40 protein-coding genes (1 of these 40 only partly in view) are annotated in these 57,671 nt (G+C 59.5%); 24 read left to right on the top strand and 16 right to left on the bottom strand.

The window, feature by feature from the left end:
• On the bottom strand, positions 1-1,212 hold the 5' portion of the coding sequence (gene melA / locus CCGE525_RS29680) for an alpha-glucosidase/alpha-galactosidase (protein WP_120708699.1). 255 nt of this gene lie to the left of the window's left edge; 1,212 of the gene's 1,467 nt are visible here — the first part of the coding sequence; the start codon lies at positions 1,210-1,212; its stop codon lies off the left edge, out of view.
• Between the two features lie 247 nt (positions 1,213-1,459).
• On the opposite strand from melA, the gene CCGE525_RS29675 reads away from it, so the two are divergent.
• Entirely contained in the window at positions 1,460-2,329 is an 870-nt protein-coding gene (locus CCGE525_RS29675) for an AraC family transcriptional regulator (protein WP_342637459.1), read from the top strand.
• 5 nt (positions 2,330-2,334) lie between these two features.
• On the opposite strand, the gene CCGE525_RS29670 is transcribed toward CCGE525_RS29675, so the two are convergent.
• Together CCGE525_RS29670 and CCGE525_RS29665 are read right to left on the bottom strand one after the other, a co-directional pair.
• Positions 2,335-2,757, bottom strand: a complete 423-nt coding sequence (locus tag CCGE525_RS29670) for a DUF983 domain-containing protein (protein WP_120707798.1) — start codon at positions 2,755-2,757, stop codon at positions 2,335-2,337.
• A gap of 223 nt (positions 2,758-2,980) precedes the next feature.
• The gene (locus tag CCGE525_RS29665) at positions 2,981-4,384 is read right to left on the bottom strand and encodes an aminotransferase-like domain-containing protein (protein ID WP_120707797.1); all 1,404 of its coding nucleotides are present in this window, start codon (positions 4,382-4,384) and stop codon (positions 2,981-2,983) included.
• Positions 4,385-4,609: 225 nt separating this feature from the next.
• On the opposite strand from CCGE525_RS29665, the gene CCGE525_RS29660 reads away from it, so the two are divergent.
• The gene (locus CCGE525_RS29660; protein ID WP_120707796.1) at positions 4,610-6,853 is read left to right on the top strand and encodes a glycoside hydrolase family 2 protein; all 2,244 of its coding nucleotides are present in this window, start codon (positions 4,610-4,612) and stop codon (positions 6,851-6,853) included.
• A gap of 18 nt (positions 6,854-6,871) precedes the next feature.
• On the opposite strand, the gene CCGE525_RS29655 is transcribed toward CCGE525_RS29660, so the two are convergent.
• The 3 genes from CCGE525_RS29655 to CCGE525_RS29645 form a co-directional block, all read right to left on the bottom strand.
• Positions 6,872-7,681: a phosphate/phosphite/phosphonate ABC transporter substrate-binding protein gene (locus CCGE525_RS29655; RefSeq protein ID WP_120707795.1), complete on the bottom strand. Its 810-nt coding sequence runs from the start codon at positions 7,679-7,681 to the stop codon at positions 6,872-6,874.
• Positions 7,682-7,801: 120 nt separating this feature from the next.
• Positions 7,802-8,083, bottom strand: coding sequence for a type II toxin-antitoxin system RelB/DinJ family antitoxin (locus CCGE525_RS29650; RefSeq protein ID WP_120708698.1), 282 nt, complete (start codon positions 8,081-8,083; stop codon positions 7,802-7,804).
• Positions 8,084-8,152: 69 nt separating this feature from the next.
• Complete coding sequence (locus CCGE525_RS29645; RefSeq protein ID WP_120707794.1) at positions 8,153-9,385, bottom strand: glycosyltransferase; 1,233 nt, start codon at positions 9,383-9,385, stop codon at positions 8,153-8,155.
• A 315-nt stretch (positions 9,386-9,700) separates the two neighbouring features.
• Between CCGE525_RS29645 and CCGE525_RS29640 the strand changes: the two genes are divergently transcribed.
• The 9 genes from CCGE525_RS29640 to CCGE525_RS29605 all read left to right on the top strand — a co-directional run bounded on the left by CCGE525_RS29640 (position 9,701) and on the right by CCGE525_RS29605 (position 21,601).
• Positions 9,701-11,038: a polysaccharide biosynthesis/export family protein gene (locus CCGE525_RS29640; RefSeq protein WP_120707793.1), complete on the top strand. Its 1,338-nt coding sequence runs from the start codon at positions 9,701-9,703 to the stop codon at positions 11,036-11,038.
• A 40-nt stretch (positions 11,039-11,078) separates the two neighbouring features.
• The gene (locus CCGE525_RS29635; protein WP_245472207.1) at positions 11,079-14,345 is read left to right on the top strand and encodes a nucleotide-binding protein; all 3,267 of its coding nucleotides are present in this window, start codon (positions 11,079-11,081) and stop codon (positions 14,343-14,345) included.
• A 4-nt stretch (positions 14,346-14,349) separates the two neighbouring features.
• Positions 14,350-15,645 (top strand): glycosyltransferase family 4 protein, encoded by a 1,296-nt coding sequence (locus CCGE525_RS29630; protein WP_245472206.1) that lies wholly within the window; start codon positions 14,350-14,352, stop codon positions 15,643-15,645.
• A 148-nt stretch (positions 15,646-15,793) separates the two neighbouring features.
• Positions 15,794-16,486 (top strand): sugar transferase, encoded by a 693-nt coding sequence (locus CCGE525_RS29625; RefSeq protein ID WP_120707791.1) that lies wholly within the window; start codon positions 15,794-15,796, stop codon positions 16,484-16,486.
• Positions 16,483-16,923, top strand: coding sequence for a hypothetical protein (locus tag CCGE525_RS38535; protein ID WP_162950345.1), 441 nt, complete (start codon positions 16,483-16,485; stop codon positions 16,921-16,923). Before CCGE525_RS29625 ends, CCGE525_RS38535 begins: the two co-directional genes overlap by 4 nt.
• Positions 16,923-18,443 (top strand): oligosaccharide flippase family protein, encoded by a 1,521-nt coding sequence (locus CCGE525_RS29620; protein ID WP_120707790.1) that lies wholly within the window; start codon positions 16,923-16,925, stop codon positions 18,441-18,443. Before CCGE525_RS38535 ends, CCGE525_RS29620 begins: the two co-directional genes overlap by 1 nt.
• A 54-nt stretch (positions 18,444-18,497) precedes the next feature.
• The gene (locus tag CCGE525_RS29615; protein WP_120707789.1) at positions 18,498-19,319 is read left to right on the top strand and encodes a methyltransferase, TIGR04325 family; all 822 of its coding nucleotides are present in this window, start codon (positions 18,498-18,500) and stop codon (positions 19,317-19,319) included.
• Between the two features lie 340 nt (positions 19,320-19,659).
• Complete coding sequence (locus CCGE525_RS29610; protein ID WP_120707788.1) at positions 19,660-20,844, top strand: DegT/DnrJ/EryC1/StrS family aminotransferase; 1,185 nt, start codon at positions 19,660-19,662, stop codon at positions 20,842-20,844.
• Positions 20,831-21,601 (top strand): 4'-phosphopantetheinyl transferase family protein, encoded by a 771-nt coding sequence (locus CCGE525_RS29605; RefSeq protein WP_120707787.1) that lies wholly within the window; start codon positions 20,831-20,833, stop codon positions 21,599-21,601. The genes CCGE525_RS29610 and CCGE525_RS29605 overlap by 14 nt, the downstream gene beginning before the upstream one ends.
• Before the next feature lie 60 nt (positions 21,602-21,661).
• Here the strand turns inward: CCGE525_RS29605 and CCGE525_RS29600 are convergent, their stop codons facing one another.
• The 5 genes from CCGE525_RS29600 to CCGE525_RS29580 form a co-directional block, all read right to left on the bottom strand.
• Positions 21,662-23,263 carry a glucosamine inositolphosphorylceramide transferase family protein gene (locus CCGE525_RS29600; protein WP_120707786.1) on the bottom strand — a complete coding sequence of 534 codons (1,602 nt, stop codon included), beginning with the start codon at positions 23,261-23,263 and terminating at the stop codon, positions 21,662-21,664.
• 47 nt (positions 23,264-23,310) lie between these two features.
• Entirely contained in the window at positions 23,311-25,788 is a 2,478-nt protein-coding gene (locus CCGE525_RS29595) for a condensation domain-containing protein (RefSeq protein WP_120707785.1), read from the bottom strand.
• Positions 25,785-33,911, bottom strand: coding sequence for a non-ribosomal peptide synthetase/type I polyketide synthase (locus CCGE525_RS29590; RefSeq protein ID WP_120707784.1), 8,127 nt, complete (start codon positions 33,909-33,911; stop codon positions 25,785-25,787). Before CCGE525_RS29590 ends, CCGE525_RS29595 begins: the two co-directional genes overlap by 4 nt.
• Entirely contained in the window at positions 33,908-35,827 is a 1,920-nt protein-coding gene (locus CCGE525_RS29585) for a non-ribosomal peptide synthetase (RefSeq protein ID WP_120707783.1), read from the bottom strand. The genes CCGE525_RS29590 and CCGE525_RS29585 overlap by 4 nt, the downstream gene beginning before the upstream one ends.
• 339 nt (positions 35,828-36,166) lie before the next feature.
• Positions 36,167-37,009 carry a glycoside hydrolase family 16 protein gene (locus tag CCGE525_RS29580; RefSeq protein WP_245472205.1) on the bottom strand — a complete coding sequence of 281 codons (843 nt, stop codon included), beginning with the start codon at positions 37,007-37,009 and terminating at the stop codon, positions 36,167-36,169.
• Between the two features lie 166 nt (positions 37,010-37,175).
• Between CCGE525_RS29580 and CCGE525_RS29575 the strand changes: the two genes are divergently transcribed.
• From CCGE525_RS29575 to CCGE525_RS29560, 4 genes are all read left to right on the top strand, one after another.
• The gene (locus CCGE525_RS29575; protein ID WP_205587489.1) at positions 37,176-38,603 is read left to right on the top strand and encodes an O-antigen ligase family protein; all 1,428 of its coding nucleotides are present in this window, start codon (positions 37,176-37,178) and stop codon (positions 38,601-38,603) included.
• Positions 38,600-39,862, top strand: a complete 1,263-nt coding sequence (locus tag CCGE525_RS29570) for a polysaccharide pyruvyl transferase family protein (RefSeq protein WP_162950344.1) — start codon at positions 38,600-38,602, stop codon at positions 39,860-39,862. Before CCGE525_RS29575 ends, CCGE525_RS29570 begins: the two co-directional genes overlap by 4 nt.
• Before the next feature lie 269 nt (positions 39,863-40,131).
• Positions 40,132-40,803 carry a Crp/Fnr family transcriptional regulator gene (locus CCGE525_RS29565; RefSeq protein ID WP_162950343.1) on the top strand — a complete coding sequence of 224 codons (672 nt, stop codon included), beginning with the start codon at positions 40,132-40,134 and terminating at the stop codon, positions 40,801-40,803.
• A 279-nt stretch (positions 40,804-41,082) separates the two neighbouring features.
• Positions 41,083-41,850: a response regulator transcription factor gene (locus CCGE525_RS29560; RefSeq protein WP_120707780.1), complete on the top strand. Its 768-nt coding sequence runs from the start codon at positions 41,083-41,085 to the stop codon at positions 41,848-41,850.
• 65 nt (positions 41,851-41,915) lie between these two features.
• Here CCGE525_RS29560 and CCGE525_RS29555 read toward each other — a convergent pair whose 3' ends face one another.
• Complete coding sequence (locus CCGE525_RS29555; protein ID WP_120707779.1) at positions 41,916-42,842, bottom strand: GntR family transcriptional regulator; 927 nt, start codon at positions 42,840-42,842, stop codon at positions 41,916-41,918.
• Between the two features lie 252 nt (positions 42,843-43,094).
• On the opposite strand from CCGE525_RS29555, the gene CCGE525_RS29550 reads away from it, so the two are divergent.
• The 9 genes from CCGE525_RS29550 (at position 43,095) to CCGE525_RS29505 (ending at position 53,316) form a co-directional block, all read left to right on the top strand.
• Positions 43,095-44,600 (top strand): UxaA family hydrolase, encoded by a 1,506-nt coding sequence (locus CCGE525_RS29550; protein WP_120707778.1) that lies wholly within the window; start codon positions 43,095-43,097, stop codon positions 44,598-44,600.
• Positions 44,601-44,690: 90 nt separating this feature from the next.
• Positions 44,691-45,710, top strand: coding sequence for an aldo/keto reductase (locus tag CCGE525_RS29545; protein ID WP_120707777.1), 1,020 nt, complete (start codon positions 44,691-44,693; stop codon positions 45,708-45,710).
• Positions 45,711-45,893: 183 nt separating this feature from the next.
• Positions 45,894-46,883, top strand: a complete 990-nt coding sequence (locus tag CCGE525_RS29540; RefSeq protein ID WP_120707776.1) for an ABC transporter substrate-binding protein — start codon at positions 45,894-45,896, stop codon at positions 46,881-46,883.
• A gap of 104 nt (positions 46,884-46,987) precedes the next feature.
• Complete coding sequence (locus CCGE525_RS29535; RefSeq protein ID WP_120707775.1) at positions 46,988-48,538, top strand: sugar ABC transporter ATP-binding protein; 1,551 nt, start codon at positions 46,988-46,990, stop codon at positions 48,536-48,538.
• Positions 48,539-48,583: 45 nt separating this feature from the next.
• Positions 48,584-49,555 carry an ABC transporter permease gene (locus tag CCGE525_RS29530; RefSeq protein WP_120707774.1) on the top strand — a complete coding sequence of 324 codons (972 nt, stop codon included), beginning with the start codon at positions 48,584-48,586 and terminating at the stop codon, positions 49,553-49,555.
• 395 nt (positions 49,556-49,950) lie between these two features.
• On the top strand, positions 49,951-50,445 hold the full coding sequence (locus tag CCGE525_RS29520) for a DUF305 domain-containing protein (protein ID WP_120708696.1): 495 nt from the start codon (positions 49,951-49,953) through the stop codon (positions 50,443-50,445).
• Between the two features lie 13 nt (positions 50,446-50,458).
• A complete protein-coding gene (locus CCGE525_RS29515; RefSeq protein ID WP_120707773.1) occupies positions 50,459-51,919 on the top strand; it encodes a YncE family protein in 1,461 nt (486 codons plus the stop codon).
• 93 nt (positions 51,920-52,012) lie between these two features.
• Positions 52,013-52,540, top strand: coding sequence for a sigma-70 family RNA polymerase sigma factor (locus tag CCGE525_RS29510; protein ID WP_120708695.1), 528 nt, complete (start codon positions 52,013-52,015; stop codon positions 52,538-52,540).
• On the top strand, positions 52,537-53,316 hold the full coding sequence (locus CCGE525_RS29505) for an anti-sigma factor family protein (RefSeq protein ID WP_120707772.1): 780 nt from the start codon (positions 52,537-52,539) through the stop codon (positions 53,314-53,316). The genes CCGE525_RS29510 and CCGE525_RS29505 overlap by 4 nt, the downstream gene beginning before the upstream one ends.
• A gap of 7 nt (positions 53,317-53,323) precedes the next feature.
• On the opposite strand, the gene CCGE525_RS29500 is transcribed toward CCGE525_RS29505, so the two are convergent.
• The 4 genes from CCGE525_RS29500 to CCGE525_RS29485 all read right to left on the bottom strand — a co-directional run bounded on the left by CCGE525_RS29500 (position 53,324) and on the right by CCGE525_RS29485 (position 57,661).
• Positions 53,324-54,325, bottom strand: a complete 1,002-nt coding sequence (locus tag CCGE525_RS29500; RefSeq protein ID WP_120707771.1) for an acyltransferase family protein — start codon at positions 54,323-54,325, stop codon at positions 53,324-53,326.
• The gene (locus CCGE525_RS29495) at positions 54,322-55,614 is read right to left on the bottom strand and encodes an O-antigen ligase family protein (RefSeq protein ID WP_120707770.1); all 1,293 of its coding nucleotides are present in this window, start codon (positions 55,612-55,614) and stop codon (positions 54,322-54,324) included. Before CCGE525_RS29495 ends, CCGE525_RS29500 begins: the two co-directional genes overlap by 4 nt.
• A 9-nt stretch (positions 55,615-55,623) precedes the next feature.
• The gene (locus CCGE525_RS29490) at positions 55,624-56,898 is read right to left on the bottom strand and encodes a polysaccharide biosynthesis/export family protein (protein ID WP_120707769.1); all 1,275 of its coding nucleotides are present in this window, start codon (positions 56,896-56,898) and stop codon (positions 55,624-55,626) included.
• Positions 56,899-56,980: 82 nt separating this feature from the next.
• A complete protein-coding gene (locus CCGE525_RS29485) occupies positions 56,981-57,661 on the bottom strand; it encodes a sugar transferase (protein WP_120707768.1) in 681 nt (226 codons plus the stop codon).
• Between the last annotated feature and the right edge of the window lie 10 nt (positions 57,662-57,671).

Below are 57,671 nucleotides of genomic sequence, written 5' to 3'. Positions count from 1 at the left end.
CAGGTCAAGATCGCCGCTGACGGCGGCGTGAACCGACATGCGCTGGACGTTGATCGAGGAGATACAGGTCGCAGCACAGGCTTCCGGCAGCGTGATTCCGGCCACCATGTTGATGCCGAAGCGATCGACGAAACCGGGCGATTCGATGATGGCGTCGGCAGGCAGATTGGTGATGACGCCGTTGTTCTTGACGTTGAAATGGCCGCGATAGACGCGATTGGTCTCCAGCGCCTCAAGGATATGGCTCGCATGCTCGTTCGAGCGCTTGGCCGGATCGATCGGCTTTGAGGCGCTGTCGAGGATCTGCGGGAATTCCGTCTCGAACCAGTTGCGCGTTTCGGTTGAATGGCGAAGATAGCCGCCCGTCTCGCCGTGGATCCAGTCGGACATGTCGATCCACTTGTTGATCTCGTCCGGCCGCTTCCGATACCAAGGCAGGTATTCGGAGAGATGACCGTTGCTCTCGGTCGAATAGACGCCAAAACGCTTCAGCACATCAATGCGCAGCTTTTCCTGTTGCGAATAGACCGGATGGGCCTCGAATGCGGCGACAAGCTCATCCTTGCCGATCTTGCGGCCATTGAGGCGCAGGTCAACGAACCAGGTCTGGTGGTTGATGCCCGAGCAGATGTAGTCGAGCTCCGACTTGTCCTTGGCGCCGAGAACTTCCGCGATCTGCTCGGCCCCGTGCTGGACGCCATGGCAGAGACCGATCGTATCGACCTTGCCATACTTGATCGCCGCCCAGGTGTTCATCGCCATGGGGTTGGCATAGTTGAGGAACTTCGCGCCTGTTTCGGCGACCTCACGGATATCTTTGCAGAAATCGAGAATGACGGGAATGTTGCGCTGGCCGTAGAGAATGCCGCCGGCGCAGATCGTATCGCCGACACATTGGTCGATGCCATACTTCAGGGGAATGCGGATATCTTCGGCATAGGCTTCCAGCCCGCCGACGCGCACGCAGCTAATGACGTAGCGCGCGCCAGCCAGCGCCTTGCGGCGCTCCGTCGTGGCGGTCACGCGCGTCGGCAGCTTGTTCGCCTCGACGATCCGGTCGAGGATCGCCTTGATCATTGTCAGATTGTGCTCGCTGACATCGGTGAGCGCGAATTCCACGTCGCGGAATTCCGGCACGCAGAGAATGTCGGTGAACAATTTTTTCGTGAAGCCGACGCTGCCTGCGCCGATAATGGCGATTTTGAAACTCATGATCCTCACCTTGAAGTCGATCAAACAATCAGCAGCGGAGAAGAAGATGGTGTTTTCATCCCATCATCGCGCCGACAGCGCAACAATGGCAAAATCAGCACTTTCTCCTCCTTCTGCCGGTCCTCATCGGCAGGTGCATGCTGTTTTCTGGGCGGAATTATGCCTATAATCATCGGGCCGACCAGAGAACTATTATGCTTTCAAGGGTAATTTTGTGCTGCAAGATTTGATCGCCAACGGCCAAACCATGCGGACTGTTTCGCTGCCGCGCGGACGCCACCGGCTGCATGCCATGCCGACCAGCGCCGGTTATGAAATAAGGGATAACGAGCTCTACGATTGGGACGGTCGCCGGCGCGGCCAAACGCCATTCACGGTGTTGCAGCATACGATCAGCGGCAGCGGCCGGCTGCGTTACGAGAACCGCAACTACCGTCTCGGCTCCGGCGATACGTTATTGGTGCTGGTGCCCCACAATCATCGCTATTGGTTGGAAAAGGGCGAGCGCTGGGAATATTTCTGGATATCGATGAACGGCGAGGAAGCGCTGCGTATCCATCGCCTGATCCTGGCCGCCGCAGGGCCGCTCTTGAAATTGCAGCAGTCGACGATCGATCATCTTGCGGATTGCAGCCTGCGGCTTGTAAGAGGCGCCACCACGCCGGCTTCGGCTTCAGCGGTGGCCTATGAAGCCGCAATGGCGCTTTACGACGATGTTTTCGGTTCGCATGCCGTCGCTGCCGACCGGTCCGCCATGCAGACAGTCATCGACTATATCGACGCCAATCTCGAGAAACCGCTGCCGGTCAGCGAACTTGCCAAGGTGAGCGGTCTCAGCCGCGCCCATTTCTCACGTGTCTTCGCCGATAGTGAAGGTCTGCCGCCGGCGGAATTCGTCCTGCAACAACGTATGCAACGAGCGGCCAAGCTCTTGACCAAAGCGGCGTTCATTCCGGTCAAGGAAGTGGCGATCATGTCCGGTTTCGACGACGCCAATTATTTCTCGAAGGCGTTCCGCCGCACCTACGGGATCAATCCTACAGAATTCCGCACCACCGGCATGTACGCGGCAGTGCGGAGCCCCGGGGAGGAAATCAGAAGCACAAGAGCCAGATAGGCCGATTATGCAGAATGCGGATGCAAGTCGCCGTCGTCACGCGGCGTTTCCAGGCGTGCGAGTTTGCCCTCTTCCGCCTTGTAGAAATATTGACTCGCCACCAGCCAGCCCTTCAGCGGGCGCAGCGGCGGAATACAAGTGAGCAGCATGAACGGCAGGGTCGTAAAGGCGTGCACCCAATAGGGAGCCTGGAAGGCGACTTCGAGCCAGACGGCAAGAGCGACGCTCGGGATACAGGCGAAGCAGATGACGAAGAAGGCCGGACCATCGGCCGGATCAGCAAAGGAATAGTCGAGGCCGCAAACTTCACAGGACGGGCGGAGCGTTAGGAAACCCTTGAACAGATGTCCCTGACCGCAGCGCGGGCAGCGGCTGCGCACACCGGTCTGGAGCGGGGGAAGCGGCGGCCATGAATCTTCGGATGACATTGTTTGTCCCTTCCAAAAATCGGGCATTCGCCTGGAGGCGTGATGCCCGAGAGCCTCGCAGGCGAAGCGCCCCATGCGGCTCGTCTCGAAGCTGGGCGGCCCTATCGGCGACCTTCAAGTCACCCGCCGTCCTGTTGAAAGTTGTATGACATGAAATGCATACATCGTCAATTATTGTATGCATATTGTTTCGAAATATATGCAGCCGCGGCAATTTGTCCAATCAGATGACGATTGCCGAAGCTGCCGGAGTCTCCGCCAGCAGGTCGGCGACAATGCCGAGGCTCTGGCGCAGATGTCCGCGATCTTCTGCGGCACCGAGCCCGAGGCGGACCGCTTCCGGCGCCGGACCAAGGGCAAAGGCATCGCTCGCGACTACGCCGATGCCGGCGGAACGCAGCCGCGCCGTGAACTCGCCACGCGGCCAGACAGAAGGCAGCCGCAGCCAGGCGTGGAAACCCTCGGGATCGACAAGCAGATTGGCGGCGGGTAGCAATTCCGCGGCAATAGCCTGGCGCAGTTTCGTTTCACGACGGATCGCAGCAAGCACAGCTTCCGCCGTACCGTCTTCGATCCAGCGGCTGGCGATCGCAGCCGAAAGCGGCGAGGCCATGGCCGAGGTGGCACGGATGACACCTGCGAGCCTCGTTGCCGCGCGTAGATCCGGCGCGGCTAGATAGGCGATGCGCAGCGCAGGCGACAGGCATTTGGCAAGGCCGGCAATATGATAGACCCGCTCTGGTGCAAGCGCCGCCAGCGGCGCGACCGGTTGCATCGGCAGTGCGCCGTAAGCATCGTCCTCAATGACCGCGACATCATAACGGGCGGCTATATCGAGAATGGCCTTGCGTCGCGACAGAGGCAGCGTGATCGTCGTCGGATTGCTGATGGTAGGATTGCAATAAAGCGCCTTGGGTCTCCTATTAAGGCAAACTTTCTCAAAAGCTTCTGGAATCAATCCTTTATCGTCGTTTTCTATAGCGGCGACGGTCAGCCGCAAGTGCGCCGCGACAGAGAGCAAGCCCGGATATGTCAGTGCCTCGGCGCAGACAGTGTCGCCTGGAGCCGTCAGCATGCCGGTGACAGCAAGCAGCGCACCCTGGGCGCCGGGACAGACGAGAATACGTCCCGGCCGGATACCGGGCAGCCGGTTGGCAAGCCATTCTGCTCCAGCCTCGCGATCGCGGGCAGCGCCGCCGGGCTGTTGGTAGCGCAGCAGCAGGTCCAACCCATCGCTGGTTTCCAACCCGTTGATCCCTTGCCACATCCGCGCCGTCAGGACCTGATCCTCGAAGCATGGCGGCAGGTTCATGCTCATGTCGACCAGCCCGCTCGGGAGGGATTTTTGTCGCAACGGAGCCGTCCGGCCCTGGCTGACATAGGTGCCCTGCCCGACCCGGCCTTCCACCAGACCTCGCCTGCGCGCTTCGGCATAGGCGCGGGTGACGGTGGTGAAGTCGATGCCGAGCGCTTCGGCCAGCGCCCGCTGCGGCGGCAGGCGCGTACCCGATACCAGACGGCCGGCGTGGATATCGGCCTGCAACGCATCGGCGATTGCCAGGTAGACCGGCCCCGCCGTCTTGCTGACGGAGGGAGTCCAGAAAGCCGCTGCCTGATCATCGCTCATCTCGGTATCTCCAAAAGGAATGTATGTATATTGTATGGTTTTTGGAACTCAGGCAAGAGGGTGGCGATCAGGAAATCCTGATCCGATATCCGATTTCGTTGCACCGTCGTGGCAGGCCTGTATAGATGTCGCCCGACCGCGACCGCAGTCCGTGTCGCGACCGCATTTTTTCTAAGCAACACGCCTTCGTCCGGGATGCGACGGGCTCTATCGATAGGATTGAATATGCGTTCTGTTGTCGCCTTCAATGAGTCCTGGACTTTTCACGAGGGGTTTTCGGCCGCTGATGCCGGCAATCGGCATGAAGGGCAGCCGGTCACCTTACCGCACACAGCGGTTGAGCTGCCGTTCAACTATTTCGATGAAAAATCCTATCAGCGCGCTTTCACCTATCAGAAGGTCCTGCCCTGGAGTCCGGATTTTGCCGGACGTGAAGTGTCACTTGTGTTCGATGCCGCCATGGCCGATGCGGTCGTCTACCTCAATGGCGAGGAGATCATCGCGCACAAGGACGGCTATACGCCCTTCGAAGCGCGGCTGACCGGCCGCCTGAAAGAGGGCGACAACCTGATCACAGTCAAAATCGACGGCAGCGAAAATCCGGAGCTTCCGCCCTTCGGCGGACGTATCGATTATCTCACCTATGCCGGCATCTATCGCGACGTCTGGCTGAAGGTCGCAGCACCTGTCTCGATCGCCAACGTCAAGGTGGAGACCGGCAATGTGCTTGCTGCGGCAAAGTCCGCCACTGTTCGCTGCGATCTCGCCAATCCACAGGGCCTCGCCGTCAGGGGCACGGTAACGGCCACCCTCCGCGCTACGGACGGCACGGTGCTGGCATCAGCCTTCACCGAGACGCCGGGCAGCAGCGTGACTTTTGCCTTCGACAATCTGAATAGCGTCTCGCTGTGGGAACTCGGCAATCCCGTGCTTTACACTGTCGAGGCCGAACTGAAGACGGAACATGTTTCGGACCGATATGTCGCGACATTCGGCTTCCGCACCGCCGAGTTTACGGCCGAAGGCTTTCTGCTGAATGGCCGCAAGCTCAAGCTGCGCGGCCTCAACCGCCACCAGGCGTTCCCCTATGTCGGCTATGCCATGGGCCGCTCCGCGCAGGAGCGTGACGCCGAGATCATGAAGGACACTTTGAAGTGCAATGTTGTGCGTACTTCGCACTATCCGCAATCGACCTGGTTCCTCGATCATTGCGACCGCATCGGCTTGCTGGTCTTCGAGGAAATCCCCGGCTGGCAGCATATTGGCGGCGAATCGTGGAAGCAGGAATCGATCCGTAACGTTCGTCGCATGATCGAACGCGACTGGAATCACCCGTCGATCATCATCTGGGGCGTCCGCATCAACGAATCGCAGGATTCGCACGATTTCTACGTCGAGACCAACAGGCTTGCGCGCGAACTCGATTCGACCCGCCAGACCGGCGGCGTGCGCTACATCACCGAGAGCGAATTGCTCGAAGACGTCTATACGATGAACGACTTCATCCTCGGCAACGAGGAGCTGCCGGGCGCCAATCGGCCGCGCACGCCTCTGCGGTCGCAGCAGGAAAATACCGGCCTCTCGAAGAACGTGCCCTATCTGATCACCGAGTTCGGCGGCCATATGTATCCGACGAAGATCTACGATCAGGAGCAGCGGCAGGCCGAGCATGTGCGCAGGCATCTGGAGGTGCTGAACGCGGCCTATGGTGACCCGTCGATTTCCGGCGCCATCGGCTGGTGCATGTTCGACTACAACACGCATAGCGATTTCGGCTCTGGCGACCGCATCTGCTACCACGGCGTCATGGACATGTTCCGCGAGCCGAAATTCGCAGCTTACGTCTATGCCAGCCAATGCGAACCATCCGAAGAGATCGTCATGAAGCCTGTGACGATCTGGGCGCGCGGCGAACGCAATATCGGCGGCGCGCTACCGCTCATCGTGCTGACCAATTGCGACGAGGTCGAGCTGCGTTACGGCTCGCTGACCAAGCGCTTAGGACCGGATCGTGAGAATTTTCCGCATCTGCCGCATCCGCCCGTTATCTTCGATCATCGTCATTTCACCCAGGATGAATTGGGCGTTTGGGGCATGGAATGGGAGGACGCGCATTTCACCGGGCTCATCGGCGGTAAGGCTGTCACCACGCTGCACATGGTCGCCGATCCTGTTCCAACGACTCTGGAAGTGAAGGCCGACAGCCTGACGCTTCGCGCCGGCGATCGCGACACGACCCGGGTTATTATCCGCGCGCTAGACCAAGCCGGCTCCCGCCTGCCCTTCCTCAACGACATCGCGACAATCAAGATCAATGGCCCCGCCAAGGTAATTGGCCCAGAGACGGTCGCCTTCCAAGGTGGCACCACCGGATTCTGGTTGCAGGCAACCGGCGATACGGGAGCGATCACGGTCGAAGTTTCGTCATCGCGCTTTGCGAAGCAGACGGTGACGTTGGCGGCGGAGTGAGCGGCTGAAGAGCGGGGCTCAGGCGATGACGGGATAACCCAACGCAATCGCCCGCCGCTCGAGCTCAGCCAGCGGTTCATAATCGGCATCGCCGAGAACCTCGAAACGGCGCAGCGATAAGACGTCACGAGCATCCGCAAGCGTGGGTTCGGTTGCGATGTCAGCGAGAATTTGACGCAGCAACGTCAAATCCCCCGCCGAGGTTTCCGAACCGGTGATGAACGGCAAGCCAGGTCCCGCAACTGTTTCTGTCAGAATGCGGACATCGGCGACACGATCAGGATCGAAGCGTTTGGCGTTGCCGAAAGTGATGCAGTCGATGGCGGCGACATCGGCTTTTCCGGCGGCCACCGCATCGATGCTGCGCAGATGCCCGCCGGTTTCGATGACGCAGCCGAAGAAGCGTCCGTTTTCAGCAAGCGGCGCGATCGCGGCTCGGAAAAGATTGGTGCCGGAATTGCTGCTGGGATCGTTGATGGCTGCGGTCAGGCCACGGAGATCCGCAAGCGCCTCTACCGGCGAATCCTTGCGGACGATGACAAAGCTGCGCATCGACGGGCCATCACAGCCCGGCAGGTCATAGACTGGCGTTGCTACCAGCTGCACCTTCCCTCGCAGGCGTTTGACATAGGGAAAGCCGCAAGTCTGCGCCAACAGAAGCCCAGGCCGTATCCAGGCTTCGTCATGCGTGATGTCCTTCTCCAATGTCTCGGGGACATCCGCTATACCCGCTTTTCGCAGCCGGTCGCGCATATAGGCCCAAAGAACGTCTGTCGCGGCAACGAGCGGCGGCTGACCGGTGTACATGGCGATGTTGCTGAGGCGCATAGGGCGGAAATCTCGGGAGATCGGCAAGGTCTTATCGATCCCATACACCGCTCCGGTTGCTGGCGCATCCCGGAAAGTGCATTTGCTCGTCGAAGCATCCGCCTTCGTTGTTCGGGCACGTCAAGCGTGCCTTCGCCCTAGGGCAAAATGACTCTCCTCGTCGGCATCGTCGATGTCGGGTCTGACATCTTCGAGCGCCTGCAGAACTTTCGCGCGGAACCACGCGTCGTGAATAGCGCTGTTGCTCACAAGTTCGAGCGGCAGAGCGCCCTCGTTCGCCGTACGGGTCAGCAGAATGCGGACAGCATCCGATACCGTTAATCCCATATTCTCTAGAACGGCTGTTGCCCGTTCTTTGATTTCCGCGTCGATTCGGGTCTGAACCAATATATCCGATCCCATTTCAGCCTCCTGTGGCTGCGGAACAATATCATGCATTCGCATGACATCTTCCAGTGGCCGAACATGAATTCAAAAGGTCGGCGCGTGCACAGTCACTGGCTCGGTAGTAGCGACACGTTGCGGCGTTTCCGTCGCGGGCGCAGGGAACTGTCCCTCGAACAAGCGTTGGATGGCGACGGCGCTGCGGTTGTTGCTGCGCGGCGAGACCGGTTTGCGTGCCAGCAGTTCCTCATCGATGATCGCCTGCATGCCCTCCGTGAAATTGCGGAGACTGAATTGAGCCGCATGCGCACGCAGAATGTCTGGGCGGAAGGCAGCTTCATGGTCTTCGAAGTCATGCACCGCGTCGATCAGCGCCTCCATCGATTGTTCCTCGAACAACATGCCGCTGACACTGGGAACGACAGTTTCCAGCGCGCCGCCGCTGCCATAGGCGATAACGGGCCGACCGCTTGCCATGGCCTCGACCGGAACGATGCCGAAATCTTCTTCTCCGGGGAAAATCAGGGCGCGGCAGCGAGCCAGTTTCTCTTTCAGCACCGAGAATGGCGCACGGCCGAGAAAGGTGACGGTCGGTCCGGCCAAACGCTTGAGGCTCTCCATTTCCTTACCTTCGCCGATAATGACCAGGTTGCGGTTCATCTTTGTAAAAGCCCGAACGGCGAGGTCGATCCGTTTGTACGGAATGAGCTGGCCGGCGCAGAGGTAGAAGTCTTCGGTTGCCGCAGCCGGGGTGAAATCGTCGACCGAGACCGGCGGATAGAGGACGGTCGCCGGGCGGCGGTAATATTTGCCGATGCGGGCGCTGACATGGTGGGAATTGGCGATGAAGCGATCGACGCGCAGGCTGGTGTTGACGTCCCAGGACCGCAACAGCGGCGCCAGCACCGGCAACATCAACCGTGAGGCGAAACCGGCATTGGAGCGATAGAAATGATAGTGATCCCAGAGGTAGCGCATCGGCGAGTGGCAATAGCAGATATGTGTCGCCTGGGGCGATGGGATAATGCCCTTGGCCGGGCCTGATTCGCTGGAGATTATCAGGTCGTAACCGCTGAGATCGAAGCTCTCCAGCGCGAAGGGCATAAGCGGCAGCAGCGATTGGTAGCCCTTGATTGCGCCCGGGATGCGCTGCAGGAACGATGTCGTGACCTTGTGTTTCCTGATTTTTTCGGAAACACGGCTTTCATCATAGACGAGCGTGAAGATATCGGCGTCCGGATACATGTCGCAGAGCGCCTCGATCACCTTCTCGCCGCCCCGCATCGACACCAGCCAATAATGAACGATCGCGACCCGCATCCCGCTTCCTCCGTCGTTGATCGGGACATCATTGTGCGGCCGGCGAGCAATGCGACAGAACCCACATCGGTCCTCCATCGCATCCAAATGGTTGAAGGTCATGACCAAAAGGTCTAGGCGGCGAAAAAGGTTTAAACTCAATGATATATTCGCCGTTACTCCAACGCTGCGCGCCGCCCGTTCTTTCCTCAGAAGGGATTAGGCATAACCCTACGGCAGGGGATTTACTCGAAATGCGTTCAGGGGATGATCTCAGTCCATAGCGCTGCAGCAGGTTGCAACGGCGCGACTGACACGAAAACGAGATCGCGCCTCATGTTGACAGCTTCTGCTCCTCATAGACGAGCCCGCCGGAAGACGCCGGGCACCATCCTCAGCCTGTTTCTCACGCTCGCACTTTCTGGAACCGCCTTTATCGACAGGGCAAGTGCCGCGCCGGGCCAAGACTACCACATCAAACCTCAGACGCGGATGAAGGTAGCGATCGTCGAATGGGTCGCTTCGACGGGCGAATATAAGGAATGGACGGCGCTGAACGGCGAATATACCGTCTCGCAATCCGGCACGATCTCCGTCCCTATGATCGGGGAGATGTCGGTCGCCGATAAAACCACCAGCGATGTCTCCGCCCAGATCGGCGACCGGCTGAAGCAGATTACCGGTCTCGCCACCGCGCCCACTGCCTCCGTCGAAGTGGTGAAATATCCGATGCTCTATGTCTCCGGTGAGGTGGAGAAGCCCAGCGAACTGGAATTCCGGCCGGGCCTAACGGTCAAACAGGCTGTCGCCATGGCTGGCGGTCGCCAACGCCGTTCCAGTCCGACCGGTGAATACAACGACGCACAACAGATCAGCTATGCCGGCGAGATCAACCGGATGGAGCTGCAATTGAAACAGCTCAGCGCGCGGCGCGCCCGCTTGATGGCCGAATTGAATGACCAGACGACCATCGATTTTCCGCCGGAAATCAAGGCGGCGCCCGAAGGCTCGGCCATCAGGCAGATCATGACCAGCGAAATCGATGTGTTCAATGCCAGGGCCGAAGCGATGCGCCAACAGCTTCAAGCTGCCGCAGAACTCGAAACCTTGCTGCGCAACGAGATCGACATTCTTGAAGAGAAAATGGCATCCCAGGACGAGCAGGTGAAGATCGCCCAGGACGAATTGCAGGACATTTCCAAGCTGGTCGACACGAAGATCCTCACCACGTCGCGCAAGACCTCCTTGGAGCGCGTCGTCGCCGACATGCAGAGCGGCAAACTCGATCTCGTCGTCGCCTCCATGCAGGCCAAGCAAAAACTCAGCGAGACCGAACGCGATGCACTGAACCTCAAGGGGCAGCGCAAGACTGAGGTAGGACAGCAATTGCAGGCGACCGAAACCGAATTCGAAGACACCAAGCTGAAACGCACCACGACGCTGCAGCTGCTGCAGATCGCCGGCGCTTCGGTGTCTCGCTCCGAGAGCATGAAGGCGATTGATCTTCAGCCGCTTGAATATTGGATCACCCGTGGTGGCGACAATGGCACTGCCACTGAGGTGCCGGAAACGGCAGAGCTGCAGCCGGGTGATGTACTGGATGTTCGCTACAACGTTTCCAACAGCCTGGATAGCGCGATGCTGTCCTCAGCCGATCCCACACAGTCCCAATAGATTTCAAGATTTCATCGAAGCAAGGTCGGGCGGAAATATCATGGCAGTTCACGAGATTGGTAAAAGCGTACCCGGTGCTCAGTCCGAGGCCAAGCGGCCAAATGGAAGCGAATATATTTCCTTTCGCGATATTTGGCGTTTCCTGCATCGTCATATGCTGGTCTTCATCGTCGCTACAGCGCTCGGGCTCGGCATTGGCGGGTTCTATGTACAGACCACTCAGCCGATCTATACGGCGACGACGCGGCTTGTGATGGACCCGGAACAGGGTCGCATTGCATCCCAGGACGCCTTCACCGGCACGGTCATCATCGAAGCTGCCGAGATTGCCAGCCAGGTTGAAATCGTCAAATCCGAGGCGATCGCCCGCGCAGTGATCGAGAAGCTCAATCTCAGCGAGGACCCTGAGATCGTGGGCGGTATGTCATGGCAATCGGCCCTGCGCGACCAGCTGCATGGTCTCATCTCTTATTTCAAGCATTCCTCCGATGAACCCGTCAAGGTTGCGCCGACCGAAGACGATCTGATGCGCCGCACCATGGCCTCGTTCCTCTCCCATGTAACGGTCAATCGTGTCGGCCAATCTTACATTCTGGAAATCGGCTACAGTTCGGTCGATCCCCGCAAGGCGGCGCTCGCCGCGAACGCCATTGCCGCCGCCTACATTCGTACAGGGCTCACCGAGCGCGCCTCGGCAGCCCAGAGCGGCGCGAAATGGCTCGAGACGCGACTGATAGAAGTCGGGCGACAGGCGCGAGAGGCCGCAATGAGCGTCGAAGAGTTTCGCGCCAAGAACGGCATCATGGAGATCAGCACCTCTTCCTCTCTCGACCAGCAGCAATTGTCGGAGATCAGTAGCCAGGCGCTGGCAGCTCGGGCACAGACGGCGGCCGAATCCGCCAAGCTTGCGACGCTCAACCGCCTGATGGCCGGCGAAAAGCTCGAGGGCGATGTCGACGAAATGATCAACAACCCGCGGGTACAGAAGCTGCAGGAAGATCTCGGTGCGGCGACAACCAAGCTCAACAACTTGGCCAGCCGCTACGATGCCGGCAATCCGGCAATTGCCGCCGCTCAGGATGAGATCGATCGGCTAAAGGGCGAAATGCAGAAGGAATACGCCCGCATCCAGGCCGTCTATCGCTCCAATCTGGAAGTGGCACAGACCCGCGAGCAACTGCTCAACGACGAACTGGCCGCGCTGACGGAGACCGGGACGGACAAGAACCTGGCCCGTGTCGAACTCTCCGAAATGGAGAGCCGTGCAACCACCTATCGCCGCATGTATGAAAGCATCCTGCAGCAGCTGATCGGCGCACTGCAGAAGGAATCCTTCCCGCTCGGCAATGCCCGTATCGTCACGGCCGCAGCCGTGCCCTTGGCGAAGACCTGGCCGAAATCTTCGATCGTCATCCCCTTCTCCGCCATGCTCGGCCTTGCCGCAGGGCTCGGGGTAGCGCTCATGCGCGACGGAATGGATCGGCGCGTCAGCTCCAGCGAAAAGCTGCGACGCGAGCTCGGCATCACCTCGCTCGGCCATGTGCCCGTTTATGCCAGCCCGGCCTTCGTGCCCGGTCATATCGTGACGAGTAGCACTTCCTGGCGACGAACCATGTCGCCGCTCAGATCCGTGCTCGACACGCCCTATTCGCAGTTTTCCGAAGCCTTGCGCAGGGTAAAGCACTCGGTCGACTCCGCCTTCCCTGCGAATGCACCCATGGTGATCGGCATCACTTCGGTCGGCACGGGCGAAGGCAAGACGACGATCGCGACAAATCTCGCTCAGCTCTATCAGAACGAAGGCGCGTCGGTGGTGCTGGTTGATGCCGATTTCCTCAATGCTCGCCTCAGCGGCGTGGCGATGGAATCGGGAGTGGATTTCGGCATGGAAGTGCTGCGCATGAACGAGGTGCCGCGACGCTATTCGGTTGCGCATGAAAATGGTCTGTCCATTGCAACCATCGAACATGATCCGGAAGCCGACAGGCAGTCGGCTCAGGCCTATGGCAGCGGCGTTCCGGTCGTCACCGTCGACGAGACCGAGAAATCCGTCGCCGCGTTCCAGCGCTATGGCCATCTGCCGGCGTTGAAGGCAGAGATCGATCTGCTGCGCCGGCGTTATAAAGTGGTCATCGTCGACATGTCGGCTTTCGAGGATTCGGCCGATACGCGCGTCATCTGCTCCTATCTCGAAGGCATCGTCGTCGTTGTCGGGCATACCAAGAAGATGACGGTGGAGCGGCTGTCCGATGCGCTTGCAAGCTTCGGTACCACGCCGATCAATATCCTTGGCATTATCGCCAACCGCAGCAGCGAAAAGCGCCGGCATGTCGAACGCCGGCACTGGTGGCGCAAGCCGCAGGCTCGCGAAACCCGTTTTTCCGACAGGCGGCTCGAGGGCCGTCCGTCGGGCCGTCCGCTTAAACTTGTCGTCGGCATCGCGAGCACCGGTCGTCGGGACATACTGTCCTCGATCCTCCCGCATATCGCTCGCCAGACGCGCAAGCCCGACGAGGTCGTCGTCTGCCTCGCCTCGCCGGAAGACATCGATCCGAGCTGCCTGCGTGATCTCGATTTCCCGGTACGGGTGCTGATCTCCGAACGGGGACTCTGCCGCCAGCGCAACCGGATCCTCGACAATACGCCGGATGCGGACATCGTCCTCTTCGTCGATGACGATTTCCTCATGACGCCGAACTATCTTGAGGAGACCGAACGACTGTTCCAACTCCATCCCGACATCGTCATGTGCACCGGTACGGTGCTTGCCGACGGGATCACCGGCCCCGGTATCTCCGTCCGCGATGGATTGCGGCTGGTCGAATCCAAGAGCCGTCGGCGGTCGGAGCCGGTTGCGCAGTTCCAGCCGGTCTACAACGCCTATGGCTGCAACATGGCTATCCGCACGACGATCATCAAAGCCGGTAATCTGCGCTTCGACGAGAACCTGCCTTTCTATGGCTGGCTCGAGGATGTCGACTTCAGCCGGCTTGTCGCCCGATATGGCCAGGTGGTCAGCGCCAAACAACTGGAAGGCGTGCATCTCGGCACCAAGGTCGGCCGGTCGCCCGGCGTCAGGCTCGGCTATTCACAGATCGCCAATCCGGTCTATCTCATGCGCAAGCGCACCATGAGCGCCCGCCACGCATCGATCCAGATCGGCCGCAACCTCATTGCCAACTTCGTCAAGGCCTGGCGGCCTGAGCCTTGGGTCGATCGCAAGGGACGCCTGAAGGGCAATGCAATGGCCTTGCTCGATTTGCTGAAAGGCAAGCTTGCTCCGCAAAATGTCGAAGCGATGGAGTAGTTCTGTGACCCCATCCCGTCCCGATCGGGTCGTCATCATCAACGACCGCTCCGTCAAGGTCGGCGGAGCGTCGAATCTGGCGATCCTTTCTGCCGATCTGTTGCAACGCGCCGGAATTCCGGTCGCTTATTTTGCCGGCGATGCCGCCGGCGGCGATCCGCCGGCGCCCGATACCATCAATCTTAATGGTCAGCCCCTAACGCAGCAGGGGCGCATGAGTGCGCTAGCCGGCGGGCTTTACAGCAGGAGCGCCTACACCGCCCTGCAGGATCTCATCGCCCGCGGGGACACGCCAGCTACGATCTACCATGTGCATGGCTGGTCGAAGATTCTATCGCCGTCGATCTTTCGGGCGCTGTGGCCGGTACGCGAACGGGTCGTCCTACATGCCCACGACTATTTCCTATCCTGCCCGAACGGCGGCTTCGCGAATTATCGCAAGAACGATGTCTGCCATCTCACGCCGATGTCGATGCAATGCCTGATGACGCAATGCGACAAGCGCGGCTACCACGAAAAGGTCTGGCGATCGGCGCGGCATCTGCTGCGCGAGCACTTTTACCCGACCCGCCAAACGCCCGCCAATATTGTCATCGTGCATCAGCGCATGCGCGATTATTTCGACCGTAGCGGTATAGAAACAGACAATATCGAGATCATCCGCAATCCGGTTGAACCCTTCCTGAAGCAACCCATGGCGCCATGGAACAAGCACAATTTCTTCTTCGTCGGACGGCTCGAGCCCGAAAAAGGGTTTGAAGATGCTGCCATGGCGGCGCGGCTTGCCGGCATAGATCTCCATGTCATTGGCGATGGCGCCGGCCGCGCGCTGCTGGAGCGCAACTACCCCGAGGTCGTGATCCATGGCTGGAAATCCAAGGAGGAGATGCGAGGCATAATCAGCAGCGCCCGCGCGCTCGTCGTGTCGTCGCGTGTGCCGGAGCCTTTCGGATTGGCGGCCCTGGAGGCGGTGACCAGCGGCATTCCAGTGATCCTCCCCGACGCAGCACTTCTCAGCCACGAGATTGCCGAGCTTGGCTGCGGAGTGACCTTCCAGAGCGGCAAGGTGGAATCGCTTGCTGCCGCGATGCGCCGGCTTGCGGGCGACAACATGCTGATCCGCCTGATGAGCGTCAATTGCATGCGCCGTTCAAGCGGTCTCGCTCACACACCAGCCTCCTGGCGGGATGCGCTGATCGCTCTCTATGGTCGCATTCTGGAGCGCACGAGCGACCGGACGGCTTCGGCCTCCTTAGAAGATGATTATCCCGAAACCGCTGAACAATCGCCAATCGGGTAGTCGAGTAGACGAAATACCCGCTGACCTAGCCGTGCATTCTCGGCCTTACGTCAATGGGACTAGGGCAATACCCGCAGGGTCAATTGTCAAGTTTCAGGGCAACTGGCAGCTTTGCGGTATGGTTCGGAATGTCGAGAGGTTCCCAAAAATGCTGTCGGCTTTTGATGGCTATGCTCATGATGAGCAATCGCTGCACGATTTGAAACGGACAGCGAGGCGCAGCCGCACCAAGCGTACTGTCGATATATTGCTTTCGGTCACGGGGCTGCTGTTTCTGGCCCCCGCGCTTCTTGTGATCGCCATCGCACTGCTATTGGTCGATGGCCGCCCCATCATCTACCGCCACACTCGTATCGGCCGCGAGGGCCGCACGTTCCAGTGCTTGAAATTCCGCTCCATGCGCCGCGATGCCGATGCGCGCCTCGCGGAATTGCTGGAGCGCGAGCCGGAGCGGAAGAGAGAATGGCTGGCCACCCGCAAGCTGATGAACGATCCGCGGGTGCACTGGCTCGGCAAATATCTGCGCATGAGCAGTGCCGACGAACTGCCGCAGCTCCTCAACGTGCTGCGCGGCGAGATGAGCCTGGTCGGACCGCGCCCGGTCGTGGCTGCCGAGCTTGAACGCTACGGATCGCAATTGCACTGCTATGTGGCGCTGCAGCCCGGCATCACCGGCCTATGGCAGGTCAACCGCTGCGCCGACACCTCCTATGAGGAACGCGTGCAGTTCGATGTCGATTACTACCACACGTGCTCATTCTGGACGGACATCGCCATTCTCTGGAAGACGGTCGGCGTCGTGCTGCTTGCTCGCAATGAAAAGGAACGGCTCACCAAATGAAGAAGATGGCGACCGCGGCCCAGATAGCGAGACAAAACAATATCAGCAGCCAACGAAGTACCAATTTCCGCCGCTGGAAGCGCCGCCGCCCGGTTGTGGCGCGATCGGGATCGACGTCCTTCATGACCTGTTCTGCTTGTTGTCTCATGACTGTTTACGAAAAGCCCTCGGTTGAGCGAGCACCAGTTAAAACCATCGTTGTGGGCCTGAACAGCAACTTACGCAACGTTAGGCCATTCGACGCCAATTTACTTCGTTTTTTGATTGTTCCCCATGGCGCAAGATTGTGTCTCGAATGGGAGCAATACGTGAGTTATCTACAGCATAACTGGTTTTTCTTAAGGAAAACCATTCAATATTACGGAGCAGTGATGAGTCAACAGTGGAAAGACACAGGGATTTTGACGTCCTTTCGTTCGACTCAGGCGGTGCGTTGATGGACGGCTTCCCCCTTCCCCCTTCCTCTTCCCGCCGCTCCCACCTGCCGCGTTGGCTTCGCCTGCGTTTGCCGTCCGTTATCGGCGACGGCGCTTCGACCTTGGGTTCGAAGATCGTGTCCCAGGTCGTGCAACTCGTCGTTTTCCTCGTCGCCGCTCGCGTATTGGAGTCGGCGGAATTCGGCCTCTACGCTTATAGTTCCGCCGTCGTGATCCTGCTCGTCGTCGTTGCCGAAGGCGGATGGGGCGAATTCATCATGAAGACGGAGTGCACACGGGACGAGCTCGACCAAGTCGGCACGATCTCGATCATCTCCGGGATGCTGGTGACGATGGTCGGCCTTTCCATTGCCGCGGTCGTCTGGTTTTTCTTCCATCAGCCCTGGGAAGGCATGCTGCTCTGCCTCTTCAGTTCTTGGTTCCTGCCTTCGTCGCTTTCGGTCGTCTATGATGGGCTGCTGGTCGCAAGGGGGCTTTTGCGCAAGCAAGCGGCTATCCGTATCGCATCAGAGGTCACTGGGCTGGGCGTCACCATGCTCGGTCTGTGGATCGGTTGGAATATCTTCTCGCTCGTGGCGGGACGGCTTGCAACACTGCTTGTCGGCGTATTCGCCTCCGCCATCGTTGCAGGCTGGTATCCAAAGCTGCGCCTCACCTTGCCGTTCGCGCGCGAAATTCTCGAGTTCTCGCGTCATATTCTGGCAAACCGGCTGATCATCTTCCTGCGTTCTTATTCCGGCACGCTTGCGATCGGCAGCTTTCTTGGCCTCGCCGAGGCCGGTTACTACCGCGTCGCCGAGCGGATCATTGCCGCCTTCTCCGAACTCATTGGCGAGCCGGCGCGCATGCTCGCCTGGACATTGTTTCGCCGAGTGGCTGTCAAGATCGATGCCAACGGCAAAACGTCCCGCGATGTCGGTACCTCCGCGACCACCTTCATGACCATCCTGATGGCGATCTCGGCGCCTATCTATCTCGGCCTGTCGCTGATTTCATCGGGCTTGATCGACGTGGTGCTCGGCGACAAATGGGCGCCGGCAGCGATTCTCGTGACGATCCTGTCGGCGAAGCAGGTGCTGCTGACGCCTGGCTATGTCACCGAGCCGCTGTTATCTCTGTCCGGCAATATCAGGCGCATGCCTGCCGCACTGCTGTTCAACGGCGCTATCTCCGTCGGCCTGATCGTTCTACTGGCTCCCTTCGGCGTCGAGGCGGCGGCCTGGGGTCAATGCCTGGCATCGCTAATCTCCTTTGCGGTCTCGATGCATCTGCAGCGCAATTATGGCGGTCTCGCATGGAGCCGGGTGATACGCGACTGCGCCTATGTCGCGGTCGCCATCGCAGCAATGGCGGCAACCGTCTATTCGCTGGGCTATCTCGCAGAAGCGTCTGCCTTGCGCCACCTCTCGACCCTCGCGATACAGGTCGTGTTCGGTGGAACGATCTACGTGCTCACCCTTGCTATCCTTCAGAAAGTGATCGGCATCCCGATCCCGATCTTTGCGGGCGGTCGGCGATAGTTCCTGGAAGTTTCGAACAAGAAAGGCCGCTCGCGGCTGATTGAGGAAATCGCAATGACGACCGCATCCTTGTCAAAGAACACGCGCTCGATCCTCGGCGGCACGGTTCGCAGCCTTGGCCGCTCTTTGTCGCCGCTGCGCGCCGCCGGCGGACGCCTGCGCTATCTATCGCCCTTCCCGCGGCGGTTCACGGGAGCTTACAGCTCCTATGAGGCCGCCTTCGCCGCCGCCAAGACCATGCCAATGGCCGGTTACGACCACGAGGAAATCGCCAATGCCGGCTTCTCCCTGATGTGCCAAGTCTTGCCATGGGACTATCCGGTGATGTTTTGGATGCGTAACCTGATGCAGGAGGTTGACGGCCTGATCGATGCCGGCGGCCATATGGGGACCAAATACAGGGCTTTCCGGCCGTTGCTGCAGTTCGATGAATCCTTCCGCTGGATCGTCTACGACCTTCCCTCGATTGCCCGCGTCGGGCGGCGCTTGGCGCAGCAGGAAGGCTTGACCGGCCTCACCTTCGTCGACCGGATCGAGGATGCCGGCGGCATACCGCTTTTTCTTGGTTCCGGCCTGATGCAGTATCTGGACGTGCCGCTCTCCAGCCTGTTGCGGCGCCTGCCGGCCTTGCCTCTGCATCTGATCCTCAACAAGGTCGCGTTCCACAAGAGCGGCACCGTTGTGACGTTGGAACGAATAAGCGGCTCATATGTGCCCTATCAGATGCGCGATGAGGCCACTTTCCTAAGCGATGTAACGCAGCTCGGTTACAAGCAGATCGACCGGTGGGCGATCCCATCGCTGTGTCATCTTATTGATACCCATCCGGAATTAGGACCAAGTGAAAGCGCCGGCTTCTACTTCCGCCTCGGCTAGCGATATTCCCGAAATGGTGCGCAGCGGATCCTCGTCACGCCTTGTCGTCGGGGCTGCTAACGATGGCGATATCGGCATGCCTCAGGGTATTGTCCTGGGCTGATCTGCGGTTACGAATCGCTGTGATAACATTCACTCGCAATTCTTTGTTTTTCTATCGGAATTTCGACTTGGCGGATAATCGTCCAATCGGCATAGACGCGTATCTCAGCTACCGATTTTGGATAGGTCGTTTGGCTTCGCGTCAAACCTTTCTGGCCGGAAAGCCATGCTGAAAACGGCGTGAACGGGCGCTAGTCTCCAAGACGAGAGCCGCTGATTTTCATCGGGAGCGAAAGATATGGCTAAGGTCGGATTGCGGGAATGGATGGCGCTTGCGCCGGTGTTTGCCTCAGGAAAATTGGCACGCTTTGGCGATGATACCGGCGGTCCCCTACTGCGGTTCGAGGCCGATTTCTGCGCCAAGTTCGGCGTGCAGCATGCGCTGACGATGAGCAGCGGCACCGGGGCACTGATTTCCGCGCTGGTTGCAGCCGGCATCGGCCCCGGCGACGAAGTGCTGGTACCCGCCTACACCTGGATCGCCACCGCCGCGGCACCGTTGGCGGCCGGCGCTGTCCCGATTCTCGTCGACATCGACCACACTTTGACGATGGACCCAGCCGATATCGTCAGGAAGATCACGCCGCAGACGAAAGCGATCATCCCTGTGCACATGTCGAACATGGTATGCGACATGGACAGCATCATGCGCATTGCCCGAGAGCACAATTTGATCGTCATCGAGGATGCCTGCCAGGCCGTTGGCCTCAGCTACAAGAATAAGCGCACGGGCACGATCGGCGACCTCGGCGCCTATAGCTTCAACCAGTTCAAGAACATGAATATCGGCGAAGGCGGTGCCGTCGTCACCAACGATCCGCAGCTCTTCGCCCGGGCGCGCATGTATCACGACATCGGCTCGCTGTTTCGCGGCTATCTCGACAATGCCAATGAACCGCCGATGCTTGGCGTGAATTTCAAGGCAAGCCAGATCCAAGGAGCGATGTTGCGCGTCCAACTGAAGCGGCTCGATCCGATGATCGCCCGCATGCGCAAGCGCTACGACATGATGACTGAGATCCTGTCGAAGAGCGACAGGATGCGCGTCGGTCCGCACAATGATGTCGCCAATGCCGCCGGCCTGCATGTCATCTTCGAAACGCCCGATGATGCCAAGCAGTTTGCCGAGGAGAACAGGCGCGGCGTCTATCGGCTTTACGATTCCAGCCGCCATGTCTACACGAATTGGCAACCCGTACTGCAGCAGCGCAGCGGCCATCCGGCGATGAACCCCTACAATTGGACAGATCGGAAGATCGAATATACGCCCGACATGTGCGCGCAGACGCTGGATATCCTGAAGCGTACCTGCCGCATCAGCCTCGGCGAGAACTACCCGACGGCACTGGTCGCCTATCTGGCGCGGCGTATGGTTCGCCAAGGCCCGGCCGCCAGTGGCAAGCTTTCCTATGCAACAAGCTAGCTGCGAAATGATCGGTCCCGACGCTATCGACGTCTGGACCTGGAGCTTGGATGCGCCGCCGTCTTCGGTCGAAGGTTACGCGGCGCTACTATCCGCTGAGGAGCTGGCAAGAGCCGCGCGTTTCGTGCGTGAGCGCGACGGACGGCGATTCATTGTCGGACGGGGGCGGTTGCGGTCCATCCTGGGGCGCTATTTAGGCCTGCCGCCGAAATTATTGGCTTTCACCTATAACGACTACGGCAAGCCATCTATCGCTCTTCTTGACGGCACTCCCTTCAGTTTCAATCTCAGCCACAGCGCCGATCTTGCAGCCCTTGCCATCTCTGATCGCTACGAGCTTGGCATCGATGTCGAGGAGATTCGTCTCCTGAAGGAAGACATCGCCGGCCGCTTCTTTTCTCGCAAGGAATACTTGACCCTGCAGGCACTGCCGCCGGAGGCTTATCTCGACGGTTTCTACCGGTGCTGGACGCGCAAGGAGGCTTTCGTCAAGGCGCATGGCGCGGGGCTATCGCTGCCGCTCGACAGTTTCGACGTGACCTTCGATTGGGCAAACGAGCCGAGATTGGAGCGACTGGAGGGCGATCCGGATGCGCCTTCGAACTGGCGGATCCTGGAACTCGAAACACCGGTCATGTTCGCCGGCGCCGTCGTCGCTCTAACAAAGGGGCATCCGGTTGGTTTGCGCTACCGCAGCGAAGACAATGGGCCGTCTAAAGCAAATCGCAACCTCTCGGCTTCGCTCGTTGCGCTCTAGGTTCTTCATTTTGCGTATGTCGTTATCGCAAAACCGCAACGCACTTTTGCGCGACAGGCTTTAAATGCTCAATCTCGCGTCCATTATATAGCGCCCGCCCGCTGCATCGAAATGATGGCAGCCGAGAAGTCCGGTCTTGAAGTCGGGCGTAATCGTGCGGATGCAGCGTTCGCGATAATCATCGAGCGTAAGCTGTTCGATTTCCATAATGTTCAGCCCGTAGCCGTAGAGGCCATGGGAATTTCGCTGCGACGGCCTGTATATCTTGCCGTCGCGCTCGAAGATGCGCCCGGCATTGCGGGCAACGGTGCTGCCGATGACGACGGGATTGCGTTTGTGCGGCACGAGGCGCTTCAGCTCCGGACCATCGACCTCGAAGACGTAGAGCTCGTTGCAGTGATCTTCGTAGGCGTGATGATCCGAGAGATTGGTGAAGAGCCACCATTTGTCGCCGTGACGCGTCAGAATGCTGTCGGCAGCTGATTGCCCCTCGAGGGCGGTGGAATAAAGCTCCCATTTCAATGGGAATTCCGTGCAGCGCCAGACCTCGAGACGATGCGATTGGTGCGTCTCTGGCATCATGAAGATGTCGTCACCGTCGCGGAAAACGAATGGATAGGAGAGATGGTGCGGGCAATCGAGCGCCACGCCGAGCCGCTCTACCTTGTCGCCGTTGAAGCGGCCGACTGCGATATGCGCCTTGCGGTCGCCATCGGCATAGGCTTCGTAAAACAAATAGCACTCGCCATCGTGCTGGAAGAGAAATGGATCGGCCTTGATGTCGCCCTTGGTCGGTGGGATTTCGATCGCCTGACTAGGATCGAAATCATCGATCCGCCCACGGCCGGTATAGAGCGTCCAGATGGATGAACCGAAACGCAGTTTTGATTTCAATGCCTTAAACGCTTTTGCTGAGAGATAACCTGACAATGCGCCGGTATAACGGAAGAGATCGCCGAATGAAGGAGCGGATATTGCCGGCAGGCGTGCCACTGATGTTGCGTCGAGCCGGCGCGTATCGGCCAAACGGCCGAGTTCGCGCATCAGAAGCGTCACGCCGCGCTCCCGCACGAAGGCGGCGTTGCGCGCCGCACTGAACTTGATATTGAACGAGGAAGAAGCGATCTGGGCAACCTGCGTTTCGCCGCCGCGCTTGGCATAAAGCGTCAGCTCCGTGGTCGGTGCCCTGGCAACGACATCGGCATAGCTGAACCAATCGGCATGCTCCGATTGCTGGTCGGAGAAATTGAAGGCCCATTCCCCGAATGGCAAAGCCCGAGTCGCATCGTCCGGCAAGCCTTCGGGCGTGGTACGCATGACAAGATCGAGATCGAGGCGCTTGAGCAATGCGGAGGCGACGCTGCCATCGGCGGTATTGTGGCCGCTGATAGCTTCGAGATAATCGATGCGCTGATGGCGGGCATCGAAATGCTTTGGGGTATAGGCAGGCTGCCGGGCGAGCAATTTGCCCTCCAGCCGTGCCTCCAACGCAAATAGCGACGAGACCATCCGATCGGCGAAAGGATGCGGATGGATGAGCAGGGTAACGAACTCAAAGCGCGGATCGGCAAGTATCCGGTCGAAGACCATTAGCTCCCAGTTCTCGAACCTATCCTTGTGCCCGACAAGAACACCGATCCTCAAAGGCTTGGTCATATCCATAGTCGCGTTTCCTGTGCGGTTTCGCCGGATATTTGTCGAGGCGGCGCCTAAGCGCCGCCGAACTTCTTGGAAATGGCCGATGCCAGTTCGGCGACTGAGTCTTCATGCCAGCCATCGATGTCGAGAACGGTGGTATCTGCGGCCACGGCATCACCCCAGCCGAACAGCAGTTTGCGAGCGCGGGGATGATTGGCCTGGCTGCGCAGCAGGATCACAGAAGGGTCCTTGTTCTGCACCGGCTTGTAGTTGCGCGCAGCCACCACCAGCAGATCCGTCACCGCCGCATTGGCCTCTTCCTCAGGCGAATATTGCCCAGCTTTGACGCCGAACATTTTCAGAAGCGCGAGCGAGAAATTGAACTCCTTGAGAAACACGATCAGCGGCGTCCGGCCCGACAATACCTTCTTGGTGAAATAGGCGAGGCGTTTGACGCGCCGTTCTCTGTTCCATCGCTTCTGCTCCCTTTTCGGCAGCGAGCGGAAGTAGCCTGGCGCCCATGTGTCGATCATAGCGGTAAAGCTGACATCAGCCCCTTTTTCCCGCAACTGCCGGGTCACCTCCATAGCCAATGTGCCGTTGACGCAGAGACCAACGACGGCGACGGACCCAGCGTTAACGTCGATCTGCATGGCATCGACCGCATAGCGAGCGATATCCTCGAGCTGCATTCCAGCCAGATTTTCGAGATCGGTGTTGAACATGTTGACGTTGTGGACCGAAACCGTATCCGGCAATTCGTTTGCCAGGCGGTAGTAAAGGAAGGGATGGTTTAGAGTATAAACCGAGGCTGGCCCTGTGCCGCGTTTGCAGGTGATCAAATCCCAGGGATTGGCGATCGGGGCGGCAGATTCCTCCGTCTTCGGCGTATCGAAGATGGCGGCGGCAAAGCCTTCGAGCGTCGGCTCCTTGAACAGAAGCTCCAAGGTCGGCTGGACATTGAATTTATCCCGCACGGCCGACAGCAGCCGCAACGCCAGCAACGAATGACCGCCGAGAGCGAAGAAGTCGTCCTTCGGCAATACCTGCGGAACCTGGAGGAGGTCCTGCCAGAGGGCCGCAAGCGCCGCCGTCTTTTTCGCCACTGGCGTATCGGCCAAAGCCTGGCTCGCGGGAACCTCTGCGGACGACGCGCCTTTGGCGGCACCGACGGCGTGCCGTTCGGGCGCGATCAGCGACGACAGTGATGCCTCGGGATGGTCGAGAGCGATCTCATAGGCCTTCTGCCAGAGCTGCAGCAAGCCTTCGATCGTGCTCGCCTCGAAGAGATCGGCATTATATTCGATCGACATGCGCCAACCCGACGGCCGACCGATCATGATGAAACTCAGATCGTAGATGACGCCCGGCGATTGCGATGGCGAGCTGATCAACTCGAAGCCGCCATAGCGGTGATCTTCCAGAAACGCCTTCTGCAAGTTGAAGTTCACGGAGATCAGCGGATTGCGCGAGGGATCGCGGACCGGATTGATCAGCTCCACCAGCTTGTTGAACGGCATCCGCTGATGGTTGAGCGCGCCCTCCACCGTCTCGCTGACCGAATGAATATGCTGCGCGAACGAGGTGTCGGAAGAGAAATCGAAGCGCAGCACGAGATTGTTGATGAAGACGCCGATCAGATCTTCGAGATCGGCATGCTCTCGGCCCGCCACCTGCGAACCGAACATCACGGTCTGGGCATTCGTCAGCCGGTGCAGCATGGCGCTGATGATGGCGGCGCCATAGCTGTATTGCGAGACGCGATGAGCGCGTGCGGCGGCATCCATACGCTCGCTGAAGGAGAGCGGCTGCGCGATAGAGAGGATGTTGCCGTGATTGGTCTTCACACGGCCGCGCGGATGATCCGACGTCACTTCGAAGTAAGGCGCGCCAGAGAGTTTCTCACGCCAGAAGGTTTTCTCCGTCTCGAAACCGTAGCTCTGCAGATATTCCTGCTGCCAAAGGGCATAATCGCCATATTGCAGCGGCAACTCCGGCAGCACCGGCTGCCGGCCGGCGTCGATACCGGCGGCGATTTCCCCCACTTCCCGTCCGAGTACACGGATCGACCAACCGTCGAAGCAGCTCTGATGAGCGGTGATGAGCAGTACACCGCGGTCATTTTCGGCCATCAGCAGGGAGACGCGGAAGAGTCCAGGCTTGCCGAGATCGAAGGGAGCCTGCGCCGTCTCTTCGCCGATCGACATAATCCTCGCCTGGCGCTGATCGGACGCCATGCTGCGCAGATCAATCACCGACATCTTGAAATCGATCCTGTCGACCGCCTGCTGAAAGGGCTGGCCTTCCCTTTCGATGAACCGCGTCCTGAGGATTTCGTGGCGTTGGATCACCTTGCGAAATGCTGCCTCGATGGTGGAGGCTTTGAACGCGCCGCGAATTTCCCAGCGGACGGCAACATTGAGCGCTGGATTGCCAGGGAGCAACTTGTCGAGAATCCAGCAGCGCAATTGTGTCTGCGTGCAGGGAAACTCGCCGATGATCTCCGGATCGGCAACCTGGCCTACGGGGCTATTTTCAACAGTACTCATATTGCCCTCTCCATTCCGCGGCGTGCGCCGTTACGGAAGTCTTTCAATGATGGAACGTGGAACTGAACCGGATCGGCCGTTGTCTCTCCCCGGCTGTCGGCAAAGGCCGCCAGCTCTGCCACTGATGGATGACGCAGCAGATGCTTCGCCTCCAGCGACAGGCCGGTGTCGAGCATGCGTGCGGCGATGCGGAAGATCGTCAGCGAGTCGGCGCCCAGCGCATAGAGATTGTCGTCGACGCTGATGTCGCCGAGGTTCAACACCTCCTGCCAGATCGTCAGCAGCCGCCGCTCCGTCTCCGTTTTCGGTTCGACCTTGACCGGTGCGGCCTCGCGCTGCGGGACACCGCGCATCTGCAGGGTCTTGCGGTCGAGCTTGCCATTGGCGGTCTGCGGCAGCTCGCTTTCCGTCACCCAGAAGCTCGGCACCATATGGCCGGGGAGATTGGCCTTGGCATAGGCAGCGAGATCGGCGGGCGAAAGCTCGGTACCGCTGATCGCCGGGATGACGTAGCAGACGAGAGAGCGATCGCCCTTCTGGTTTTCCGCCGCGACGACGGCGCATTGGCGAACGCCTTCTGCTTTGGACACCACGGCTTCGATGTCGCCGAGCTCGATGCGGAAGCCACGCAACTTGATCTGCTGGTCGCGCCGGCCGAGCAGTTGCAGCGAGCCGTCGGCAAGTCGCCGTCCGACGTCACCGGTCTTATAGAGCCGCTTCGGCCTGCCGACGGCGAAGCAGAACGGCACGAAGGCTCTTTCGGTCAGATCGAGCCGGTCGAAATAGCCGTTAGCCAGGCCGTCGCCGCCGATATGCAGCTCACCGGTGACGCCGATCGGTGCGATGCAATTGTGCTGATCGAGGATATAAAGCTGAGTGTTGGCGATCGGGTGGCCGATCGTGATCGGCTGATCCGCGTCGGTGATCCGCTGCAGCGACGACCAGATGGTCGTTTCCGTCGGGCCGTACATATTCCAGAGCTCGGCCCCGATCGTCAGCAGCGATTTCGCCAGTTCTTTCGGCAGCGGCTCGCCGCCGCAGAGCATTTTCAGGTTCAGCCGCTCCTTGAGGCCGGCCTCGGTCAACATCTGCCAGAGTGTCGGGGTCGCCTGCAGCACCGTGGCATTGTGATCGTTGATCAGTTTTACCAGCGCAAAGCCGTCCTGGACCTGCGTGCGGCTGGCAATGACGACCTTTCCGCCGGATATTAAGGGCAGGTATATTTCCAGCCCGGCAATATCGAAGGAGATCGTGGTTACCGCGATCAGCGTGTCATTGGCCGTGAAGCCGGGTTCCTTCCCCATGGAGAGAAGAAAGTTGGTCAGCGCCCGGTGGGATACTTCCACACCCTTTGGCATACCGGTCGAGCCTGACGTAAAGATGATATAGGCTGGAGCCGTGCTATCGGTCGGCAGGTTCCTGAGCGTCGCACTCGCCATCGAGCCGATCGCCTTGGCATCCTTGTCGACGCGGATGACGGGCGTGCCCGGGGCCGCAAGGTGCTCCATCGCATCGCTGTCGCAAATCACGCCGCCTACACGGGCGATATCCAGCGTCTGTCGCAACCGCGGCTCAGGATGCGCCGGGTCCATGGGCACGTAGGTGTGCCCGGCCTTCATGACCGCGATGAGGGCGACGATCATTTCGAGCGAGCGCTCGACCAGAAGCGCGATGCGCTGGCCGGGTTCGGGGATCGCCATCTGCAGATAAAGAGCAAGCTGGTTGGACCGGGTTTCCAGTTCACGATAGGTGATCGTATGGCCATCATGCTCGGCGGCAATAGCGTTCGGATGTTCCGCTGCCTTCCGAGCGAAGAGCGAGAAGACGAACTCGTCGTGATTGTACTCCATCGCCGTATGGTTCAGACCATCGATCAGCCAGGATTTTTCGTCCGCCGTCAGCAGCGACAGTTCGGAGACTTTGCGATCCATATCTTTTGCAAGCGTTGCCGCCAGTGTCGAGAAATGGCCGATCCAGCGTTCGATGGTGATGCGGTCGAAGACGTCGGCGTTGTAATCGACGTCGATGCGAATGTGATCCGGAGCCTCGATCATGTTGAAGAACATGTCGAAATTGGAGAATGCCTTGGCGTTCGGCTCGATCGAGGGCTTGAGATTGCCGAAAGCCGAACCGCCGGCCATCCGCTCCAGGTTGAACTGGATCTCAGTAAGCGGCAGGCGCCGCGAGTCGCGCTTGATGCCGAGTTTGCGCACCAGCGTGCCGTAGGTGTAATCCTGATGCTCGAAGGCTTGGAAGACCAACTGCTGCGTTGCCTTCAGGTGGGTGACGAACGATTCCGCCGGCGTCACGGTCTGGCGTAGCGGCAGGAGATTGACGCAGTGCCCGACGAGGATCTGGTCGCCGATCAGGCTCTGGCCGGCCGAGGGAATGGCGATGACGATGTCCTCCTGGCCGGAAAGCCGCGAGATCGTTACCTGCAGGGCGGCAAGCAGGGTGGAAAACAGCGTCGCGCCCGACTTTGCCCCCGCCTTCTTCAGCGTTTTGTAGACCTCTTCGCCGATGAAGCCGGTGCAGGTTCCGCCTGCAAAGCTGCGATATTCCGGACGCGGCCGGTCAAGCGGCATTTCCGGCAGTTCGGGAACCGTCTTGAACTGGTCGAGCCAGAATTGTTCTGTTGCTCCGGACTTCTCCGGCTTCGGTGCGAAGTCGGTCGAATAGGCGGCAAATGACAGTGCCGGTTCGAAGTGCGGCGTGTCGCCCTGTTGATAGGCGGCATAGGCGGTCGACAGCTCATCGACGAAGACGTTGATCGACCAGCCGTCGCAGACGATATGATGGCCGGTGAAGACGAAGACATGCTTGTCGTTGCTGAGCTTCACGATGCTGGCACGTGCCAGGGGACCGTTGACAAGGTCGAAGGGTGTCAGCGCCTCGTCTTCGATGATCTGCCGCAGTTGCACCTCGTCGGCGCCATCGACAAGCGGCGCGTCGAGCTTGAAATCCGGAATGAAGTGGAAGAACTGGCCGCTGCGATCGAAGCGGATGTGGAATGCGTCATGGCGGTCAACGACCGTATCGAGGGCCTTGCGGAACGCCCTCTCATCGAAAGCGCCTTCGAGCTTCAGCGAAAAGGACTCGTTGAAAGAGCACGAGGCTTCGTCGCCGGCCTGTGCCGCAAGCCAAATTTCCGTCTGCGCCTCCGTCAGCGGTGCGGATTGTGGGCGCGGAGCGCGCGCTACAGCCGGTATTTTCGTCTCGACTATCGGGGTTGGCCTATCTTCGGCAGGCGCGAGGATACCCACCGACTGAAGGGCATCAAGGCTGTCGCGGAAGGCCTTTGCGATCGTCTGGAAATCCTCTTCGCTGTGGGCCGTCGTCAGGAAGCAGGGATAGCCGTCCTGGATGTGGACACCGTTGAGGCGCATCTGGGCGTAGAACAGCGCACCCAGCGAATCCTGGCTGCTGAAGTCGGTGGCGAACCAGCTCTTGTAGCCATGAACGACATCGGCAATGCCGCGTCTCGCGAGATCCGCCTTGATGTCGGCGACGAGTGCCTGGGTTCGTTCGGCCACGCGGCCATAAAGTTCCGCACCCACACCCTTGATGTGATGCAGAACGGCGTGCGCTGCGGCAAGCACCAGCGGGTGACGTACGAATGTGCCGGCAAAAAAAGTCGGGGCGGTCATGGGAACGGAGTCATCGCCGTAATTCCAGTGGCCGCCGTCGAGAGCATCCATGAAACGTGAGCTTCCAACCAAAACTCCAATCGGCATGCCGCCGCCGACAACTTTGCCATAGGTCGCCATATCGCCCTTGATGCCCCAGATCGCCTGCATGCCGCCGGGATCGACGCGGAAGCCGGTGACGACTTCGTCGAAGACCAGGGCGAATTCAGACTTGGTGGCGACATCGCGCAGCTCACGAACGAATTCGATCGGCTGCAGTTCTGGATGGCGGCTTTGGATCGGCTCTATGATAACGGCCGCGATGTCATCGGCATTGGCGCGGATGAAGTCGAGACTTTCCGGAGCGCCGTAGCGCAGCACGGTCATGTTGGACACGGAGGCCATCGGGATACCGGAAGCGATCGGCAAGGCGATCGGCTTGTCGGCGCGGTTGCGGCCCTTGACCAGCACTTCGTCGAACTGGCCGTGATAGTCGTTGGCGAAGACCACGATACGGTCACGGCCTGTGACGGCACGGGCAAGACGCATGGCGGCCATGACGGCTTCCGAGCCGGTGTTGCAGAAGGTGACGCGCTCATGACCGGTCACCTCGGCGATCATCTCGGCGACGTCGCCGGCAAGCGGCGTCTGCGGACCGATGGCGAAGCCGATGTCGGCCTGGGCCTTGATGGCGTCGATGACGAAATCCGGGGCATGGCCGAAGGCGGTCTGTCCGAAACCATTGACGAGATCGACGTATTTGTTGCCGTCGATGTCCCAGATATGCGCGCCTTTCGAATGGTCGCAGACGATCGGGAAGACCATTTCCTTCCAGTCCGCGCGGAAGCCGGAAGCCGTGCGCGGGTCGGCAAGCCAATGGCGATTGTCCTTGGTGAATGCCTTGGACTTGGCATTCTTCGCTTCATAGGCAGCAGTCAGATCGGCGATGAAGGCCCGTTTGGCGTTGGACATTTCCGGCGCGAGGCTCTTGGCACCCGGGCGGTAGAGCTTGATGCGTTCCGTGCCGAATTCGGTTTCCGTTGCCTCCGTCGCCGGCTTGGGGGCTGCCGCAACGACAGGCGCGGGAGCAGGAGCGGTAACAGCCGCCATCGATACTGGCGGCGCGGCGGCTGGGATTGCCGCAACGGCGGGCGGGACGAGCGCCGTGCCGCCCTGCAGGATCAGCAACTGCTGGGCAAACAACGACTGTGCGAGCTGGATCTGCGATTGCAGCACCGCTGCCAAATCGGGCGAAGCACTGGACACCATCGGCATCGGGGCGACAGGAAGCGCTGACGGAATTCCAATTGACAGGGGTGCTGCAGCAACCGGCGTAGCAGGAGTGGCAACCGGCATCGCCAGCGGTGGCGGCTCGGCCACTTTCACTGCATCCGGCGGCATCTGCTGGTCGAGATGCAGAGCCAGATCGGCGACAGAGGGAATGTTGCTGAGCAGCTCGCGGAAGGAAAGCTTAACCTTGTATTCCTTCTCGATGCGCTGTGCGAACTGGCCGACGAACAGGGAGTCGAAACCGAGTTCGAGGAAAGTCACCGCCCGCTCGGTAACCCCCAACGTCTCCCCTGACATTTCGCTGAGCAAGGTCAACAGGGATGTTTCAAGTGTGAGGACGCGATCGGAAAGGGAGAGTGGTGTTACGACGTTCATGGCGTTGTTCTCATCGACAAGGTTGACATCGGCTGCGGGAGAGGCAGCGGGCGCAGGAACTTGAGCGGGCAGAGCCGGTTGGCTCGAGGCGCGGCGTGCGGATTGCGGCGCGTCGATCCAATGGCGCTGGCGCTGGAACGGATAGGTTGGCAGGGCCAGGCGCTGCTGGGCACCGGCGGGCAAAGCCGGCCATTCCAGTGTGTAACCGGCCATCCAGAGCTTGCCATGTGCTTCCGCCAGGGCTTCGGAGGCAGCAACGGCGCGGTCATGCTCGGGAAGCGACTGCACGATGGCGGCGAGATCGTCGCGGCCGATCGTCTGCGCGGCAAAGACCGAGAGCGTTCGGCCGGGACCGACTTCGAGAAGCACCGGTTTTCGGCCGCGGCAGAGCGTCACAAGCCCATCGGCAAAGTGAACGGCGTCACGGCAATGTGTCGCCCAATAGTCCGGCGAGGTTCCCCGCTCACCGGTCTGCCAGTCGCCGGTGACGCAGGAGATATATGGCATGGTCGCGTTGCCGTAGGTGGCCTTCGCGGTCTCTTCGCGCAGGGCAACGGTGGCTTCATCCATCATCGCCGAGTGAAAGGCATGCGAGGTATGCAGCCGACTGAAGGCGATGCCGGCGGCTTCCAGCCCGGTGCAAACCGTGTCGATATCATCGAACGGTCCCGAGATGACGCAGAGCTTCGGTGCATTGATCGCCGCGATTTCGACGTTGCCGCGCAGATGCACCGACACGGTTTCGGCATCGGCGCGCACGGACACCATCGCGCCGTGTGGCTGGTTCTGCATGAGCCGCCCGCGATTGGCGACCAGCCGCAGGCCGTCCTCGAAGGAAATGACGTTGGCAAGGGTTGCGGCAACGAATTCGCCGACGCTATGGCCGATCATCGCGTAGGGCTTGACGCCCCGGCTCAACCACAGCCGCGCCAGCGCATATTCCACCAGATAGAGGCAGGGCTGGGCGATGCGTGTCTCGCGCTGTTCGTCGGCCATGGCCTGCGTCACAGGGCCGATATGGCAGATATAGTCGCGCAGATCGACGCCGAGCGTCATCTTCAACAATTCGGCGCCGCGGTCGATCCAGCGGGCAAATTCCGGCTCCGAATTATAAAGACCGGCGCCCATGCCGGCATATTGAGCGCCCTGCCCCGGAAACATGAAGGCCACCGGCGGTTCATCCGAGGCCACGAGCGGCTGGTAGCGCTCCGCTGCCAAGCGATCGATCGCTTCCTCCGCTGTGCTGGCGACGATGGCGAGACGGTGATCGAACTCTCGCCGGCCGGCCTGCAGCGTGTGAGCCAGTTGTGCCAAAGGCAGCCCAGGGTTCTTGGCAAGGTGGTCGCCGAGATTGGCGCGCATTGCAGAGAGGGCGGCCGGATCGTTTGCCGAAAGCGGCAGAATATAAGGCCCTTCACGCTCATCGCCTGGCTCATCGTGACGAACCGGCGGTTCTTCGACGATGACGTGAATGTTCGTGCCGCCGACGCCGAATGCGCTGACGCCGGCCCGACGCGGTCCCTCCGTTTCCGGCCAATCGATCATTTCGGTCGGTATGTAAAAGGGGCTGCGATCGAGATCGATGCGCGGATTCGGCTTCTGATAGTTGGCCATCGGCGGAATTTTCGCCTTGCCCAGCGCCAATGCGGTCTTGATCAACCCAGTGACCCCGGCGGCAGCATCCGTATGTCCGATATTGCCTTTCACCGATCCTAGCGCACAGCTTGCCGCCGCGGGCGGATCTTCCGAGAAAGCACCCTTGAGGCCGCTGAATTCGATGGGGTCGCCGAGCGGTGTCGCGGTGCCGTGGCATTCGACATAGCCGATCGTTGCGGGTGAGACGGCGGCATTCGCAAAAGCCGCGGAAATCGCTTCGGCCTGCCCGTCGACGCTGGGTGCGACGAAGCCGACCTTGTCGGAGCCGTCATTGTTGATGCCATAGCCTCTGATCACCGCATAGATATGATCGCCGTCCCGAAGCGCATCTTCCTGACGCTTCAGAAGGACAACGCCGGCGCCGCTGGCAAAGACCGTCCCGGCGGCATCAGCATCGAACGGGCGGCAAGTGCCGTCGGGCGAAGCCATGCCGCCTTCCTGATAGATATAGCCGCGCCTTTGCGGGATGGTGATCGAGACGCCGCCAGCAAGTGCCATGTCGCAGCTATAGATGAGCAAATTCTGGCAGGCCTGCGACACCGCCAGCAGCGAGGTCGAGCAGGCCGATTGCAGCGTGAAGGCGGGACCGCGCAGATTGAATTTGTAGGCGATGCGTGTCGCAAGCGTATCGTTGAGTGCTCCGACAAGCTGTTGGAAACAACCGATCTGATAGTTGGACGTGAATTCCTCGGCCTTGGCGCGATCGCCCAGGACATTGTTGATGAGATAGGTCGGCATCGAGGAGCCGGCGAAGACGCCGATCATTCCTGGATAGCGCTGCGGATCGTAGCCGCCATCTTCCAGCGCTTCCCAGCAGATTTCCAGGAAGACCCGGTGCTGCGGGTCGGTCAGCGCCGCTTCGCGCGGATACATGCCGAAGAAGTCCGCATCGAACATCTCGACGTCGCGAAGATGCGGCCGGGCCGGAACAAAATTCGGCTGCGCGCGCTCCTCGTCTGTGAAGGCGTCTTCGAGTTCTTCCGGTGAGAATTGCGAGAAGGCATCCCGCCCCTCGCAAACGAGCTGCCAAAGTGCATCTACAGAAGGCGCCCCGGGGAAGCGACCGGACATGCCGACAATTGCGATGCCACCTGAATCCTGATTATCCCAAGTCTGATCGTCATTGAAATCATATTGATCGCCATTGACATGACCGGTGTCATGATTTTTCGTCATGAAGAACTCCTGCGGAATTGGGACATGGTCTTTCTCTGAAGGGCTGCACGCTGGGCGGCGGCGATCGCGCGCGCCGAACCCGAAGCCTTACCATCGACGTAGCGGGCCAATTCGCGGATCGTCGGATGCTTGAACAAGGCGACGACGTCGACGGAACGGTCGAGCTCTGTCTCAAGGCCCGCATGGATCTCCATGAGCTGAAGAGAGGTTCCGCCGAGGTCGAAGAAGTTTCTGTCGAGATCGATTTTCCCCGTTCCCAGCGCCTCCTGCCAGAGCCTAGTCAGCAGCGTCTCCGTTTGGCTCTTGGCAACAGCGTCCGGTGCAATTTCGATGGATTCCATCGGCGGCGGTTGAAGCTTCGATCGATCGACCTTGCCGGCCGGCGTCAACGGAAATGCATCGACCACCACGGCGGCACTCGGGATCATGTAGGCCGGAAGTACGGCGCGCAGCGCCGCCATGACGCTCGGCACGAAATCAGGCCCTGCGCCCGCGATCCCGTGGCGAGGGCATAGGTAGGCGACGATGCGCTTCAGCGTCGGGCTTTGGACGTGACAAAGGACGATGCCGTCGGCAAGGCGCGGATCGCGTCTCAGCGTCGCCTCGATCTCATCGAGCTCGATACGCTTGCCGTTGATCTTGACCTGACGGTCGCGCCGCCCCTTGAAGGCGACTGTGCCGTCCGACTGCAAAATGGCGAGATCTCCCGTCAGATAGTATCGCTTTTGTCCGCTGTTCGTGCTGATCGTCACGAATTTTTCGGCGGTCATATCCGGACGTCTGAAATAGCCGATCGCAAGCCCGTCGCCCGATATCGCCAACTGCCCTTCGGTCTCCGGCGGCACTTCGCGCAATTCCTCGTCGAGGACGGCAATGCCTGTATGTGCGATCGCCTTGCCGATCGGCAGTTCCTGCCCCGAAAAGTTCTCAGGCACTTCGAAGGCCGTCGCGAAAACCGTCGTTTCGGTCGGGCCGTAAGCGTTCGTGAGCTTGCAGCCGGGATGGCGATCAAGAAAACGCCGCGCATGGACCGCCGATCCGACATCGCCACCGAACAGAACGTGGCGAAGGTTCGGCAGATCAACGTCGGCATGATCGGCGAACAGATTGAAGAGGCCGGTCGTCAAGAAGGTGATGCTGACGCCGGTTTCGCGCATGACATTGCAGAGCCGAGCAACCGAGAAGCTGGTGTCCGGCATGCCGGCAAGCGTGCAGCCGTTCAGCAATGCTCCCCAGATCTCGAGGGTCGCAGCATCGAAGGCGATGGTGGCGGTGTGGAGGACCACATCGTCCGGCTGGAAGTCGATATAGGTCTGATCCAGCACGACTCGGGCGATGCTCCGATGCGCGATCGCGGTGCCTTTCGGCCGGCCGGTCGAACCGGATGTGTACATGACATAGGCAACATCTTCGCCGCCGATTTTCACGGAAGGTCTCGGCTGGGGCGGGCTGATCGTCATTTCCGCGATGATCGCACTGGCCTCGATGACCCTGCCGCGCATGCTGGGAACAGCGCTGATCTTCTCGCAGTAGGCCGAATCGACGAAGATGACCTTCGGCTCGCATTCGCCGATGACATAATCGAGATGCTCGATCGGAAAGGCGGGATCGAGGGGAAGATAGGCGCCGCCGGCCTTGAGAATCGCCAGCTTGCAGACAATGGCGTTTAGGCTGCGGGGCAGGAACAGGCCGACGATATCGGCCTTGCGGATGCCGAGCTTTACGAGATAGACCGCCAACGCGTCGGAGAGCCGATCGAGCTCGCGGTAACTGAGCGCCGTGTCGCCGAAAACGACTGCCGTCGCGTGCGGAACGGCCTGGGCCTGTTCACGCACCATATCGTGCAGACTGCGGTCTCTGTCGTAATGCATGGTTGCGGCAAAATTGGTTTTCTCTTGAGAATCGAAATCGATCATCGCTGTGCTCCGGGCTGCGTTTGCTGCCTGCGACGGCACGAAATGCGTGCCTCATCGTCGCCTGCAGAATTTCACGCTGTCGGAAAATCACCAGTTGATCATTGGGATGACTGCCGTCCTCAACGAAAGTCTTAAGCCTTAGCCGACGTAGACATTTCGTCGGAGGAGACCGCCGAGGTAATCGCGGGCTGGCCAAAAGCATTACGGGTGATGGAAGCCAGACGCATGACGCACGAAAAATAGCCCTCCCCAGGAGGGGAGAAGCTTGCGATTCCGCGCTGGTTGAGAAGTGCAGGCTATGGGATATCGCTGCAGGGAGAAGGCATCAACGCAGGATGCCTACTTGAACTGATAGGCCCTGACATAGTCGACAAACATGAAGGAAGGATCCGGAGCCACCATTTTGGTGATGCTATCGACGATGCCGAGATTCACAAGAATGTACATCGGCTGGCGATGTTCCGGTAGGACCTTGGTCTTCCAGACGAACTTGCCGTCGAAATACATACGGATGAAATCGGTATCGATCTTTACGCCGTAGGTATGCAGGTCTGTTGGGCTCGAATCGCCGAAAACATTGATGCGGGAATAATCGGAATCATGTTTGCCGCCGCGGTGCCAGACGTGCACGGTGGCGGAATAGGCGCCCGGCTTGTCGCCATAATATTCCAGAACGTCGATTTCGGCGGTGGATTTCGAGCGGTCCTTGCCAATCAGCCAGAATGCCGGCCATACGCCCGGACCGTCCGGCAACCGGGCGCGCATTTCGAAATAGCCGTATTGCTGCGAAAAGCCGTCGCCTTTCGCGTCGACAGAAGCAAGCAGACCGGAGCGCCACTCACCCTTACTGTCGCGCGCCGCCGTGATGCGCAACATGCCGTCTTCCGTCTTGAAGGGGAAATCGCCCTTGGGGTCGGTAAAGCGCGCGCCGCCGAAATCACCGTTCCAGGGCGTGTGCGCGATCCAGCGGGTACCCGGCCCCCAGGGGGAGACACTGAGACTGTCGAAATTATCCTCGAAAGTCAGCGTCATCTTGCTGATGTCGAGCTCGTCTCCCGTGTCGCCCGCTTGCGCGGCCACGCCACTGCCAAGCAACGCAAGTGTCGCGCCAAGGCCGGCGCGGAGAAAACCGCGGCGGCCGATCGACCATGGTCGCATATGTTTGAACGATATCTGATCCATACTCTGACGCTAACGCGGCGGCGCCTATCCGGTACAGAACCCATTTCGGTTTATGCGGTACCCCAAAGGGCTTAGGCATGGCGGAAATACAAGCCAACCCGCACCGTGATAGTTTTTTTCCTCAGTGAAATAGACGATATTTCGGAGCGGACGGCATATGAATTTCATGGGGTTAGTAACGTTTGTCGTCGGCATGGCAATGCTGGCTGCGCCCGTTCGGTGGTCGTTTACCGTCATGATTCTGTGCACGGTGTTCGGTGCCGCTGCAGCCTTCAGCGTGCCCGGCCTTGGTGGCGCATCGGTTCTGGTGCCGAGCCTCTTTCTGCTGTTTTTTTTCATACGATTGTTTCTGGCCTACGGTGAAGGTCCAATCTTCGCGTCCCTGGCGCCGCCAGGTCCTGGCTTCTGCCTTCTGGTGCTGACCGTCTTCGGCCTGACGACAGCCATCTTTTTCCCGCGCCTCTTTCAAGGCATGACGCAGACGATGACGGTCGAGCGGACGGTTGGCGGGCGCAACTTCATTTCGCTGGTGCCATTAAAGTTCTCGTCGAACAATATCACTCAGACCGTCTACGCCGTCGGCGGCCTCGTCTGCTTTGCAGCCACTTCCGCCTTCATTCGCAAAGGCGGCACCCCTACCAATTTGATCAACGGCATGCTGGTGGTCGCCAGCGTCAATCTCGGTTTCGCCCTTGCCGATATCATTACTTATTTTAGCCACACCGAATTCCTTCTCGGTTTCGTGCGCACTGCCAACTACGCGCTGCTGACGAATGCCGAGAAAGGCGGATTGAAGCGGATCTCCGGGACATTTCCGGAGGCTTCGGCCTTTGCCGATTTTACGCTTGTGCTCTTCGCGATGACGGCGAGCCTGTGGCTCAGCGGCGTCCGGTCCCGCGCCACCGGCATTATTGCGGCGCTGCTGCTCGTGGCTCTGATCCTCTCGACTTCGGCGACCGCTCTCGTCGGTCTCGGATTGGTATTGCCGGTTCTTTGCCTGCAATCTTTCATGGCTTCACGCCACGAACCAGGCGCAGGGCGCCCCGTCATGATCGTTGCCATCTTGGCCGCGATGCCGCTTGTGATCCTTTTTGTCCTGATCGCCATGCCTGATCTTTCCAACGGCCTGCACGACTTTCTCGACGAGATGCTGTTTTCGAAAGCCGACAGCCAGTCGGGGCGTGAGCGCTTCATGTGGAACGCGATGGCCTATCAGACATTTGTGGACACGAACGGCTTCGGCGCCGGATTGGGCAGCGCGCGCGCATCGAGCTTCGGCCTCGTGCTGCTGTCCAATCTCGGCGTCCTTGGTGCTCTGATCTTTGCGCTTTTCGTGGTGCTGATCCTGAAAGCCGATACGCGACCCAGGTACCTGCCGGATCGGCAGGCCGCGGCCGTTGCCCGCGCCGCCAAGGCCGGCATCATCACGGTGCTGGTGTCCGCGGCCACCTCGGGCACGGTCTATGACCTCGGATTGATGTTCTACATTCTTGCAGGCAGCGTCGCCGCCCTTACCGCCCCATCTCGGGTCCGCGTGACAGACGCGCCGGCGCCGCGCATCCAGCAGATCGGTGTTGTGGGGAGATTGCAGTGAAGATTGTCGTTTTCAATGTCAAATACAGCCAGAATCTTGGAGACGGACTCCTGGCACAATGTGTTGAGGCCGGCTTGGCCAACGGAGCCGGCCATATCGAGGTGGAGACGATCGATCTCGCTGGTCGCGAAGGTTTCGGCATGGGCGGAAACGGTCGGCGTCAACAGGCGTTGAAGGTGTTGCATCGTCTGCCCGCTTTCGCTCGGCGTTGGGCGGTGGGCTATGTCCTGGGGCGCGCGCTTCGGAAATTGCGCAGCCAATGGGATGCCAAGATTGCGACGGCGGATGCAGTGGTGATTGGTGGCGGCAATCTCTTTCAGGATGACGATCTGAATTTTCCAATGAAAGTCGGTACCGTGCTTGATTGTGTCCGGCGACATAATAGGCCACTGGCGATCTATGCGGTCGGCGTCAGCGGGCATTGGTCCGCGCCGGCGGCACGCCTTTTTGGCCGGCTGAAGCGGACCAATCTCGTCCACCTCTCCGTGCGCGACAGCTTCGCCCTAGACAGTTGGCGTCAACATTTTCCTCAAGGGCCGGAAGCGAAGATTGTTCACGATCCGGGATTGCTGACCCGAGCGCTGGTCAGCGATGCCCGCAGTTCGCCGTCCTCGAGACATCAGCCAACTGTCGGCCTTTGCGTCACGGAGCCCGTCATTCTGCAACGGCATGCGAGCCAGAAGGCCTCGGCCATCCCGCTGAGGGACATCGCAGAATATCGGGATCTGATTCGACTGTTGGTCCAGGATGGATACCGCGTCCGTTTGTTTTGCAACGGCGCCAGCGAGGACCAAGCCTTTGCCAAACGAATATGGGATGAGCCTTCGATGCAACATCTCGCGACAACCGGCGCACTCCAACTTGCCCCGCGTCCATGTTTGCCGGAAGAGCTCATTCGGATACTTCTGTCGACGGATGTCATCCTTGCCCATAGGCTGCATGCCTGTATCGCAGCCTATTCCCTTGGGATTCCGCATGTCGGCCTTGGCTGGGACAAGAAGGTCGAGGGCTTCTTCCGCTCCGTCGGCCGGCAAACCTATTTCCTCAATGGCGGCGGGACGTCTCCGTCCGATATTGCCAGATTATTGAGAGCGGCTGATTCGGAAGGAATCGAATCGTTCCGCCATCGGATGATTATGTCGGAGGCCGAAGCCGGAATCGCCGATATGCGTCGGAATCTCACCCGGAGGGATCAGAATATTGTCGCTGGGATATCACCAGTAATACGAAATGATCATCGCGCGGCGACTCCGAATTAATACAAAGAAAACCGGGAGTAATTACCAGGTATAATGATCGAAATTGGACGTTTTAAGCATATGACGAGCAAATTAATCGCTACGTGAATTTGAAGAGAATTCACATAAGCAATATAGATTACGAGCCAGGCCGAAAGTTGCGTGCTATATACTTGCCATACGTAACGTGATATACCTTCAGGGACAGGTTAGTCGGAACCTTCCCGATATGGTATGCGGTTCGGGGGCATTGTATGATCACGCAGGTTTCCACAGGGCGTCTTCAGGCCTTGAGTTCTGATGTTTACCGTCAAAAGTCGGAGCTGACGGGCGGTATTCCGCGCACATATGCTCCCGGTGAAACCATCTACGATTATGAGGACGATACACCGCGTCTTCTTTTTCTTGTCAGCGGATGGGCTGTTTCCAGCAAGGTGCTGCCGAACGGTACGCGCATCGTCATCGAATTTGCGCTCCGCGGTGACATGATCTCCACACCTTCAGTGGAATTGGCACGCGAGACGGTACAGGCTCTCTCCCAGGTCACCGTCATGGAGTTCCCGGATTTCACCTCCCATACGAGCATGGACGTTTCTCCACGCCTCTATCGCCTCGTGCTCACCGAGATGATGCGGCGGCAGGCGCGCATGTCCGAGCGGCTTGCCAACATCGGCCGACGCGACGCGCTGGAGCGTACCGGTCACCTGCTGCTCGAACTGGCTACCAGGCTTGGTCCGTCACGGCTGCGGCCGAACTTCGACGGTTTCGAGTGCCCGTTGACGCAAGCCGATATCGGCGATGCCGTCGGTCTGTCGACGGTGCATATCAACCGTGTTCTGAGAGACATGCGAGTGGGCGGGCTCCTGTCATTCCGGAATGGCATCGTCGAATTTCTGGACCGTCACAAGCTCACAGAACTCGTCGATTTCGATGAGACCTATTTCATGCCGCATATGATCTAAGAAGTGACGCGAGCGCACTCGCGTTGTTTCAAGTCGAAAACAATCGTGAGGCGAAGATTTTTAGATCTTATTAACATATGTTAATGTCGACATAAACAGAATCAGCGAATATCGATTTTGTAATCAGGTAAATTTCAAATCGAAAACAGGGGTAATGCTATGCATCAAAGCGAATTCCGTCGGTTTGGTTCAGCGTATATATTCAGTTACTTTGAAATATTACCTATTCTCATGAATTCGAAAGAATAGAGGCCAAGTGTGGAGTAAGGAGTAACGGCCATGGACAGACAGTCTTTAGCGAATGAGAAATTTGGAACAGAAACTGCAACCCGTCTTATTTCAGTCCGAGCATCGGATTCATTGCGGGCTTTCACCGCGGCAAGCGCGGCCAGCACCGACGAATGCGAGGACTATCTTCTGCTAATCGATGCACGCGCCCTGGACAGGGAATGCCTGTCCCGGAGCCTGACGGAATATGACGAGAACATGAATATCGTCACCGTCGGGTCATTCGAGGAATGGCAGAAGCGCCGTACGCAAAGCGAACCATCCGCGATTCTTTTCATGATCGGCGGACGCAAGGTTTCGGATGCAGACGTCAGCGATAAAATCTCCGCCCTCGCGGAGAGGTTCAAGGCTAGCCCCGTCATCGTCGGGGCCGAAAGCGACGAGCTCGCGCAACTTCTCAAGGCGCTGGAATGCGGCGCTCGCGGTTACATTCCGACCAGCGTCGGGATCAATGTCGCCGCGGAGGCCGTGGCTCTCGCACGTGCAGGCGGCGTATTCGTGCCGGCAAGTAGCATTCTGGCAGCCAAGGAGGTCATCGCCTCCGTGACCAGCGGAACCCGTTGTGCCGACAGTCTGTTTACGCCGCGTGAAGTCGTCGTCGCCGAAGCTCTTCGGCGCGGCAAGGCAAATAAGATCATTGCCTATGAAATGGACCTTTGCGAGAGCACGGTCAAAGTACACATCCGCAACATCATGAAGAAACTGAATGCGACGAACCGGACGGAAGTCGCCTATAAGATCAGGGAATTCGTGAGATAAAACCGATCTCGGTGTCAGCAAGCTTTCGCCGGTGCCGTTTAAACGCGGCGCTGGCGAAATATGTTTTAGGCTCGGATGTTCTGAGCGTTTGAATTGACAACCTCGCTCGTATTCTGCGGAATGGATTGCAGCAGCGTCTGTCGCGCTGAGGCCAAATGCGTGCGGCAGGCCCTGTCGATCCGCGCCGGATCGCGGGACTGCAACGCTTCGATATAGTCGAGATGCTCAACGATGGCGCGGGAATTGCGCTCGCGGGCAAAAGCCTTGTTCCACTGATAATGATAGTGGAAGACGATCGCGATCGCATCGTAGAAATCGGCGATGAAGCGATTGTTCGAGGCACGGTGAATGAGAAGGTGGAAGCGCTCGTCGAGCTGCGAAAAATCACGATAGCGCTTATCGAAATCATCCTGCAGGTCGTAATGTGCCTGCTTGATGGCCGCCAGAGCGGTCCAGGCAGGATGCTCGGCCGGCAGGCGCCCGAACTCCGTGGCCGAGTGCAGCTCGAACATTTCGCGCACCTCGGCAAGTTCCAGAGCAAACTCGCTGGTAAAGCCCTTCAAGATCCAATGGCTGTTCGGCCGCTTTTCGATCAAGCCGAAACGGCTGAAACGGATGAGGAATTCGCGCACCACCGAGGTCCCCGTGCCGATTTCGCGCGCCAATTCCAGCTCGTTGATCTGCATGCCGGGCTGCGCTTCGTCGGAGAGGATCCGCAGCATGAAGCTACGCTCGATGATGTCGTGCAGCGAATTGGTTTCTTCCTCCGGAAAGAAATCGGCTTCGGTCGGCTGGCGCAGCACGATCTTTTCCCGCTTGTTCCAGCGGATGATGCCAGCGTCACTTAGACGCAGGAGAATGGCGCGCGCCGTGCTGCGGCTGATGCCGAGCTCGGCGGCGATTTCAGGCTCGGTCGGCAAGGCAGCGTCGGGCTTCAGACCGGCCACGTAGCGATTGTACGCATCCTTGAAGAGCGTGTTTTGTCTCGCCATTTTCCCCCTCGCTTATAGTCCGCAGCTCCGCGTCGGCGGCGATCTCTGAACCATGCGCGAATGGCAGTCAAATTCGGAAATACTGCCGATTGCATGGTGATCGCGTCCACGCCTTTCGCGCCGACCTCCTCCCAGAGCGACCAGCGATTTCCTCGTTGACACTAAAATGTTTATTGTAGATAAAAAACAAAATCAATCGGCGATGGCCTGTCTGGCGAACGCTGAAAAGCAAGATCGTTCAGGGAGAGGACATTGAACAGCCAACCTTGGATCCTTCTGTCGGAAGGCGACAATGTCGCGGTGGCGACGGCGGCGATTGCGGCGGGTACCACAGTCGTCGACGGTGTTTTGACAAGAGACAAGATCGATCCCGGTCATAAATTCGCGATTCGCGACATCGCCATCGGCATGCCTGTCGTGAAATACGGCCAGGCCATTGGCCGCACGACAGCCGAGGTAAAGCCCGGCGATCACGTCCACAGCCATAACCTGCACTTCGAAAATGATCGTCTGGCGGCGACCGCCAATACGGCGCCGGAAGCGGCGACAGAGGCCGACAAGGCTCGAACGTTCATGGGATATCGCCGCGCCGACGGCCGTGCCGCGACGCGTAACTATATCGGTATCATCGCCAGCGTGAACTGTTCCACCACGGTTTGCCGCGCCATTGCGGAAGAGGCAAACCGTACGCTCCTGCCGCATTACGACGGAATCGACGGTTTCGTACCGATCGTTCATGACCAGGGCTGCGGCATGAGCTCGACCGGCGACGGCATGCAGACATTGCACCGCACGCTTGCCGGTTATACGCGTCACGTCAATTTCGGTGGCGTGCTGATGATCGGACTCGGCTGCGAAGTCAACCAGCTCACGCTTTATGGCCAGAGCGGCGCGGGCGCCAGCAAGCGGCATTTCAATATCCAGGATGCCGGCGGCTCACGCCGCGCCGTAGCCCTTGCCATGGGTGTGCTAAAGGAGATCGCCGAGGAAGTCGGGCAGGCGCGTCGCCAACCGATCTCGATCAGCGAAATCGTCATCGGCCTGCAATGCGGCGGCTCGGACGGTTTTTCCGGCATCACCGCCAATCCGGCGCTGGGGGCTGCCGCCGACCTGCTGGCGGCGGCCGGCGGCACGGCGATCCTGTCCGAGACCTCGGAAATCTATGGCGCCGAACATTTGCTGCGCAGCCGTGCGATCAATGACGCGGTTGCCGCCAAGCTCGATGCAAAAATCGAGTGGTGGGAAAAGTACGTTGCCCTGCACGGCGCGTCACTGGACAATAATCCTTCGCCCGGCAACAAGCGTGGCGGGTTGACGACCATTCTGGAGAAATCGCTGGGCGCGGTCGCCAAAGGCGGACGGTCGCCGTTGACCGCCGTCTACAGCTACGCCGAACGGGTAACGGACCACGGGCTCGTCTTTATGGACACGCCCGGCTATGATCCGGTCTCCGCGACGGGTCAGGTGGCAGGTGGTGCGAACATGATCGCCTTTACGACCGGCCGCGGCAGCTGTTTCGGCTCACGTCCGGCGCCGTCGTTCAAGCTGTCGAGCAATTCGGCGCTTTACCAATCCATGGAAGAAGACATGGACATCGATTGCGGTACCATTGCGACCGGTGAGGCAACGATATCGGGCAAGGGCCGTGAGATCTTCGAACTGATCATCGAGATCGCATCTGGCAAGAAGACGAAAAGCGAAGCCTTCGGCTACGGCGATAACGAGTTTGTGCCCTGGCATCTCGGAGCGACGCTCTAGATAAACAGTGCATGTCATGCCGCCGTGCCCGGCTCGCCGATGAGCCAAGTACGGCGGAACCGATCGACCAATCATCACAAGGGAGAGGTGATGAAGAGGAGAAGAATCGGCAGGACGAACCTCGAGGTCACCGAAATCAGTTTCGGGGCCGCAGCGCTCGGCGGTCTTTACCGCGCCTGCCCTCGCGACCAGGCCATGGGAACCCTGCAAGCGGCGTGGGATAGCGGCATCCGCTATTTCGATGTTGCGCCTTGGTATGGCTTCGGTCTTGGTGAACGCCGCGTCGGCGATTTCCTGCGCGATCAACCGGAAGACAGCTATATTCTGTCAACCAAGGTCGGGCGATTGATGCGGCCTGTTCCGAGCGACAAGGTGCCGAACTACGGCTATGTCGATCCCCTGCCCTTCGATGCGGATTACGACTATTCCTATGACGGCATCATGCGGTCGGTGGAGTTCAGCTATGCCCGCCTCGGCCTCAACCGTATCGACATTCTCTATGTTCACGATATCGGCGGTTATACGCACGGCAAGGCGCTGAATGAACACTACCTCGGCCAACTCCTTGGTTCCGGACTGAAGGCATTGGATGAGCTGAAGTCGTCGGGCGCGATCAAGGCCTACGGCCTCGGCGTCAACGAAGTCCCCGTGTGCCTCGACGTCATGCGTGAAGCCGATATCGACTGCATCCTGCTGGCTGGCCGCTATACCCTGCTCGACCGTTCGGCCCTGGCCGAGCTGCTGCCGCTTTGCGAGAAAAAAGGCACGTCGCTTGTCGTGGGTGGCGTCTTCAATTCCGGCATTCTCGCGACCGGTCCTGTGCCCGGCGCGCATTTCGACTATGTTCCGGCGACAGCGGATATTCTGGCGAAGGTCGGGGCGATGGAGGATATCGCCCGCCGCCATGGCCTGCCCCTTGCCGCGCCGGCAATTCAGTTTCCGCTTCGCCACCCGTCCGTGGCTTCTGTGCTGATCGGGACGGCGAAAGCGGCAAGCCTCATCCGCAATATGCAGCTTGTGGAGCCTGAGCTTCCGGCCAGCCTTTATGCGGAATTCGAAGGATTGACACTGGTTGCGCCACCGTTTGGAGACGAGGCGGTTCGGGTTTGAAAGAGAGATAAGGAGCTATCGGGCCGTCGCGAGAGGCGGCTTCGAAGAGGAGGAAAGCCTGTTTTGGCGGGGGTGGTTCCGTGCCGCTCCGCGATGCGTGAGCCCATCAGGTGCTCACGATACCGAGCCGCAAGCGTTCAACGGCCGGTGTGCAGGAGCAGAGCGCGTTGAGAGGAGAAATCAATGAACATCGCCAAATCCCTTCTGTCCCGCCGCACTTTTGCCGGTCTTGCCGGCGCGGCCATCATCGCAGTCGCCATGCCGGTGCAGTCCTTCGCTGCTGATGTGACCATTCCGATCATCGTCAAGGACACGACGTCGTTCTATTGGCAGATCGTTCTCGCCGGCGCCCGCCAGGCGGGCAAGGATCTTGGCGTCAAGGTTCCGGAACTCGGCGCTCAATCGGAATCCGACATCAACGGCCAGATCAGCATTCTCGAAAACGCCGTCGCCGGCAAACCGGCCGCCGTCGTGATTGCGCCGACCGAACGCAAAGCGCTCGGCAAGCCCGTGGATGAAGCCGCCAAGTCCGTGCCGGTGGTCGGCATCGACTCGGCCGCAGATTCCAAAGCCTTCGTATCGTTCCTGACGACCGACAACACAGCCGGCGGCCGCATCGCCGCTGACGGTCTTGCCGCGGCGATCAAGGGCATGACTGGCAAGGAAGAAGGCGAAGTCGCCATCATCACCAGCCTGCCGGGCGTCGGCTCGCTCGACCAGCGCCGCCAGGGCTTCCTGGACGAGGTCAAGAGCAAATATCCTGGTCTCAAGGTCGTTGCCGATAAATATGCCGACGGTCAGGCCACTACCGGCCTCAACATCATGACGGACCTGATCACCGCCAATCCGAAGCTCGTCGGCGTCTTCGCCTCGAATCTCATCATGGCGCAAGGTGTCGGCCAGGCGATTGCCGAAAACAAGCTCGGCGACAAGATCAAGGTCATCGGCTTCGATAATGACGACAAGACTGTCGGCTTCCTGAAGTCTGGCGTTCTCGCCGGCCTCGTCGTTCAGGATCCCTATCGCATGGGCTATGACGGCATCAAGACCGCACTTGCCGCCTCCAAAAAGGAAAAGGTCGAGGCTAACGTCGACACAGGCGCAAACCTGGTGACCAAGGCCAACATGAGTGATCCGAAAATCAACGCCCTGATCAATCCGAAGGTCAAGTAACGAGTTGAGGCCGCGCCTGGAAAACCGGGTGCGGCCTGTTTTCATTCCGGCTCTGTCTGCGTGAAGGCAAACCGAGCGAATGGTCGGCGAAGGGAGAAGACCCAATGACGAACCTCGAAGAGATCAGTCATCGGCACGATGACACGGTGCGGACGGAAGCAAACCGTATTCCGACGGGTTCGCCCATCCTCGAGCTTAGGGGACTGCAGAAGCTCTATGGCTATGTCGAAGCGCTGAAGCCGGCGTCGATCACGTTCCTTGCGGGCGAAATCCACGCCATTGTCGGCGAAAACGGCGCCGGTAAATCGACCCTCATCAAGCTCCTGACAGGCGTCATAACCAGGACGGCAGGCGAGATATATTGGTGCGGCCATCCGGTCGCGCTTGCCAATCCGAACGAGGCGATCGCCAGGGGCATCAACGCCGTGCATCAGGAGGTCGTGCTCTGCCCGCACCTGTCCGTCGCGGCCAATCTTTTTCTTGGCGATGAGGTCAATCGCTTCGGGCTGATGCGCAAGAAGCAGATGGAGAAGCTGGGGCAGACCGTGCTCGACGACCTCGGCTTTGGTCTGCCGGCCGGCGCGCTGCTGAGCTCACTGACCATTGGCCAGCAGCAGCTTGTGGCCACCGCCCGCGCCGCGATGCGCGGCACGCAGTTCCTGATCTTCGACGAACCGACAGCCTACCTCACCCGCAAGGAATCGGCGCAGCTGTTCAAGCTCATTCGCCGTCTGCAGAGCGAAGGCGTCACTATCGTCTATATTAGCCACCGCATGGAAGAGGTCTTTGAACTGGCGAACCGCGTGTCGGTGTTGCGCGACGGCACCCATGTCGGCACGCGCGAGGTGAGTGAGACCAACGAAGACGAGTTGATCAAGCTGATGATCAACCGTTCGATCGAGCAGATCTATCACAAGGAAGAGATTCCGATCGGCGACACCATCCTGGAAACCCGCGGCCTCTCCGGCCCCGGCTTCGAAAACGTCTCGCTGAGCGTCAAAGCCGGTGAAATCGTCGGTCTCTACGGGCTGATCGGCGCAGGGCGCAGCGAGTTCGCACTTGGGCTTTACGGCCGTCAGCCGCTCTCGGCTGGCGAAATCTATTGGCAGGGCCGCAAGGTCGATATCCGCAGCGAGCGTGATGCAATGGAGCTTGGCATTGCATTGGCGCCAGAGAGCCGCCGCGACCAGGGTCTATGCCTCAACCTGCCGATCGGGCTTAACATCAATCTGCCGGTGTTCAAGCGGCTGAGCCAGGGGCCGGTTATCAATCGCAGCGGTGAAGCGGCCAATGCTGACAAACAGATCCGCGATCTCAGCATCAAGACGCCGAGCCGGCGCGTCCTTGTTTCGGCGATGTCGGGCGGCAACCAGCAGAAGGTCGTCATCGGCAAATGGCTGAGCTACGGAGCCAAGCTCTTCATTTTCGATGAGCCGACGGTCGGCGTCGATGTCGGTACCAAGGCCGAAATCTACCGGTTGTTTGCCAAGCTGTTGCGGGATGGCGCGGGCATCATCGTCATTTCGTCCTATCTGCCGGAAGTTTACGAGCTCGCCGACCGGCTCCATGTCTTCCGCCGCGGCCAGCTCGTCGCCAGCCATGATTTTCACGCCGCCACACATGAGGAAGTCCTCGGCGAGGCAATCGGCGTCTGAACGACAAAGACAAATAAGATAAGAATAGAAATTGGGAGAAGAACAATGGCCGTGAATACAACAGAGGGCCCCACCGTCGCACCGCGGCGCAAGATGAACATCCTCTTCAGCTTGACGCTGATCCTTCTCCTGCTTGCTCTTTGGATCGTCCTGGGCTTCTGGACCGACAAGTTCTGGACGCCGCTCAACATCACCAACCTGATGCGCCAGGGCTCGATGACGGCGATCCTGGCCCTCGGCCAGACCTTCGTCATCATCACGGCGGGCATTGATCTGTCCGTCGGCGCCATCGTCGGCTTCTGTACTGTGATTATCGCCTGGCTGCTGCAGGCCGGATTTCCGGTCTCGGCAGCTATTCTCATTACGTTGGCCTTCGGCGTGCTGATCGGCGCATTCCACGCCTTCGGCATCGTGCGTATGGGCCTGCCGCCCTTCATCATCACGCTGGCGACGCTGACATCCTTGCGTGGTATTGGCTTGCTCATCACGAACGGCGCGACGATCAATATCGTCAATGACGATTTCACCAATTTCGCCGTCTCCGATTTCCTAGGGATCCCGAGCCTGTTCTGGATGGTCATCCTGGTGGCGATACCGGCTTTCATCTTCCTGCATCTCAGCCGCTGGGGCCGCTATCTCTTCGCCGTCGGTTCGAACCGTGAAGCCGCGCGTCTCTCCGGCGTTAACGTCACCTGGATGATCTACCTCGCCTATATTCTGTCGGGAACCTGCGCCGCTTTCGTCGGCGTTCTGCTCGCCTCCCGCATCGCCATCGGTAATGCAACGCAGGCGGATGGCTGGGAATTGCAGGCCATCGCCTCCTCGGTCATCGGCGGCACCAGCCTTTTCGGTGCAGTCGGCTCCGTCTACGGCCCGCTGATCGGCGCCTTCATCCTCGCCACCATCAACAACGGAGCCAATCTGCTGAACGTGAATTCCTTCTGGCAGCGCATCATCACCGGCGTACTCATCATCGTCATTGTCTATTTCGATCAGTTGCGGCGGCGGCGTCTCTAAAGGTATTCGACAATAGTCTCTCACGGATGGCATGCTAAAAGCATACCATCCGCTTTCATGGCAGGAGACACGATGGCTTCAGTCCGTGAATGGAAGGAACAGCGCGATTTGCTTGGTTACACGACAGAGGAATTGCGAGACCTCGTGAATGAAGGCTTGGCCAGCGGCCCAAGCGCGCACGCGTCTATGGCAGATGTAAAGGCTGAGGCACGACGAAGATTGGAAGCGGCTGTCGAAAAGACACGCTGACCATGCCACATAAAGCGAACGAGCCGCGCCGATGAATATCTGCGCTCCAAGCCCCTCAAGAAATAATTTCCGCGCCGGGGAATAAATCGCGGTGACGTTTGTCTACCTCCATGAAGCCGATCGGCAACCCTTTCAGGAGGCAAGACATGAGCAAACCCCGTCCTATCCGGCATATAGCCGTCATCTCTGCGCTCACTGCCGTAGCGCTCTCGTCCGCCACCTTGGCGTTCGCGCAGGATACACCCCCATCACAGGCACCTGCATCGCCAGCCATTCAGGCGGAGGTGCCCTATCTCACTGAAAACGATGCGGCGATGACGAAGATGATGAACGACATGGCGGTCAAGCCGACCGGGAATGTCGACCGCGACTTCGTCGAGATGATGATCCCGCATCATCAGGGCGCCATCGACATGGCTCAGGCCTATCTGCGTTACGGCACGAACGAGCAGTTGAAGCGCATCGCGCAAGAAATCATTGTCGATCAGCAGCAGGAAATCGCTGCCATGCGGCTCGCCCTCGGCGATCCCCTACCACCCTCGACGGCCGCGCCGACGCAGGCTGGCACAAATACCCCTTCCATCTCCTCCGGTCAGAATTCATCGGGCATGTCCATGATGAATATGAAAATGGGCAATTGAAAAGGACCCGATCATGAAACGCACCCTCCTCGCCCTAGGCCTCCTCGCCGGTACGATGTTCGCGCCTGTCGCAAGCTTTGCCGGCCAGGCGCCGGGCGCCGCCGCCGACCCGGATATCGCGGTCAGCCATAAGGATCGCGTCTATGCGGCAGAACAGTTCTCCAACACCGTGTCGGTTACCGATCCAGTCGACAACAAGCTGCTCGGTGTTATCAAGCTCGGCGATCCCCAGCCCGGCAATCTGAGCCCGCTCTATAAGGGCCAGGTTCTGGTGCATGGCATGGGCTTCTCGCCGGACCACAAGACACTCGCCGTCGTCTCTATCGGCTCGAATTCGGTGACCTTCATCGACACGGCGACAAACACGGTCAAGCACACGACCTATGTCGGTCGCTCGCCGCATGAGGCCTTCTTTACGCCCGATGGCAATGAAGTCTGGGTGACGGTTCGCGGCGAAGACTACATTTCGGTCATCGATGCCCAGACCTATCAGGAAAAGCTGCAGATCAAGGTGCCGTCCGGTCCCGGCATGCAGATCTTCTCGCCCGACGGCAAATACGGTTACATCTGCTCGTCCTTCAATCCGGATACGGTGGTGGTCTCTGTCGCCGATCACCAGATTGTCGGTCATGTGAAGCAGGAAAGCCCCTTCTGCCCGAACATCGCCGCCACGCCTGACGGCAAGCAGGTCTGGTTCACGCTGAAGGACACCGGCAAGACCCAGGTGTTCAACGCGCAAGCGCCGTTCGACGCCATCAAGACACTGGATACCGGTCCGATCACCAACCACGTCAACATCGTACACAACGCCAATGGCACGTTTGCCTATGTGACCGTTGGCGGTCTTAACGAGGTGAAGGTCTTCCGCACGGACAATTTCGAGCAGGTCGCAACCATTCCGGTCGGCAATCTGCCGCATGGCGTCTGGCCCTCGGGCGACGGCGCCCGGGTCTATGTCGGTCTTGAAAATGCCGACGCCTTTGCTGCTATCGACACGCTGACCAACAAGGTTATCGCGACCATCCCGATCGGCCAGGCGCCGCAGGCGGTCGCCTATGTACCGAATGCAGTTCCCGATGGCGACGGCACCCAGAATCTGCAGCCTCTCGGCGTCGCCGGCCAGTCCGCTCATTTGCAGATGGTCGCCAAGGGCAAGACCGAAGGCGACAAGGTGCCGACGAGTGTCACGCTGTTCGATCAGGGGCTGTCTCAGGTCCTGCAGGCATCAGTGACCGGCCTTGAGCCGAAGAAGCCTTTCGTTCTGGCACTCGCTTCGCATGCCGACGGCAGCGGCACGTTGGAACCGCTCTCTTCCTTCATGACGAATCCGGCGGGTTCGGCGATCGTCAATGCCGTCGGGCCGATCCGTCAGATCGTCCAGAATGACGCGAAGGCCGAGCGGCGTTATCTGGTGATCGCATCCATGGGTGCGGATGGCCAGCCGGGAGCGATCGTTCAAGTCCAGAAACATTGAGCCAGAAGCATTGAGTGATCCGCCCGCCATCTCCTGTGATATAGGATGGCGGGCGATGTCCACTTCTCGGATTGGCCAGAAGGTCTGACGCGCATGAATGACATTCTCCGCCTTGTCGAGCCGCTGATTCCCGCATTGCGCCGTTATGCGCGGGCGCTGTTGCATGATGCGACGGGTGCGGATGATCTGGTGCAGGATTGCCTGGAACGGGTGATCAGCCATTGGCACCAGCGCCGTCGAGACGGAGACCCGCGCACCTGGGTTTTTGCCATTCTGCACAATCTTGCCATCAACCGATTGCGCCAGTCGGCACGGCGGGGCGTACACGTCCCGCTGGAGGATGCCGAAGAGGCCATGTTGTCCCGGCCCCCGGCGCAAGAGGATGCGTTGATACGGCGAGACATCGTTGCAGCCTTGGCGCTTCTGCCGGAAGAGCAGCGCAGCGTTCTGCTGCTGGTATCGGTCGAGGATCTGTCCTATGCCCAGGCGGCCGAAGTGCTGAGCATACCTATCGGCACCGTGATGTCGCGGCTGGCGCGAGCCCGCGAACGGTTGCGACATTTGCTGGAAGGAGAAGGCGCAGCCGCCCGGCCGGACTCACATCTGCGGAGAATAAAATGACCATGCAGCCGATTACCGAGGACGATCTCCACGCCTATGTCGACGACGCGCTGGACGCGGCGCGACGGGCGGAAGTCGCGACCTATCTGGAAAGCCATGCCGACGTGGCCGCCCGTGTGGAAAGTTACCAAACGCAACGGCTGAAACTGCGCGACGCTTTCGATCCGATTGCTGACGAGCCCGTCCCGACAGGGCTCAATCTTGCGCATTTGGTCGAGGCCCGGCGGAATAGAGCACCCGGGGCTTCCTGGTGGATGGCGGCGGCAGCGGCCGCGTTGTTTGTTCTCGGCGGCGGTAGTGGCTGGTGGCTGCATGGACTGTCGTTGCCGGCGAACGAAGGCGTTCTTGCCTTGGAGCGGGAAGCGGCCAACACCTATGGCGCCTACGCCTCCGACAGTGTTCGCCCGGTCGAACTGCGTGCAGACGACAGCGCCAAGCTGGTCGCCTGGGCATCGGAGCGGCTACAGCGCCCTGTCATGCTTCCCGATCTTTCCGCCTCTGGATATCGCCTGATGGGCGGGCGTGTGACCGCAACAGCGCACGGGCCAGGATTGATGCTGATGTATGACAATGACCATGGCACGCGACTGGTTCTGCTCACCCGACCGATGCTCGTGGACCAGAACAAGCCGATGGCCGAACATTCCGAGGGCACGACGACCGGCGTCACCTGGGCAAGCGACGGCATGGGCTACAGCCTTGTCGGCCCTTCGACATCGGAGGATCTGCACCCCTTGGCGGACGATATACGACATCAGATCGAAACGAAGATCTGAGTATCCCTCACGCCGGTGATGGGCGTGACCTCTGCCAGCTCAAGTTTTTCAATAGGTTGCGGAGCGGCTTTTCGACCGCTTCGTAGGCGCAGACGCCCAGCAATGTGCCCGTAATGACGGCGATGAACGTCGCGACGTCGGACGGCATCTGCGTGGATGCCACCAGTTTCGTAACCACCGAGATCGCCAACGTATGCCAGAGATAAATGGAATAGGAGCTGTTGCCGAGATAGGTGAGCAGCGGAATATTCACAAGCTTGCCACTGCGCTCCAGCGACACCACGCCAAACACCAGTGCCACGGCAAGTGGGCCGCAGGTCAGTTCGTTGAAGGCGAGGCCGTAAAGCTGGATGGCTGTAAAACCCAGCAGCGCGAAGACGACCAGAGCAAGGCCGAGGCCGGCGCCCGGTGTTTTGCCCGTTAGCCACAGCCGCCCAAGGATCGCACCGGCGACGAATTCGAGGATGATCGGCCGCGTAAAGGTGAGAAGCAATGACGATTGCGGATTGAAGATGTTGCCGGCAATGACGAAGGCAAGAAAGATGCCGGCCATGCTGGCAAGCTGCAGGCGACGCGGCAGCAACAGAGTCGCGGCAAAGATGACGTAGAAGAACATCTCGAAATCCAACGTCCATCCCTGCACGAGGACCGGCCAGATCGAGCCGCTGCTCGGCGAGCGGACGGGGATGAAAAACAGCGAACCGAGGGTGTGGCCAACCGTCAGCTTCATATTCGGAAACAGGCCGGCGAGTGCGCCCGCAATCATGATGGCGGTGACGATCCAGTAGGACGGCGCGATGCGCTGCAAACGATCGAGCAGGAAGCGCAACGGCGTCACCGGCCGGCGCTCGCTCATCGTCCACATGATAAAGCCGCTGATGACGAAAAAGACGTCGACGCCGGCCGCCCCGACGAGGAAATGGTCGTCGGTGCGCTCTGCGGCGTGGAACAGGACTACCGCGAGAGCGGCAAAGCCGCGCAGGTATTGAATGCCATAGAGAGTTTTCATCTGCTGATCTGCTGCTCCCAGCTCACCGGCGGCGCAAACTCCAGTCGATCGTCGGGAGCGAGCGGAACAAGCCGTTTCGCGCGGGTCTTCATCGCCAGCTTGCCCGCCGTGAAATAGAACAGGAACGAGCCGACGTGGTAGGGATTGAGAATGTCGATCTCGACGAAGGCACGGATCATAAGGAGTGCCGCCACGCCCAAGAGGATATAGGATTCATCGTTTCTGATATCGCCCAGAAACCGCCTGAGATGGCCTATGACGGCGGTGAGCAGGATCGCGACAAGCAGGGAGACGCCGATCAGGCCGGTCTCGACGGTCGCCTCGATGAAGGTGTTGTGGAAATGGAAGCCGGCGCGGGATTCGATGAAGAATTCTTCCCACAAGCGCTCCGGCTCGGAAAAACCTTGTACCCAATAGGCCTGGTAACCGACGCCAAAGAAGGGATGCTGCGCGGCGGTTTCGATGCCTTGTTGCCATAGATAGGTACGACCCGTCAGCGTCGCGTCCTTGCCGAATGCACCGAGCACGGCGCCGACGCCGCCGAGATTGACACCGGCGACAGCGACCGCGAGACCGGTTATGGTCAGGACGACAAACAGCCTCTTCCGCTGCCTCGGCGACAGGAACAGGGCGGCGCGCATGCCGATGCCGAGCGCGACGACCACCCCCGTTGTCAATACCGATGTCGCCGATTGCGAGGCGAGCAGACAATAGGTGGACAGCAGACCGGCAATGCCTGCCCCAACCATCCAGATGCGGCGCTCGCCGAGGATGAAGACGGCGGCGAAAGCGAAATAGATGCCGAGCGAGGCGTAGAAGCCGAGCTGATTCTTCGAAGCGAAAGCACCGACGAAGCTATAAGTGCCGTCGAGCGGATCATAAGCGGTGTAGCCAAAGAGGATCGAATAGATCAGCACAATGCCCGCACCGGCAATCCCGCCGCGGGTAAGCGTACGGATATCAAGCGTGCGCATGGCGATCAGTGCACAGACGATGTGCGTGATATACTGGATTGCGGCGCGCGCCGTCACTGAGGGCACTGCCGACCAGAAGATCGAAAGGCAAGTAAAAACACCGAAGGCGAAGAGCCAGAGCTGCTTTTGGTAGCTACCGAGCACGCTGCGATAGTCCATCAGCACCAATGGAAACCAGAGGGCGTAGTAGGCGATGATCGAAGGCTGCCCGAAGCGGGAAGAGTATGCGAAGACGAAGAAAGAGAGTGCAACAGCCACCATGCCATAGGTGCTGTTGCTGCCTGGACGAATAAAGGTCGATTTGGCGATCTGCATCGACCCCCCTTATCGCATGGCCAAAGCGGCGCTGACCTTGATGAGGTCACCGGGCATAACCTGGGTATTCTCGTCCGCCTGAATTTCTTTCGGCTGGCCGTTGTCATCGCGCACGATGGTATAGGCGACTTTGACGTCCTGACCGCCGGGATCAATATTGCTGGCATCGGCAGACTGCGCGACCGCTTCCTGCATCAACGACTGGCTCGTGGAAAGCTTGAGCTGCAGGGTTTCCAATTGGGTATCGGTATCCTGCATGTCCTGGGCAAGCGAATTTTGCCAATCGTTGCGCAGCGTGGCCTCGTCCTGATCGGCCTTGCTGATGCTCTGCTTGGCGTTCAGCGATGCCGTGTCGGTATCCAAGAGATTGGTCTCCACGTCGGAGGCGCGCTGTTCGGCCGAGATCTTACGTGAGGCAAGTTCCAATCCTTTTTCCGCCAGGCTCTCGACTTTGTCGCGGTCCGCCTTGGCCAGTTCGAGCTGGCGGCTTAGCGTGTCGGTTTTCTTCCCCAGCGCCTCGACCTCGCTTTGCAGCAGTACTTTCAGGTCCGCCAGCGCCTGCAATTGCGTCGACATGCGCACGCTACGCGCTTTCATCAGCGCCTCTTCGCTGGCAAGCAGATCAGCCGATTGCGGCAGTTTTTGCAGCTCCGGAGGGACATCGATCTGATCTTTCCCTGCGAGTTCGGCCAACAGACGCTGCTTGCGCATCAGCAATCGTCCGCGCTCCGCCATGAGGACGACCGCGTCGCCCTTGGCGTTGATGAAATCGCGTGCGAACCGCTGGCCGGCATCAGCACGTCGCGTGCCGCCACCGAGGCTGAGTGCCTTAAGGACAGTGAGATTGGGTACAAAAGGGTATTGGCCCGGATTCTGAACTTCGCCGGCGAGATAGATCGGCCGGAATTGCGAAAGCTCTACAGAAGCCGAAGGCCGATCGCGCAGACCGAATTGTTTTTGCAGCCCAACACCGATTGCTTGGGCAATTTCGTCCGTTGTCTTCCCGACAGCCGGCATATCGCCGATGAAGGGAACGGAAACCGAGCCGGAGGGGCCGACGGTGTAGTCACCCGAGATCGTCGACCAGTCGCGGATCGTGCCCTCCGCGGTCTGCCATTCGGCAACGCGAATGTGCAGCTTGTCCATGACGCCCAAATGATATCCAGGAAGATTATCGGCATAGCTGCGGCCCGACAGCATGCACAGGCTGAGAAGAACTAGCGCCGTACAACGAAAAGGTGTGGCTACGCCAACAAACTTACGAGGAGTTTGAATTTCAATCATGCAGGATCTTCCCTGTTATTTGACTGCAGCCCGCATTCGCGCGGGAAACCGCAGGAATTCTCCTGCGGCATCTGCGTTCGTCTTAGTAGCTGCCGCGCGACAGGCAGACCGCAGGTATGGTTTTGGCGATGATGAGCACATCGCTGCTGAGCGACCAGTTCTTGACGTAATGCGTGTCGAAAGCGACACGGCTGGCATAGGATACGTCATTACGACCGCTGACCTGCCAAAGACCCGTCAGGCCAGGACGAGATTGGAGGTAGTAGATCGCGGCGGTCTCGTAGAGTTCCAGCTCGTCCTCGACGACAGGGCGCGGCCCGACGACACTCATTTCACCGCGAATGATGTTGATAAGCTGCGGCAGCTCGTCGAGGCTGAGTTTGCGAAGCACCGCGCCGACAAGGGTTACGCGGGGGTCGTTCTGCAGTTTGCGTGTTGCACGCCATTCTTCCATTGCTCGTGGGTTCGCCTGCAGATAGGCCTGTAGAACCTTGTCGCCGTCGACAACCATGGTACGGAACTTCAGGCAACGGAAGGTTTTGCCATTATGTCCGATGCGGCGATGGCCGTAAAAGGCTGGGCCTCGATCCGAGAGCTTCACCAAGAGCATAAGCATAAGGAAGATGGGGCTGATGAAAATCAGCGCCGTCAAAGCGGTTGTGACGTCGAACGCCCTCTTTAGGATTCCACCTGTTGGCGGAAAGACGTCGTTTTCCGAAGCGCTGAAAAAAGCCGATGTGGCCGATCTCGTCGCAGACTTCATAGAGATGACT

It is taken from the genome of Rhizobium jaguaris (assembly GCF_003627755.1).
Classification (GTDB): domain Bacteria; phylum Pseudomonadota; class Alphaproteobacteria; order Rhizobiales; family Rhizobiaceae; genus Rhizobium; species Rhizobium jaguaris.
Note: the sequence above shows the minus strand (reverse complement) of the source record. Positions and strands in the feature narration are given on the sequence as shown.

Excerpts from the sequence above, each read along its gene's own strand:
- CCGE525_RS29675 (WP_342637459.1), top strand. The coding sequence starts at position 1,460 with ATGCGGACTGTTTCGCTGCCGCGCGGACGCCACCGGCTGCATGCCATG.
- CCGE525_RS29670 (WP_120707798.1), bottom strand. The coding sequence starts at position 2,757 with ATGTCATCCGAAGATTCATGGCCGCCGCTTCCCCCGCTCCAGACCGGT.
- CCGE525_RS29665 (WP_120707797.1), bottom strand. The coding sequence starts at position 4,384 with ATGAGCGATGATCAGGCAGCGGCTTTCTGGACTCCCTCCGTCAGCAAG.
- CCGE525_RS29660 (WP_120707796.1), top strand. The coding sequence starts at position 4,610 with ATGCGTTCTGTTGTCGCCTTCAATGAGTCCTGGACTTTTCACGAGGGG.
- CCGE525_RS29655 (WP_120707795.1), bottom strand. The coding sequence starts at position 7,681 with ATGCGCCTCAGCAACATCGCCATGTACACCGGTCAGCCGCCGCTCGTT.
- CCGE525_RS29650 (WP_120708698.1), bottom strand. The coding sequence starts at position 8,083 with ATGGGATCGGATATATTGGTTCAGACCCGAATCGACGCGGAAATCAAA.
- CCGE525_RS29645 (WP_120707794.1), bottom strand. The coding sequence starts at position 9,385 with ATGCGGGTCGCGATCGTTCATTATTGGCTGGTGTCGATGCGGGGCGGC.
- CCGE525_RS29640 (WP_120707793.1), top strand. The coding sequence starts at position 9,701 with ATGTTGACAGCTTCTGCTCCTCATAGACGAGCCCGCCGGAAGACGCCG.
- CCGE525_RS29635 (WP_245472207.1), top strand. The coding sequence starts at position 11,079 with ATGGCAGTTCACGAGATTGGTAAAAGCGTACCCGGTGCTCAGTCCGAG.
- CCGE525_RS29625 (WP_120707791.1), top strand. The coding sequence starts at position 15,794 with ATGCTGTCGGCTTTTGATGGCTATGCTCATGATGAGCAATCGCTGCAC.
- CCGE525_RS38535 (WP_162950345.1), top strand. The coding sequence starts at position 16,483 with ATGAAGAAGATGGCGACCGCGGCCCAGATAGCGAGACAAAACAATATC.
- CCGE525_RS29620 (WP_120707790.1), top strand. The coding sequence starts at position 16,923 with ATGGACGGCTTCCCCCTTCCCCCTTCCTCTTCCCGCCGCTCCCACCTG.
- CCGE525_RS29615 (WP_120707789.1), top strand. The coding sequence starts at position 18,498 with ATGACGACCGCATCCTTGTCAAAGAACACGCGCTCGATCCTCGGCGGC.
- CCGE525_RS29610 (WP_120707788.1), top strand. The coding sequence starts at position 19,660 with ATGGCTAAGGTCGGATTGCGGGAATGGATGGCGCTTGCGCCGGTGTTT.
- CCGE525_RS29605 (WP_120707787.1), top strand. The coding sequence starts at position 20,831 with ATGCAACAAGCTAGCTGCGAAATGATCGGTCCCGACGCTATCGACGTC.
- CCGE525_RS29600 (WP_120707786.1), bottom strand. The coding sequence starts at position 23,263 with ATGGATATGACCAAGCCTTTGAGGATCGGTGTTCTTGTCGGGCACAAG.
- CCGE525_RS29595 (WP_120707785.1), bottom strand. The coding sequence starts at position 25,788 with ATGAGTACTGTTGAAAATAGCCCCGTAGGCCAGGTTGCCGATCCGGAG.
- CCGE525_RS29590 (WP_120707784.1), bottom strand. The coding sequence starts at position 33,911 with ATGACGAAAAATCATGACACCGGTCATGTCAATGGCGATCAATATGAT.
- CCGE525_RS29585 (WP_120707783.1), bottom strand. The coding sequence starts at position 35,827 with ATGATCGATTTCGATTCTCAAGAGAAAACCAATTTTGCCGCAACCATG.
- CCGE525_RS29580 (WP_245472205.1), bottom strand. The coding sequence starts at position 37,009 with ATGGATCAGATATCGTTCAAACATATGCGACCATGGTCGATCGGCCGC.
- CCGE525_RS29575 (WP_205587489.1), top strand. The coding sequence starts at position 37,176 with ATGGGGTTAGTAACGTTTGTCGTCGGCATGGCAATGCTGGCTGCGCCC.
- CCGE525_RS29560 (WP_120707780.1), top strand. The coding sequence starts at position 41,083 with ATGGACAGACAGTCTTTAGCGAATGAGAAATTTGGAACAGAAACTGCA.
- CCGE525_RS29555 (WP_120707779.1), bottom strand. The coding sequence starts at position 42,842 with ATGGCGAGACAAAACACGCTCTTCAAGGATGCGTACAATCGCTACGTG.
- CCGE525_RS29545 (WP_120707777.1), top strand. The coding sequence starts at position 44,691 with ATGAAGAGGAGAAGAATCGGCAGGACGAACCTCGAGGTCACCGAAATC.
- CCGE525_RS29540 (WP_120707776.1), top strand. The coding sequence starts at position 45,894 with ATGAACATCGCCAAATCCCTTCTGTCCCGCCGCACTTTTGCCGGTCTT.
- CCGE525_RS29535 (WP_120707775.1), top strand. The coding sequence starts at position 46,988 with ATGACGAACCTCGAAGAGATCAGTCATCGGCACGATGACACGGTGCGG.
- CCGE525_RS29530 (WP_120707774.1), top strand. The coding sequence starts at position 48,584 with ATGGCCGTGAATACAACAGAGGGCCCCACCGTCGCACCGCGGCGCAAG.
- CCGE525_RS29520 (WP_120708696.1), top strand. The coding sequence starts at position 49,951 with ATGAGCAAACCCCGTCCTATCCGGCATATAGCCGTCATCTCTGCGCTC.
- CCGE525_RS29515 (WP_120707773.1), top strand. The coding sequence starts at position 50,459 with ATGAAACGCACCCTCCTCGCCCTAGGCCTCCTCGCCGGTACGATGTTC.
- CCGE525_RS29510 (WP_120708695.1), top strand. The coding sequence starts at position 52,013 with ATGAATGACATTCTCCGCCTTGTCGAGCCGCTGATTCCCGCATTGCGC.
- CCGE525_RS29505 (WP_120707772.1), top strand. The coding sequence starts at position 52,537 with ATGACCATGCAGCCGATTACCGAGGACGATCTCCACGCCTATGTCGAC.
- CCGE525_RS29500 (WP_120707771.1), bottom strand. The coding sequence starts at position 54,325 with ATGAAAACTCTCTATGGCATTCAATACCTGCGCGGCTTTGCCGCTCTC.
- CCGE525_RS29495 (WP_120707770.1), bottom strand. The coding sequence starts at position 55,614 with ATGCAGATCGCCAAATCGACCTTTATTCGTCCAGGCAGCAACAGCACC.
- CCGE525_RS29490 (WP_120707769.1), bottom strand. The coding sequence starts at position 56,898 with ATGATTGAAATTCAAACTCCTCGTAAGTTTGTTGGCGTAGCCACACCT.
- CCGE525_RS29485 (WP_120707768.1), bottom strand. The coding sequence starts at position 57,661 with ATGAAGTCTGCGACGAGATCGGCCACATCGGCTTTTTTCAGCGCTTCG.